49 protein-coding genes and 1 tRNA gene (2 of these 50 cut by a window edge) are annotated in these 57,671 nt (G+C 37.9%); 31 read left to right on the forward strand and 19 right to left on the reverse strand.

What is annotated here, in order from left to right; all coding sequences use genetic code 11:
• From AAGF08_RS07255 to AAGF08_RS07265, 3 genes are all read right to left on the reverse strand, one after another.
• Positions 1–1,767, reverse strand: the 5' portion of a protein-coding gene (locus AAGF08_RS07255) for an amylo-alpha-1,6-glucosidase (protein ID WP_343510484.1). It extends 150 nt beyond the left edge of the window; 1,767 of the gene's 1,917 nt are visible here — the first part of the coding sequence; its start codon is at positions 1,765–1,767; its stop codon lies beyond the left edge, outside the window.
• Positions 1,768–2,098: 331 nt separating this feature from the next.
• A tRNA-His gene (locus tag AAGF08_RS07260) sits at positions 2,099–2,174 on the reverse strand.
• Between the two features lie 76 nt (positions 2,175–2,250).
• Positions 2,251–3,594, reverse strand: coding sequence for a dihydroorotase (locus AAGF08_RS07265; RefSeq protein ID WP_343510485.1), 1,344 nt, complete (start codon positions 3,592–3,594; stop codon positions 2,251–2,253).
• Between the two features lie 48 nt (positions 3,595–3,642).
• Here AAGF08_RS07265 and AAGF08_RS07270 point away from each other — a divergent pair, with 48 nt between their 5' ends.
• Positions 3,643–5,016 carry a DEAD/DEAH box helicase gene (locus AAGF08_RS07270; RefSeq protein ID WP_343510486.1) on the forward strand — a complete coding sequence of 458 codons (1,374 nt, stop codon included), beginning with the start codon at positions 3,643–3,645 and terminating at the stop codon, positions 5,014–5,016.
• A 34-nt stretch (positions 5,017–5,050) separates the two neighbouring features.
• Here the strand turns inward: AAGF08_RS07270 and AAGF08_RS07275 are convergent, their stop codons facing one another.
• The gene (locus AAGF08_RS07275; RefSeq protein WP_343510487.1) at positions 5,051–6,547 is read right to left on the reverse strand and encodes a M28 family peptidase; all 1,497 of its coding nucleotides are present in this window, start codon (positions 6,545–6,547) and stop codon (positions 5,051–5,053) included.
• Positions 6,548–6,825: 278 nt separating this feature from the next.
• Between AAGF08_RS07275 and gcvP the strand changes: the two genes are divergently transcribed.
• Positions 6,826–9,714, forward strand: a complete 2,889-nt coding sequence (gene gcvP, locus AAGF08_RS07280) for an aminomethyl-transferring glycine dehydrogenase (protein WP_343510488.1) — start codon at positions 6,826–6,828, stop codon at positions 9,712–9,714.
• A 447-nt stretch (positions 9,715–10,161) separates the two neighbouring features.
• On the opposite strand, the gene lipA is transcribed toward gcvP, so the two are convergent.
• Entirely contained in the window at positions 10,162–11,040 is an 879-nt protein-coding gene (gene lipA / locus AAGF08_RS07285; RefSeq protein ID WP_343510489.1) for a lipoyl synthase, read from the reverse strand.
• A 55-nt stretch (positions 11,041–11,095) separates the two neighbouring features.
• Positions 11,096–11,824, reverse strand: coding sequence for a hypothetical protein (locus AAGF08_RS07290; protein ID WP_343510490.1), 729 nt, complete (start codon positions 11,822–11,824; stop codon positions 11,096–11,098).
• 71 nt (positions 11,825–11,895) lie between these two features.
• Between AAGF08_RS07290 and AAGF08_RS07295 the strand changes: the two genes are divergently transcribed.
• On the forward strand, positions 11,896–12,300 hold the full coding sequence (locus AAGF08_RS07295; RefSeq protein ID WP_343510491.1) for an OsmC family protein: 405 nt from the start codon (positions 11,896–11,898) through the stop codon (positions 12,298–12,300).
• 36 nt (positions 12,301–12,336) lie between these two features.
• Positions 12,337–13,242 (forward strand): L-serine ammonia-lyase, iron-sulfur-dependent, subunit alpha, encoded by a 906-nt coding sequence (gene sdaAA, locus AAGF08_RS07300; protein ID WP_343510492.1) that lies wholly within the window; start codon positions 12,337–12,339, stop codon positions 13,240–13,242.
• A gap of 446 nt (positions 13,243–13,688) precedes the next feature.
• Here sdaAA and AAGF08_RS07305 read toward each other — a convergent pair whose 3' ends face one another.
• The 4 genes from AAGF08_RS07305 to AAGF08_RS07320 form a co-directional block, all read right to left on the reverse strand.
• Positions 13,689–14,630: a calcium/sodium antiporter gene (locus AAGF08_RS07305; protein ID WP_343510493.1), complete on the reverse strand. Its 942-nt coding sequence runs from the start codon at positions 14,628–14,630 to the stop codon at positions 13,689–13,691.
• Positions 14,631–14,635: 5 nt separating this feature from the next.
• A complete protein-coding gene (upp, locus tag AAGF08_RS07310) occupies positions 14,636–15,283 on the reverse strand; it encodes a uracil phosphoribosyltransferase (RefSeq protein ID WP_343510494.1) in 648 nt (215 codons plus the stop codon).
• 61 nt (positions 15,284–15,344) lie between these two features.
• The gene (locus AAGF08_RS07315) at positions 15,345–16,637 is read right to left on the reverse strand and encodes an OmpA family protein (RefSeq protein ID WP_343510495.1); all 1,293 of its coding nucleotides are present in this window, start codon (positions 16,635–16,637) and stop codon (positions 15,345–15,347) included.
• Between the two features lie 126 nt (positions 16,638–16,763).
• Positions 16,764–18,041 carry an OmpA family protein gene (locus AAGF08_RS07320; RefSeq protein ID WP_343510496.1) on the reverse strand — a complete coding sequence of 426 codons (1,278 nt, stop codon included), beginning with the start codon at positions 18,039–18,041 and terminating at the stop codon, positions 16,764–16,766.
• Positions 18,042–18,213: 172 nt separating this feature from the next.
• On the opposite strand from AAGF08_RS07320, the gene AAGF08_RS07325 reads away from it, so the two are divergent.
• From AAGF08_RS07325 to AAGF08_RS07375, 11 genes are all read left to right on the forward strand, one after another.
• On the forward strand, positions 18,214–19,122 hold the full coding sequence (locus AAGF08_RS07325; RefSeq protein WP_343510497.1) for a M20/M25/M40 family metallo-hydrolase: 909 nt from the start codon (positions 18,214–18,216) through the stop codon (positions 19,120–19,122).
• Positions 19,123–19,128: 6 nt separating this feature from the next.
• Positions 19,129–19,665, forward strand: a complete 537-nt coding sequence (gene hpt, locus AAGF08_RS07330) for a hypoxanthine phosphoribosyltransferase (protein WP_343510498.1) — start codon at positions 19,129–19,131, stop codon at positions 19,663–19,665.
• A gap of 14 nt (positions 19,666–19,679) precedes the next feature.
• Positions 19,680–20,252, forward strand: a complete 573-nt coding sequence (locus tag AAGF08_RS07335; protein WP_343510499.1) for an adenylate kinase — start codon at positions 19,680–19,682, stop codon at positions 20,250–20,252.
• Between the two features lie 71 nt (positions 20,253–20,323).
• Positions 20,324–21,319: a GTPase ObgE gene (gene obgE / locus AAGF08_RS07340; RefSeq protein WP_343510500.1), complete on the forward strand. Its 996-nt coding sequence runs from the start codon at positions 20,324–20,326 to the stop codon at positions 21,317–21,319.
• Positions 21,320–21,394: 75 nt separating this feature from the next.
• The gene (locus tag AAGF08_RS07345) at positions 21,395–21,964 is read left to right on the forward strand and encodes a nucleotide exchange factor GrpE (RefSeq protein WP_343510501.1); all 570 of its coding nucleotides are present in this window, start codon (positions 21,395–21,397) and stop codon (positions 21,962–21,964) included.
• 6 nt (positions 21,965–21,970) lie between these two features.
• Positions 21,971–23,083, forward strand: a complete 1,113-nt coding sequence (dnaJ, locus tag AAGF08_RS07350) for a molecular chaperone DnaJ (protein ID WP_343510502.1) — start codon at positions 21,971–21,973, stop codon at positions 23,081–23,083.
• Between the two features lie 81 nt (positions 23,084–23,164).
• Positions 23,165–24,052, forward strand: a complete 888-nt coding sequence (locus AAGF08_RS07355; RefSeq protein WP_343510503.1) for a hypothetical protein — start codon at positions 23,165–23,167, stop codon at positions 24,050–24,052.
• Between the two features lie 12 nt (positions 24,053–24,064).
• Positions 24,065–24,958 carry an ATP-binding cassette domain-containing protein gene (locus tag AAGF08_RS07360; RefSeq protein ID WP_343510504.1) on the forward strand — a complete coding sequence of 298 codons (894 nt, stop codon included), beginning with the start codon at positions 24,065–24,067 and terminating at the stop codon, positions 24,956–24,958.
• Positions 24,951–26,258 carry an ABC transporter permease gene (locus tag AAGF08_RS07365; RefSeq protein WP_343510505.1) on the forward strand — a complete coding sequence of 436 codons (1,308 nt, stop codon included), beginning with the start codon at positions 24,951–24,953 and terminating at the stop codon, positions 26,256–26,258. The genes AAGF08_RS07360 and AAGF08_RS07365 overlap by 8 nt, the downstream gene beginning before the upstream one ends.
• Before the next feature lie 225 nt (positions 26,259–26,483).
• Entirely contained in the window at positions 26,484–27,719 is a 1,236-nt protein-coding gene (locus AAGF08_RS07370; protein WP_343510506.1) for an ATP-binding protein, read from the forward strand.
• Between the two features lie 269 nt (positions 27,720–27,988).
• Positions 27,989–29,569 (forward strand): peptide chain release factor 3, encoded by a 1,581-nt coding sequence (locus AAGF08_RS07375; RefSeq protein WP_343510507.1) that lies wholly within the window; start codon positions 27,989–27,991, stop codon positions 29,567–29,569.
• A gap of 38 nt (positions 29,570–29,607) precedes the next feature.
• Here AAGF08_RS07375 and ade read toward each other — a convergent pair whose 3' ends face one another.
• On the reverse strand, positions 29,608–31,230 hold the full coding sequence (gene ade, locus AAGF08_RS07380) for an adenine deaminase (protein ID WP_343510508.1): 1,623 nt from the start codon (positions 31,228–31,230) through the stop codon (positions 29,608–29,610).
• A 132-nt stretch (positions 31,231–31,362) separates the two neighbouring features.
• Between ade and cmk the strand changes: the two genes are divergently transcribed.
• The 9 genes from cmk to AAGF08_RS07425 all read left to right on the forward strand — a co-directional run bounded on the left by cmk (position 31,363) and on the right by AAGF08_RS07425 (position 39,135).
• Entirely contained in the window at positions 31,363–32,070 is a 708-nt protein-coding gene (gene cmk / locus AAGF08_RS07385) for a (d)CMP kinase (RefSeq protein ID WP_343510509.1), read from the forward strand.
• Entirely contained in the window at positions 32,051–32,947 is an 897-nt protein-coding gene (locus tag AAGF08_RS07390; protein ID WP_343510553.1) for a 4-hydroxy-3-methylbut-2-enyl diphosphate reductase, read from the forward strand. Before cmk ends, AAGF08_RS07390 begins: the two co-directional genes overlap by 20 nt.
• Before the next feature lie 137 nt (positions 32,948–33,084).
• A complete protein-coding gene (locus tag AAGF08_RS07395) occupies positions 33,085–34,437 on the forward strand; it encodes a Na(+)-translocating NADH-quinone reductase subunit A (RefSeq protein ID WP_343510510.1) in 1,353 nt (450 codons plus the stop codon).
• A 5-nt stretch (positions 34,438–34,442) separates the two neighbouring features.
• Positions 34,443–35,660 (forward strand): NADH:ubiquinone reductase (Na(+)-transporting) subunit B, encoded by a 1,218-nt coding sequence (locus AAGF08_RS07400; protein ID WP_343510511.1) that lies wholly within the window; start codon positions 34,443–34,445, stop codon positions 35,658–35,660.
• Positions 35,647–36,411: an NADH:ubiquinone reductase (Na(+)-transporting) subunit C gene (gene nqrC, locus AAGF08_RS07405; protein WP_343510512.1), complete on the forward strand. Its 765-nt coding sequence runs from the start codon at positions 35,647–35,649 to the stop codon at positions 36,409–36,411. The genes AAGF08_RS07400 and nqrC overlap by 14 nt, the downstream gene beginning before the upstream one ends.
• 30 nt (positions 36,412–36,441) lie before the next feature.
• Positions 36,442–37,125 carry an NADH:ubiquinone reductase (Na(+)-transporting) subunit D gene (locus AAGF08_RS07410; protein ID WP_343510513.1) on the forward strand — a complete coding sequence of 228 codons (684 nt, stop codon included), beginning with the start codon at positions 36,442–36,444 and terminating at the stop codon, positions 37,123–37,125.
• A 15-nt stretch (positions 37,126–37,140) separates the two neighbouring features.
• Positions 37,141–37,752, forward strand: a complete 612-nt coding sequence (nqrE, locus tag AAGF08_RS07415; RefSeq protein ID WP_343510514.1) for an NADH:ubiquinone reductase (Na(+)-transporting) subunit E — start codon at positions 37,141–37,143, stop codon at positions 37,750–37,752.
• 121 nt (positions 37,753–37,873) lie between these two features.
• Positions 37,874–38,497: a DUF1080 domain-containing protein gene (locus AAGF08_RS07420; RefSeq protein WP_343510515.1), complete on the forward strand. Its 624-nt coding sequence runs from the start codon at positions 37,874–37,876 to the stop codon at positions 38,495–38,497.
• Positions 38,498–38,580: 83 nt separating this feature from the next.
• Complete coding sequence (locus tag AAGF08_RS07425) at positions 38,581–39,135, forward strand: DUF502 domain-containing protein (RefSeq protein WP_343510516.1); 555 nt, start codon at positions 38,581–38,583, stop codon at positions 39,133–39,135.
• A 51-nt stretch (positions 39,136–39,186) separates the two neighbouring features.
• Here the strand turns inward: AAGF08_RS07425 and selD are convergent, their stop codons facing one another.
• From selD to AAGF08_RS07460, 7 genes are all read right to left on the reverse strand, one after another.
• Positions 39,187–40,227 carry a selenide, water dikinase SelD gene (gene selD / locus AAGF08_RS07430; protein ID WP_343510517.1) on the reverse strand — a complete coding sequence of 347 codons (1,041 nt, stop codon included), beginning with the start codon at positions 40,225–40,227 and terminating at the stop codon, positions 39,187–39,189.
• Positions 40,199–41,254 (reverse strand): tRNA 2-selenouridine(34) synthase MnmH, encoded by a 1,056-nt coding sequence (gene mnmH / locus AAGF08_RS07435; protein ID WP_343510518.1) that lies wholly within the window; start codon positions 41,252–41,254, stop codon positions 40,199–40,201. Before mnmH ends, selD begins: the two co-directional genes overlap by 29 nt.
• Before the next feature lie 65 nt (positions 41,255–41,319).
• The gene (gene trxA / locus AAGF08_RS07440; protein WP_343510519.1) at positions 41,320–41,640 is read right to left on the reverse strand and encodes a thioredoxin; all 321 of its coding nucleotides are present in this window, start codon (positions 41,638–41,640) and stop codon (positions 41,320–41,322) included.
• Between the two features lie 130 nt (positions 41,641–41,770).
• Entirely contained in the window at positions 41,771–46,057 is a 4,287-nt protein-coding gene (gene dnaE / locus AAGF08_RS07445) for a DNA polymerase III subunit alpha (protein ID WP_343510520.1), read from the reverse strand.
• Positions 46,058–46,145: 88 nt separating this feature from the next.
• Positions 46,146–46,790: a 16S rRNA (guanine(527)-N(7))-methyltransferase RsmG gene (gene rsmG, locus AAGF08_RS07450; protein WP_343510521.1), complete on the reverse strand. Its 645-nt coding sequence runs from the start codon at positions 46,788–46,790 to the stop codon at positions 46,146–46,148.
• On the reverse strand, positions 46,790–47,401 hold the full coding sequence (locus AAGF08_RS07455; protein WP_343510522.1) for a sigma-70 family RNA polymerase sigma factor: 612 nt from the start codon (positions 47,399–47,401) through the stop codon (positions 46,790–46,792). Before AAGF08_RS07455 ends, rsmG begins: the two co-directional genes overlap by 1 nt.
• The gene (locus tag AAGF08_RS07460) at positions 47,392–48,528 is read right to left on the reverse strand and encodes a glycosyltransferase (protein WP_343510523.1); all 1,137 of its coding nucleotides are present in this window, start codon (positions 48,526–48,528) and stop codon (positions 47,392–47,394) included. Before AAGF08_RS07460 ends, AAGF08_RS07455 begins: the two co-directional genes overlap by 10 nt.
• Positions 48,529–48,650: 122 nt before the next feature.
• Between AAGF08_RS07460 and tgt the strand changes: the two genes are divergently transcribed.
• The 3 genes from tgt to AAGF08_RS07475 are packed head-to-tail and all read left to right on the forward strand — an operon-like array spanning position 48,651 to position 51,773.
• Positions 48,651–49,781, forward strand: a complete 1,131-nt coding sequence (gene tgt, locus AAGF08_RS07465; RefSeq protein ID WP_343510524.1) for a tRNA guanosine(34) transglycosylase Tgt — start codon at positions 48,651–48,653, stop codon at positions 49,779–49,781.
• 3 nt (positions 49,782–49,784) lie between these two features.
• On the forward strand, positions 49,785–50,858 hold the full coding sequence (locus AAGF08_RS07470; protein ID WP_343510525.1) for an LptF/LptG family permease: 1,074 nt from the start codon (positions 49,785–49,787) through the stop codon (positions 50,856–50,858).
• Positions 50,859–51,773 carry a DMT family transporter gene (locus tag AAGF08_RS07475; protein WP_343510526.1) on the forward strand — a complete coding sequence of 305 codons (915 nt, stop codon included), beginning with the start codon at positions 50,859–50,861 and terminating at the stop codon, positions 51,771–51,773.
• A 14-nt stretch (positions 51,774–51,787) separates the two neighbouring features.
• Here the strand turns inward: AAGF08_RS07475 and ispE are convergent, their stop codons facing one another.
• Complete coding sequence (gene ispE / locus AAGF08_RS07480) at positions 51,788–52,597, reverse strand: 4-(cytidine 5'-diphospho)-2-C-methyl-D-erythritol kinase (protein WP_343510527.1); 810 nt, start codon at positions 52,595–52,597, stop codon at positions 51,788–51,790.
• 529 nt (positions 52,598–53,126) lie between these two features.
• On the opposite strand from ispE, the gene ilvD reads away from it, so the two are divergent.
• The 4 genes from ilvD to ilvC all read left to right on the forward strand — a co-directional run.
• Positions 53,127–54,806, forward strand: coding sequence for a dihydroxy-acid dehydratase (ilvD, locus tag AAGF08_RS07485; RefSeq protein ID WP_343510528.1), 1,680 nt, complete (start codon positions 53,127–53,129; stop codon positions 54,804–54,806).
• A 4-nt stretch (positions 54,807–54,810) separates the two neighbouring features.
• Positions 54,811–56,505, forward strand: coding sequence for a biosynthetic-type acetolactate synthase large subunit (gene ilvB / locus AAGF08_RS07490; RefSeq protein ID WP_343510529.1), 1,695 nt, complete (start codon positions 54,811–54,813; stop codon positions 56,503–56,505).
• A 9-nt stretch (positions 56,506–56,514) separates the two neighbouring features.
• A complete protein-coding gene (gene ilvN / locus AAGF08_RS07495; protein ID WP_343510530.1) occupies positions 56,515–57,015 on the forward strand; it encodes an acetolactate synthase small subunit in 501 nt (166 codons plus the stop codon).
• Between the two features lie 178 nt (positions 57,016–57,193).
• Positions 57,194–57,671, forward strand: the 5' end (the start) of a protein-coding gene (gene ilvC, locus AAGF08_RS07500) for a ketol-acid reductoisomerase (RefSeq protein WP_343510531.1). The gene runs 566 nt beyond the window's last position; the window shows 478 of its 1,044 coding nt (coding positions 1–478); its start codon is at positions 57,194–57,196; its stop codon lies beyond the right edge, outside the window.

Genomic DNA, 57,671 nt, shown 5'->3' on the forward strand with positions numbered 1-57,671 from the left:
TTTAATAATTTTACTTATAAAATTAGAGGCTGACTTACCATGTAATTTAATATAACCCTCGACAAAATGACCTAAAGGCCAAGTCCAAACAGTTCCATTATGATATGCCTGATCTCTACTGATTTGATCACCAAAATAATATCCCTTATAGGCATAATCATCAGGAGATAGCGATCTTAACCCTCTAGTCGTTAGAAGTTTAGATTTAACCATTTCCAATATTAGGTCTTTTTGACTTTCATTGAGCATGGTGTAAGGTAGCGAGGTGGCAAATACCATATTTGGTCTTACAGCCCAATCCTTTTCCTCTCCATTTACTACATCGGCAAGATAACCGTGTTCTTCGGACCAAAATTCTTTTTCGAAAGATTCCTTTGTTTTTTCTGAAAGGGCTTTGATTTCTTCGTCTCCAGTAAGCTCATGATAAAAACAAAGCGCATTATACCATAAGGCCTGAATTTCAACAGGGCACCCGATCCGGGGAGTAACTGGTCCCTCAGGAGTGACAGCATCCATCCAGGTCAGAGCTTTTCCTTCTTCACCCCCGTAGACTAGGCCATTTTCTAAAACTTTGATATTGAAATCTGTTCCTTGAATATATCCATCTATAATTCCCTTCATCTTATCCAGGAATTTATTCTTGATGGTTTTGCTATCTTTTGTATAGGCAACATATTGCTGTAGTGACCAGAAGTACCACAAAGGAGCGTCAATGGAATTCATGTTTGTAATGACTCCACTTCCGACATTTGGAAATAATGGCCCATGAAGATCTTTTGACATGGTCTCCATAATTTCTAAAAAAGTTTCTTTGTCTCCCATGGTCAATGTTAGTCCTGGAGCTGCCACGAAGGTGTCTCTTCCCCACCAGCCAAACCAAGGGTAACCGGCAATTATTCTGGTATCGCCATCTCTTTTTCGGATAAATTGACCAGCAGAATTTTTCAAACAATTTTCAAAGTTATTTCTTGGAATACGTCTGGCTATCTCTTTCTTAAATGCGGATTCTCTGGTTTTAGGGTCCGCTTCTGTTAGGCCAGCAGAAAGAATGACGGATTCACCTTTCTTTATGTCAAATTCAAAGTAACCCGGAACATACAAATCTTCTTGGTAATCATACCCTCTTTCCCTCTCTTGTATGTATTCTACATTGTAATACCAATCTGGAGCAGGCACAAATTCGCCTTTTTTAGAAAGTTGCATGAACAACGGGTCGTACTTCTCATAAAGCTGAAATTTTACTCCATTTGGTGCTTTTCCAAACTTTTTATTTATGAAAGTGTTTGCCTTCATTAAATTATGGTAAGGTCTGAAGGCTAAAAATGGTGCTACCCGGATTTTAGTGGGTGAATGTGCATCCAAGAGGGTATATCGGATCATAACACGGTCTCGATTAGTATCCAATATCAATTCTTTTTGGAGTAAAACTCCTCCAACTCGATAGGTGAGTTTTGGTATTGGTTCTGAATCAAAATCTTCAAGATACTTATGCCCTCTAGGGGAATAATTTCCAGGGAACTTGCTAATTCCCAAATTAAAACTGGCTCCATGCTGAATCACCGTTTCATGAACGGTAGACAGCATGACATGATTTTGGGAATCAATTTGCGGCTGAGGAACAACTAATAATCCATGATACTTCCTTGTGTTACACCCAATAATCGTTGTACTGGTATAAGTTCCAGATCTATTAGTTCTGATAATCTCCCTGTCCAGAGAATAATTTAAATTAATCAGCTGGGTTTTGTCAAAATGGATGTAACTCATAAATAAATTATTGAATGGATTTAAAAATAGAGTTTTGCATCCACAAGAAAAATAATATGGATAAAAAAAAGATTATGAAGCCATAACCTTTAAAAAAAATTATGATTGAAAACCCTCTTTTTGGAATTCCTCGAAATTTTTTAGTGACTCTTCAAATTTTGAAATGTAGTTTTTAGTCATCCTTACATTGATGCGCTTCACTATCGGGAATTTAGGATAAGATTGGAACAAAGTAAACATCGCAAATTGGTTTAGTTTAGGCTCAGTTCGACAAATGTTATGCCAAACAAGGCTTTTTTAAACAACAAAACCCCTCATAAAGAGGGGTTTTGGGTGAAAGACCGGGTTCGAACCGGCGACCTCTGGTGCCACAAACCAGCGCTCTAACCAGCTGAGCTACAATCACCATTTAATCATTTGAGTTCTTCTTTCCCAAACGGTTTGCAAAAGTAATTATTAGGGACATCCGACGCAAGGTCAGGCTTAATAATTTCTTAAAAAACTCAATCTTTCGCCTTTTTTCTCCTCATGGAATGTTCCTTCTTCGTACGCTAAATGTCCAGAAACGATCGTATGTGTAACCTTTGACTTGAAAGTATGCCCTTCAAATGGTGACCAACCGCATTTTGACAAAATATTCTCTTTTTTTACAGTCCAAGGAGAATTTAAATCCACAAGGACAAGATCTGCGAAATAACCTTCCCTAATATACCCTCTTTCCTTAATCTCAAATAAAATAGCAAGGTTATGACACATTTTCTGAACGATCATTTCCAGACTTATCTTTCCCTGGTGATAGAAATCCAACATCGCTACTAAGCTGTGCTGATTTAGCGGTCCGCCGGAAGGAGCTTTGGTGTAAGGCTGAGACTTTTCCTCTAAGGTATGAGGTGCATGATCTGTTGCTATCACATCAATTCTATCATCTAAAACTGCTTTGAAAATTTCTTCACGATCATGCGCAGTTTTTACTGCTGGATTCCATTTTATTAAATTCCCTTTTTTCTCATAATCTTCTTCCGAAAACCATAAATGATGGATGCATGCCTCCGAAGTAATTCTTTTCTTCTCCAATGGAATAGAATTATCAAAAAGTTCTAATTCTTTAGCAGTACTGATATGAAGAATATGAAGTTTGGTTCCATATTTCTTGGCCATAGCTACAGCTCTGCTTGATGCATCATAGCAAGCTTCTTCAGATCTAATCTTTGGATGAAATTTTACTGGGATATCATCGCCATAAATTTCTTTGAAAGATGCCAGGTTCGCTTTAATGATGTCATCATTTTCGCTGTGAATGGCTATCAATATTTTACATTCTTTAAATATCTTCTCTAACACTTGTGGGTTGTCTACCAACATGTTTCCCGTAGACGATCCCTGAAATACTTTGACTCCACAGACTGTTTTGGGATCTACTTTTAGAATCTCATCTAAATTGTCATTTGTCGCACCGAAGAAAAAGGAATAATTGGCTAAAGATACCTCCGATGCTCTTTTATATTTCTGCTCCAACAAATCAATCGTGACAGCTTGAGGGACGGTATTGGGCATTTCCATGTAGGTGGTAGTTCCTCCTGCCACGCCTGCTTTTGCTTCGGTATATATTTCAGCTTTGTGGGTCAAGCCAGGTTCTCTAAAATGCACTTGATCATCAATCAAGCCAGGAAGTAAATATTTTCCTTTGGCATCAAGATGGATATCTGCAATTTCAGAACTCAGGTCTGAACCTATTTTAGCGATTCTTCCATTCTTTACTAAAACATCGCTCGGGCTTATCCGGCCTTCATTGACTATATTTGCGCCGGTGATTAAAATACTTTTCATCGATTCTATCAGATTCATTTTCAAATTATACACTAAAATTAACGAATCATGAGCAATGAGGCCTTAGAATTTGAAGCATTTAAGTTAAATCGCCAATTATTGGATGCGATAGCTGAGGCTGGATATACTCACCCCACCCCAATTCAGGAGAAATCTATTCCTCTTGCCCTTGCAGGCCATGATGTTTTGGGGATAGCGCAAACAGGAACCGGAAAAACTGCAGCCTACGTTTTACCTATCTTAATGAAAGTGAAATATGCTCAAGGAATGCATTGCAGGGCTTTGATTCTAGCCCCTACCAGAGAATTGGTTATGCAAATTGAGGAAGTGGTCAGGCAATTGGCAACCTATACTGACTTAAGAATTGTGTGTTTGTATGGTGGACTTGGACCAAAAACCCAAATAGAAAATATTAAAGCCGGGGTTGATATTATTATTTCTACTCCGGGTAGATTTATTGATTTGTACAGAAAGAATGAAATCTATACCAAGGATATTAAAACCATGGTATTAGATGAGGCAGATAAAATGATGGATATGGGGTTCATGCCTCAGATCAGATCGATCTTGGAAGTCATCCCAGTGAAGAGGCAAAATTTACTCTTCTCGGCGACTTTTGGTGGTAGAATAGAAAAACTTGCTTATGAGTTTCTGGAGTTTCCGGAGCGCGTAGAGGTGACACCACAAGCCACGACTGCTGAAACTATCGGACAGGTGAAATATTTGGTTCCCAATATCAAAACAAAGATTAATCTTTTAGCCAAACTGCTGGAGGAAGAGGCCGTCAATAGGGCTATAATTTTTACAAGATCTCGGAAAAATGCAGAAGAAGTATTTCACTTTTTAGATAAAAGGCATTTTGGGGAAATTCGAGTAATTCATGCAAACAAAGGGCAAAATACCCGAATTAACTCCATGGAGGATTTTAAAGGAGGTGATGTGCGGATTTTAGTTGCTACAGATGTTGCTTCTAGAGGATTGGATGTCAGTATGGTTTCCCATGTGATCAACTTTGATGTCCCCTTGATTTATGAGGACTATGTACACAGAATCGGAAGGACGGGACGTGCAGAGCAAGAAGGGAAGGCTATCACATTTGTAAATCCCGCGGAGACCTACCATTTTGAGAGAATAGAAGAGATTATTAGAATGAAAGTTGGGGAGTTGCCAATTCCCGATGATGTAGAAATTCCTGACACACCCTTCGAAGAAAAGCAAGCTTATGCACGGGAACTGGATCGCTTAAAACAAAGAGATGATCCGGACTATAAAGGTGCTTTTCATGAGAAGAAAGCTCCTAAAAAAGCCAATCCGTTTACTGAAAAGGCCAAAGAAGAAAAGAAGAGAGGAAATAAAAATTCGAAGGCGAAGACCAATCGAAATCAATTGAAAACGAAAAATCAAAAGAATAAAGGTAGATAAAAGTAAAAGCCCCGAATTATCGGGGCTTTTACTTTTATCTGGATCCTCTAGTATTTGTTCCGTCCACGGGAAGTCTCTTTTCTCTGTTTGCTACGTCCCAAGCTGTATAGAAAATAAGTCTAGCTCTTTTTTCCATCAATGGGAATTCGATTTTATCCACTGTGTCAGTAACTTGGTGATAATCATCGTGAACTCCATTAAAGAAGAAAGCAATTGGAATATTATGCTTTGCAAAGTTGTAATGATCCGATCTGTAATAGAATCTGTTTGGATCATCTTCTGCATCATATCTATAATCCAGGATAAGATTTGAATAGGTGATATTATTGTATTCTAAGATCTTTTTTAAATCCGTAGATAGCATCTCGGAACCAATTACATAAACAAAGTCTTTGTTTTCAGCATCTTGGTACTCATAATCTATTCTTCCAACCATATCAACATTAAAATTTACAACAGTATTTTCTAATGGGAAAATTGGGTGGTCAGAATAATATTCAGAACCTAAAAGTCCTTTTTCTTCACCGGTTACATTCAAAAACAAAATTGATCTTCGTGGTTTGTGTCCATCCTTGGCAGCAGTGGCAAATGCCTCTGCAATTTCCATAACAGAAACAGTTCCTGAACCATCATCATCAGCTCCATTGAATATTTCTCCTGTGCTGCTAACACCCACGTGATCATAATGTGAAGAAATAACTACGATCTCATCTTTCTTGTCAGTCCCTTCCAAAAAGGCCAGTATGTTTGAAGATTCTACTGGTTTAATATTTTTTTCAATTTGGTAAGAAGCCTTTTGAGGTTTGATTGATTCAGGATTAGCTTTTGCAGCTTCTTTAAGCTCTTCTACAGGAGTATTGAAAAGTTCTCCCATTTTCTCTGAGCTCACCATAAATATCGGTCTTTGTTCCGTTTCTTTAGGAAACCCAATTCTGCCTCTGCCTGCTAGTGATTTATAACGATTTGCAATTCTGTCAAAATTCGCTTGACCTTCCATAGAAACGATCACTATGCCTGCAGCACCGGCATCCATTACTTTTGAGACCAAGTCATTGGATCTTTGACCAACAGCCCAGATTCCAACCAATTTATCTGTAACATCTACCTTAGCTAGGTTTTCATCTGAGACTAAACCAAGAAACACCAGCTCAGATTTGGCTGCTTTTTTCATGTCCCCATCTCCAGTAAATACAAAGTCTTCATTGTTGACAAGTTTGTTTTTACCGACTTTCAGACTGACCTCGTCAAAAGAGCTACTTACCAACTCAACCTGTTGTAGATAACTTCCATTTACTGGGCCCGTTAATCCCAAGTTCTTGTAGAAATTAGAAATGTATTCTGCAGCAATTTTTTGTTCCTCAGAACCCGTATCCCTACCTTTCATCTCATCAGAAGCAAGGTAAGTTAGATTTTTGGTGAGATCAGCAACAGTTATAGTATTAGCGTATTTCACCGGATCTGGTGTTTGAGCCATTAAGGGCATTGAGAGCCCAAAGGCAATAGCACCAGTCAAAAACAAGCTTTTATTCATCTTGATTATAACTTTTTTATTTATTTAAAAGATTCGGAAATAGTAACGATCTCTCCCTTTGAAAGGTTAATTTTTATTCAATTCAGGAGTTTCGCAGTTTTTCGCTCCAAAACTAGATAATTTTTTGACCCTTCAAACAACCTTCTGTAAATAAGAGTTAAATCCATGTTAAAATATTGAGAATCTAAAAAGCTTTATCCCTCAATATATTGTACCTTTGCACTTTAAAAAACAAGGGCATGTTTTAACCCAAATATTCATTCTTCCCGACGTTCTTTATGAAGATCAACCTTTCAAACGCAGTAAAATTCGAAAACAGACATAACGGCCCCACTGATGTGGAAATAGCCGAAATGTTAGAAACTATCGGAGCTTCTTCTCTTGAAGAATTAATCGATCAAACTGTTCCTAAATCCATTCAATTGGAAGGCCCACTTAATTTACCGGCATCTCAATTAGAAACAGATTTCTTGGTTGAATTCAAAAAATTGGCTTCCAAAAATAAGGTCCTCAAATCCTTTATAGGTTTAGGGTACTATGACACATTTGTACCAAACGTGATTTTAAGGAATGTCCTTGAAAATCCAGGATGGTATACTGCCTATACTCCTTATCAAGCTGAAATCGCTCAAGGAAGATTAGAGGCTTTGATCAACTTCCAAACAGTGGTTATGGAATTGACCGGAATGGAGTTAGCAAATGCATCTTTGCTAGACGAAGGAACTGCAGCTGCTGAAGCAATGGGAATGTTATTCTCTGTGAAAGCTCGAGAAAAAAAGACAGCGACTAAGTTTTTTGTTGATGAGAAAGTTTTCCCCCAGACAAAAGCTGTTTTAGAAACAAGAGCAGAGCCGATAGGGATTGAGATTGTTTATGGTTCTGTTGAAGAATTAGATGTAACAGACCCGGAACTATTTGGGGTGCTTTTCCAATATCCTGATTCCGATGGATTGGTTAGAGATTATAGTGCTATAGTTGCTGCCGCAAGGGAAAATAAAGTTCATACTGCTTTTGCTGCAGATTTATTAGCATTAACTATTTTGACCCCTCCAGGGGAAATGGGGGCAGATGTGGTTGTAGGTACTGCCCAAAGATTTGGGGTGCCAATGGGTTATGGAGGCCCTCATGCAGCTTTCTTTGCTACAAAAGAGGAATTTAAAAGACAGATCCCTGGACGGATTATCGGAGTATCACTAGATAGGGCTGGAAATAAAGCTTATAGAATGGCTCTTCAAACTCGAGAGCAACATATCAAAAGAGAAAAAGCAACCTCAAATATCTGTACAGCACAGGTTTTGTTAGCTGTAATGTCAAGCTTCTATGCCGTATATCATGGGCCAAAGGGTTTGAAAAATATAGCTTTAAGGACTCACGGTCTAGCTAAGTTGACTGCAAACTGCCTAAAGGAACTAGGTTTTGAAGTAGGGGAAGGTGAATTTTTTGATACTATAAAAGTAACATTAAGTTCTCACGATCAAGCTCATTTCTCAGCAATGGCTGTAGGTGCAGGAATGAATTTCAGATATGCAAAAGATGTTGTTTTTATAGCATTTGACGAGACGAAATCTCTTCAGGATGTTAAGGAAATTATTAATGTTTTTGCTACTACTGCAGGAAAAGATCCTGTTTCATTGACAGGAAATGTAGAAAGTTTAGAACTTACCTTACCAGCTGCTTTAGAAAGAAAGACCGAATACTTGACCCATCCTGTTTTTAATAGCTTTCATTCAGAACATGAAATGCTTCGCTATATCAAGCGGTTGGAGAATAAGGATTTATCTTTGGTTCATTCAATGATTTCATTGGGTTCTTGTACCATGAAGTTAAACGCAACTGCGGAGATGATTCCAGTCACATGGCCTGAATTCGGCCAAATGCATCCTTTTTCACCAATGGATCAGACTGCTGGATATCAGGAGTTGTTTGCAAACCTAGAAAGATGGCTTTCAGAGATTACTGGATTTGCAGGAACTTCTTTGCAACCAAATTCTGGCGCCCAAGGAGAATTCGCTGGTTTAATGGTAATCAGAGCTTATCATCAAGACAGAGGAGAATCACATAGAAATATTGCTTTGATTCCTACATCTGCTCACGGAACCAACCCGGCTTCCGCTGTTATGGCAGGTATGAAAGTTGTTTTGGTGAAATGTGATGAAAAAGGAAACATTGATCTTGAGGATCTAAAAGCTAAGGCTTCTGCCCATGCAAATGACCTAGCAAGTTTGATGGTAACCTATCCATCCACACATGGCGTATTTGAGGAAGCTATCAAAGAAATTTGTGACACAATCCATCAATACGGAGGTCTTGTATACATGGATGGTGCAAATATGAATGCTCAAGTTGGATTGACAAGTCCTGGAAATATTGGAGCAGACGTTTGTCATTTAAATTTACATAAGACATTCTGTATTCCTCACGGCGGAGGAGGTCCAGGCATGGGACCGATATGTGTTGCAAGTCATTTGGTTCCATTCCTTCCTGGAAATCCTTTAGTGAAGACCGGTGGAGAGAATTCTGTTTCTTCCATTTCTGCCGCTCCTTATGGTAGTGCTAGTATTTTACCAATTTCTTATGCTTACATCGCTATGATGGGTGGAGATGGATTGACCAATGCAACTAAAATGGCCATTTTAAATGCGAATTATATCAAAGAGCGTTTGAGCGGGCATTACCCAATTCTTTATACAGGAACAAAAGGAAGGGCAGCACATGAAATGATTGTGGATTGTAGAGGCTTTAAAGAAGTAGGGGTAGAAGTTGAAGATATAGCTAAGCGATTGATGGATTATGGATTTCATGCACCTACTGTTTCTTTCCCAGTTGCCGGTACGTTGATGATCGAGCCAACTGAATCGGAGACAAAAGCTGAGTTAGATAAATTTTGTGAAGCTTTGATTTCTATCAGAGCCGAGATCAAGGAGATTGAGGATGGAATTGCTGATAGAATGAATAACGTGTTGAAAAATGCGCCTCATACCGCAACTATGGTTCTCACAGGAGAATGGAATTTACCATATTCCAGAGAGAAGGCTGTTTTCCCAAATGCAAATGTTAAGGAGAATAAGTTCTGGCCAACAGTTAGAAGAATTGATTCTGCATATGGGGATAGAAACTTGGTATGTAGCTGTATTCCTGTTGAAGAATATGCTACTGAAGAAGTTTAATTTTAAAATCTTCAATTAATAAATGAAAGGGCTGCCAATGGGCAGCCTTTTTTATTAGTCGGCTTGCAAATTATTAGGTTCGCTAAGTTCTATTTCTAATCCCCCGGTTTTCTTGGCGACTATATTATAAACCCTGGCAAAAAGTACCCCAAATATGAATCCAAGTAATCCATAAATTATAGGAATACCTATGATTACGAAATAGGGAAAGCAGCGGCAAAAGACCATCCAGAATCACTTAAAACTGAAGCACCAAAATAGTCCATAAGGAATTGCTATAATGGCACCGAATCCTACTAATGTTGATCCATAAATCTTTGCTACGGATCTTACACCGATCTTTTTGATAACCCTCATAAAAATTATTTATTTTTTAGTTTTCAAAAAAGAGTCAAAAAAAAGCACATGTAACATGTGCTTAAAAATTTAATTGATTGATCTTTTGAGTTAGACATTCACATGTCTTTCTGCATGATAAGATGATCTCACGAGGGGACCTGACTCTACGTATTTTAAACCTCTTTTAAGTCCTTCTTCTCGATACATGGCAAACATGTCAGGGTGAATAAATTCGGCCACTTCAATATGCATTTTTGTTGGTTGAAGATATTGACCTAAAGTAAGAATATCACATCCATGAGCTACTAAATCGTCCATAGCTTTAAAAACTTCCTCTTTAGTTTCACCCAATCCTAACATAATTCCAGTTTTGGTTCTTTTACCATATTCCTTGGTTAGTTTTATTTGCTCTAAAGAACGATCATATTTAGCCTGAGGTCTGACTCTTCTGTATAAGCTGCCTACAGTCTCCATATTGTGAGAAACTACTTCCTGGCCTCCTGAGATCATTCTATATAGCGCATCCCAGTTTGATTTTACATCTGGGATTAGGGTTTCTATAGTTGTACTTGGAGAAAGTTCTTTTGTTTGAACTACAGTCTGATACCAGATTTCGGCACCTTTGTCCTTCAACTCATCCCTGTTGACAGATGTCAATACTGCATGTTTCACGCCCATGAGCTTGATAGCTTCCGCTACCCTTCTTGGCTCATCTGTATCGTATTCTGGGGGTCTTCCTGTTGCTACTGCACAGAACGAACAAGACCTGGTACAGACATTTCCAAGGATCATGAATGTGGCAGTACCCGCTCCCCAACATTCTCCCATGTTTGGACAGTTACCACTTTCACATATTGTATGGAGTTTATGTTCGTCTACAAGTTTTCTGACTTTTGCATATTCTTTTCCAATTGGAAGCTTTACTCTCAACCAATCTGGTTTTTTTCTTCGAGTTGCCTCCTCGGAAATGACGGGTAATTCAATCATAAAATTGTGATTTTTTACAAAGTTAAAGCAGGAGGTTCGTAAAACCCAATTTCTGTTACTTTCTGAATCCGTAATAGAATGTAAAATAAACAGACTGGAATATTTGTCTGTTTTCTGCTGTTGGAATTAAAGGTATTTCTTTGGTAAAACCCTCAAGCATGTATCCGAGTTCCAATCCGGTAACGTTACTTCGAAAAACACCAAATTCAAAGTTCAAAGCAGCTTTTACATTGGCCCCAATTGCCAATTCAGATTGACCTATACCCTGGAATAATCTGCCAGTGCCCAAAATATTGAATCTACTTTGGTGAATTTCAGGATCGTATTGCTCTGAAACTGTTTCCACTCTATTAAGAGCATATTCAATATAATATGGAGCAATTAAGCCAAGAGAGGGCCCTACAGCTGCCAATGCCGAAACTTGAACCCCTTGGTTAGGAGCTTTTTTAAATAAAACTACTTCTCTCCCATACTGTGGTCTAATCGAATAAAGGTAGTTTGACTTTCCAAAAATATAGCTATTTCCAAGTACGGTATTATACCTGACTTCTTTTGGATTTTTTACATTTGAAAATTCTAAAGCCCAGAAGCTGAATTGGTCGTCAGTAATTCTAGTTCCTACTTTGAAAACAAAACCTCCAATGAGTCCACCATTGGTGTTTTTGTTTGCTCCAAAGAGGTATTCTTTATCATATTCATAATTACCTATATCATCTCTTTGAGCGAAAGTGTCTATCGCAAAAAGAATGAGGAATAGTGGAAGTAGTAATTTCAGCTTTGTCATTCGAAAAGGTCGAAAATAATGTCCTAATTTGTGGATACAATTATTTAAACTGATTTTAAAAGTAAGGGTTTATGCCAACTATAAAAAGTTCATATTTAGGAAATTTGAGAACAGAGTCTGAGCACCTTCAATCTGGAACCAAAATATTGACAGATGCTCCGGTAGATAATAATGGAAAAGGAGAGAAGTTTTCTCCTACAGATCTGGTTTCTAGTGCATTGGGAAGCTGTATGGTTACTATTATGGGAATTGTAGCTGCCAGAGAAAGGGAAGATTTGAATGGGCTTACTTGGGAAGTGACTAAAATAATGCAATCTTCCCCAAGAAAGATTCAGGAAATAATTATCAATTTTCATTGGGACAATCCAACAAAAGACCCTGTTATGGTTAAAAAGTTGAAAAATGCAGCCCGTACTTGTCCTGTTGCATTAAGTTTGGATCCCGCTATCAAGCAGACTATTAACTTTAACTTTTGAGTTTTAGGAAAATAAAAGAATAAAACCTTAAATCTTATGTGCTATTTATTCGAATCATTTAAAGGCTGGAAATCCTACTGTGAAGAAAATAAAGTCAGTTTACCCGATTCTGTAATTGAATACGAAGTCGAGCAAAAAAATGCAGAATCGAATCAGATAAAAGCCGGAATTCTTAATGCTTTTCAGGTCATGAAAGATGCGGTGAAGACAGGGCTTGAGGAAGAAATGACTTCTAGATCTGGAATGATAAACAATGGTGCAAAAAAGGTTTATAACCATCCTCTAGCTGTATTATCTCCAGAATTTCAAAAACTTATTGCAAGAGCATTAGCCGCAAAAGAAGTAAATTCTTGCATGGGAAGAGTTGTTGCTGCTCCCACTGCTGGGGCATCAGGTATTTTACCGGGAACATTAGTGACACTTCAAGAAATTCATGGGGTTTCGGATGAAAAAATTGTAGAAGGGCTTTTAGTTAGTGCTGGTATAGCTTTAATTATTGAAGAGAAGGCAAGCTTAGCAGGAGCAGTTGGAGGTTGTCAAGCGGAGACTGGATCAGCAGCGGCAATGGCAGCTGGAGCCATGGTATATTGCTTAGGAGGAAATACGGACCAGGTATTTAATGCCGTTGCAATAACAATTCAATGTATGCTTGGTTTGGTTTGTGATCCGGTGGCAGGTTTAGTTGAAGTTCCGTGTGTGGTAAGAAATGCTAGCGCAGCATCTATCGCATTTAGTTCGACGCAGATTGCAATTTCGGATGTCAGTTCTGTAATTCCGGTTGATGAATGCGTCGAAGCTATGGGGGAAATAGGGGCTTCCATGGAAAGTAGATATAAGGAAACAGCAATGGGAGGCTTGGCAGCAACGTTAACAGGCCAAGAAATATCTAAGCGAGTATTGATTCAGGATATTGAAATTTTACCAGATGATGAATCACAATAATAAATTGTGAAAGAAAGGAATTTTTAGAATCTGGTCAATTGTGAGACAAAAGAGAGTAGCCCAAAAAAGACTACTAAAAAGCATATTTATATAAATATGTCTTTTTTTTGCCCCAAAAGATACCATAATTAAGGTCCCACCTATTGGGGTGAGGATTAATGGAGTTATGATAGCAATACCTATTTCTCCGTATTTTTTCCAAATTTTCACTAAGGTTCTATTCTTTTTAGAAAAAATAGGCTTCTTTTTATTGAATCTTAACTTCAGGTAATTTTTAAATTTTGATCCGATTATAGTAAAGAGAAATACGCTGGTCATCATACCTGCAACAGTTATAAAAATTGATCCTAAAACACCATATCCAGCGGCAGATCCTAGAACCGGCCCTGCAATAAATTTGAATAAACTCAAAAAATAAATTCCAAGGAATTTAAGGAGCGATTCAATCATAATAAGAAGTACATATAAGCCAAATACCCAAAAAACAAAATCATACCCTCAATCAAGGAAATTCTCATTTTCGTCCTGATTAAAGGGAAGAGAATTAAAGTAAAACCAATCATCCAGAGGTAATCTGAATTTAAGAATTCACCAGAGACATCGATCGGTTTTATAATCGCGGTTATTCCTATAATAGAAAGAATGTTCATGATATTACTGCCAAGAATATTTCCAATTGCCATATCAGTTTTCTTAGCTAAAGCAGCCATGATAGATGTAATTAATTCTGGAAGGCTTGTTCCTATAGCTATAATAGTAACACCGATCACTCTTTCAGAGACTCCAAAATCTCTTGATATTTTAATTGCATTGTTTACTAATAATTCTGAGCCAAAGTATAAGCCTACTATGCCTCCAAGAAATAATGAAATCGCCACAAGCCAACTGTAACCTTTTACAAGTTCAACTTCCTCGACTACTTCTGAGTTGTCAACTAGCCCACCTTGACCGGTATTTCTAAAAAGATAAATATTAAAACCTATGAAAAGGGTAAATAGAAATATTCCCTCCCAGAATCCAATAATACCATTGTAGCTTAATGCATAGAACAGTAAAGTGACAATTAATGTAATAATATAATCAAATCTTAATGTACTTTTTCGAATTAATATGGGATAAAATAAACCACTTAAGCCTAAAACCATCCCAATATTGGCAATGTTTGACCCTACTACATTCCCAATCGAAATATCACTGTTGCCTTTTAGGGCAGCATTGACACTTACCAAAAGTTCAGGAGCTGATGTGCCAAAAGCTACAATGGTAAGACCTATCAATCCGGCACTCATTCCTAACTTTACTGCAATTGCAGACGCACCATCCACCAAAATTTTCCCTCCATAAAGTAAGATGACCAAGCCTAAGCCTAGAAGAATGTAATCTATCATAGAATTTATAGTTTCGGTCCAAATGCAAGATCCCCAGCATCTCCCAGACCAGGAACGATATAGGATAAATGGTTTAGTTTTTCATCTAGGGTCCCCAGCCAAAAAGTAAAGGGTATGTTTTTCAGATTTTTTTGAATGTATTCGATTCCTTCGGGTGCAGCAAAAGCTGAAGCAATATGGATTCTTTCTGGTTTTCCGTGGCTTAAAATAGTATTAACTGTTTTTATAATTGATTTTCCTGTTGCGAGCATTGGATCTGCAATTATTACATCTTTTCCTTCAAGTGATGGACTAGCGTGATAGCCTAAATTCACTTTAATTTCCCCCTCTGTTTTTTCTTCTCGAAAAGCACCAATAAAGCCACTTTCAGCTTGATCAAGAATATTTAAGAACCCTTGATAGAAGGGTAATGAAGCCCTAAGAATTGAAATAATGACAGGTTTTGAATTAATAATAGATGTACTTGCTATAGCTAATGGAGTTTCAACTTTGGCCTCTTTATATTCAAAAGATTTCGAAATTTCATATGCCAGAATTTCACCTAATCTTTCAAGATTTTTTCTAAAGCGCATACGGTCCTGTTGAATTTTCTTATCTCTCAATTCCAAAATGAATTGATTTGCAACGGAAGGTGTATCGGAAAGAATAAACATTTCACGAAGATAAAATAAAACCCGGCTCTTTGGAAACCGGGTTTGATCAAGATTTATATTCTTATTTTACTTCAAAGCTTGTACGTCTTGCCAATTGCCTTGCATCTGCTGATGATTTATCTACTGTTGTATCTTCTCCATAACCTTTATATGTCAACCTGGAGGTGTCAATTCCAGATGATACAATAATATCATAAACAGCTTTAGCTCTTCTCTCGGATAATTTGATATTATAGTCTTCTGATCCAAGCTCATCCGCGTAACCCTTTACCTCCAAAGATACTCCAGGATTTCTCTTTAAAAAGTTTGAGATATAATGTGCAGAGGAAATAGAATAGGAAAGCGGTTTAGCGCTGTCAAAGGCAAAATAGACGTTAACAAAGCCGTCATTGATGGCCTTTCTCAAGAAATCAACTTCCTCTTTAACCTCTTGGACAGGACATCCATTTGTTGATGCGGGTCCAGGTAAAAAAGGACATTTGTCTATATGATCTGGTGTCCCGTCATTATCAGAATCCAACGTAATACCCTGTGTGCTTACTCTTGCCCCCACTGGAGTATTTGACTCTTTATCTAAATAATCAGGAACTCCATCTCCATCTGAGTCTCTTAACATATCCTTGATCCCATTAATTTGTGAGGCTAATTCTTCTTTGGTGGCATATTTATCAGCAGCTATATACCAATCTGCATGCTCGGAAGCGGAACCTAGATAAAAGTTTAAACCTACGGTAGCAGTCCACCAAGTCCCTGGAGCATGAACAAATGGATTCTCTAAAGGATTTGAAGGTTGTACATCTGCATTATAGGTGTTTCCATCAAATGTGTAAGTTTGTCTTCCATTGTAAATCATGGATAGATCACTCGTTAAAGCAACTCTAGTTCCAAGCTTGAACTGACCGGTTAAACCAGAGATGATATTATAATGATAGTCTGGCGCGTTATTTAAGATAGTTTCTTCGAAACTCATTCTACCAAAGCCGCCACCTAGATGACCAAGAAGTCCTAATTTTCTTGAAAAGGATTCGAAAGTCATAAGTTTTCCGAGATTAACAACTCCTTTAATATTAGCCCTTAAATAGTTGGTTTTGAATTCAGGGCTTTCCCCTTTTACTTCAGAAAATGAACCAAATCCCGCATCGGCTTTTAACCCAAACTTCTCATTAAACATATAACGAACGCCAAAATCCAGATGCCCTATGTTCAAACTATGGCTTAGATATCCTGGAGTTAATGGAGCCATCGCTTTATTGAAGCCAAAGTTCGTCTCGATAGACCATTTATTAAATTCTGATTGTGAAAAAACAGAAAATTCAATGCTGAAGAACACAATTGCTAAAATGAGCTTTTTCATTAATTAAGAATTAGAGATGTGGGCTCAAAAGTAGAAAAAAATATTACAATTATATTCAGGAAAATATTTTCATAAAAAAAGCCCGGATTTTCCGGGCTCTCCTTTTTTTATATTTAAGCTAAAAGCTTATTTCACTTCGAAACTTGCTCTTCTTGCCATTTGTCTAGCATCTGCAGATGACTTGTCTACACTAGTATCTTCCCCATAACCTTTGTAAGAAAGTCTAGATGCATCAACACCTGAAGATACTAATAGATCATAAACAGCCTTAGCTCTTCTTTCAGAAAGTTTCATGTTATAATCCTCTGGACCTAATTCATCAGCATAACCTTTAATTTCTACGCTAACTCCTGGGTTTTTCTTCATAAAATTTGCAACGTAACTAGCTGCGCTACTAGAGTATCCAAGTGGCTTATCACTATCGAAAGCATAATAAACGTTAATGTATCCGTCGTTAATTGCTTTCTTGAAGAAATCAATTTCTTCCTTAATCTCCTCTACAGGACATCCATTAGTAGATGCTGGTCCAGGAAGGAATGGACACTTATCCAAATGGTCAGGAGTTCCATCACCGTCGGAATCCATTGTAGTACCTTGAGAATCAACTCTTGCTCCAGCTGGAGTATTAGGCTCTTTGTCTAAATAATCCGGAACACCATCACCATCAGAATCTTTAAGCATGTCTTTGATACCATTGATCTGAGAAGCTAATTCTTCTTTTGTAGCATATTTATCTGCTGCTATATACCAGTCAGCATGCTCTTCTGCAGATCCTAAGTAGAACTGAAGTCCTAAAGTACCAGTCCACCAAACTGAATTCGCTCCATAAAATCCAGCATCAGTAGGTCTAATTGCAGTTGCACCATCCCATGTAACAGTTTGACGCCCATTTATAATAGCACTAATATCACCTACTAAGGCAACACCTCTACCTAATTTAAGTTGAGGAGTAAAACCTACGATGAAATTATAAACATCATCCGTAAAATCATTGTAAAGATTTTCTTCAGGGTTTACATTTCCTATACCGGCTCCACCATGAACTAATAAACCTATTGATCTTGTGAAAGATTCAAAGTTCATTATTCTACCAGCATTCATCACGCCTTGAAGGTTTAAACGATAGTATTTTGTATCAAATGTAGGCGATTCACCATCTACCTCTGACATAGATCCAAAACCATAATCAAGCTTAAGGCCGAATTTTTCATTGAACATATAACGAGCTCCGAAATCAATGTGGCCAAAATTGGCTGTAGGTGAGAGATATCCCGGAGTTAGAGGTGCCATTGGTTTGTTGACGCCTCCATTGATTTCCAGAGAGAATTTGTCAAATTCTTTCTGGGCATTGGCACCAAGTGCCAAAGCACCGACCATAAGTGTTGAGAGTATTAGTTTTTTCATAACAAAAAATTTTTGTTCAAATTTTAAGTGTTTGATTGATGAGATTACAAATTTAATAACTTTTAACTTACTGCAAATCTAGATGATTTATTTAATTCACAATTCTGGTAACAAAATAAATCTAAACAAATTTACTGTCTATTAATAAATATTTAACATAATTAATGCCAAAATGAAAATTTTGTACGATTTATTGGAAATAAATGGTGTTTCTGGTGATGAATCTCGTACAACTCAATTTTTACACGAATATGTCGAAAAACGTAAGAAAAATTGGAAGGTTGTACCAAAAATATTTTTTAGTGACGCATTCCATGATTGTTTACTTCTAAAATTTGGAACTCCAAACACAGCAGTTTTTGCCCATATCGACACGATTGGATTTATGGCTAGGTATAAAAATCAATTGGTTCCTGTCGGAGGACCAGAACTAATTCCTGGGACATGGTTAGTAGGTGAAGATAGTCTAGGGTCTATCAGATGCCGACTTGAGGGAGATGAAGATGGCTTATTTCATGATTTTCCTAGAGGGATAGACCCAGGGACATGCTTGTCTTTTGAACAAAATGTACGAGTTGATAATAATTTTATTCAAGCGGCTTATCTTGACAATAGGTTAGGGATTTATAATGCATTGAAATTATGTGAAACACTCGAAAATGGGTGGGTTGTGTTTTCTACTTATGAAGAGCATGGAGGTGGGAGCATGCCTTTTCTTCTTAAGTTTATTCAAAAGGAGGCACCGATTAAGCAAGCACTAATCTCTGATATTACTTGGGTCACGGAAGGGGTACAGCATCACAATGGGGTAGCTATTTCAATAAGAGATAAATTTATACCACGGAGAAGTTTTTTGAATAAAATTATTTCTTTAGCTGAGAAAAGTGGAATTCCTTTTCAAATAGAAGTAGAAGGGGCAGGAGGAAGCGATGGAAGAGAGGTTCAATTTTCTCCTTTCCCAATCGATTGGTGTTTCATAGGTGCTCCTGAAGATAATGTTCATACACCGGATGAAAGAGTATCTTTGAAGGATCTTAAAGCAATGATCGATTTATACCAATTTTTAATGAAAGAACTTTAAGGTATTATGAGCATTAGAATCAAAGACAAGAATTTTATTCCATTCTTAAATAAAGATCAGATTCAGGAAAGGATTTCCCAAGTTGGGGCTCAAATAACTCAAGACTTCATTGGAAAAGATGTTGTTTTGTTAGGAGTGTTAAATGGATCGTTCATTTTTATTGCTGATCTGTGCCGGTCCATAGATTTACCAATTACCTGTTCTTTTGTCAAATTAAGTTCATACCAAGGGACGAAAAGTAGCGAAAAAGTAAAATCGTTGGTAGGTATTCAAGAAAATCTAAAAAATAAATTCGTAGTAATTGTTGAAGATATAGTAGACACTGGAATCAGCATGAATTACATGCTAAAGCAGATTTCTAGTCTAAATCCTTTAGGTATTTCTATTGTTTCTCTTCTATTTAAACCTGAAGCTTTTCGGTTTAATTACCAAATAGATTATGTCTGTTTTGAAATTCCCAATAAATTTGTTGTTGGCTACGGCCTTGACTATGATGGTCTAGGTAGAAATCTTTCGGAAATCTATCAACTTGATACTCCTTAAAATTAATATCAGGAATGTATAATATCGTTTTATTTGGCCCTCCGGGCGCGGGCAAAGGCACTCAAAGTGAAAAATTAATCCGGCATTATGGATTGACTCATCTCTCGACTGGTGATTTGTTTAGAAAACACTTAGGTGAAGGGACAGAATTAGGTCTCCTAGCAAAAAAATATATGAATGAAGGGCATTTGGTGCCTGACGAAGTTGTAATTAAGATGGTGGAAGAGAAAATCAGCGATACTAAAGACTCTAAAGGCTTTATTTTTGATGGTTTTCCAAGAACTACTGCTCAAGCAAAAGCTTTGGATGAAATGCTTTCGCATCATGACTTAGAAATTTCAGGTATGATTTCTCTTGAAGTGCCCGAGGATATTTTAAGGGAAAGAATCAAAGAAAGAGGCAAGACATCAAATAGAGCAGATGATCAGGATAATGAAAAAATCACAACTAGGATCAAAGTCTATATGAATGAGACCTTGCCAGTAGCAACTTATTATAAAAATCAAGGTAAGTTTCAAAAAATCAATGGAGTTGGAGAAATAAATGAAATATTCAATCAGATCACTTCTGTCATTGATAGTTACTGATTGGCTTAATTTTCCTAATTTTGCAATCCACATTTGGCTAAGCATCAGTGCTTAGCCTTTTTCTTTAAAAAATGGCCGATTCTAATTTCATTGATTACGTTAAGTTTTGTTCTCGCTCAGGAGCTGGAGGTGCAGGTTCTCTTCACTTTAGAAGAGAAAAGCATGTTCCTAAGGGAGGTCCCGATGGTGGAGATGGTGGCCGAGGTGGCCACATTATACTCCGCGGTAATTCCCAACATTGGACCTTACTGCATCTGAAATATAAAAAACATATAATCGCCGAATCGGGAAAAGGGGGCGAAGGAGGTAGAAGAACGGGAGCAGATGGAAAAGATATGATTCTCGATGTCCCTCTGGGTACAGTAGCAAAAGATGCAGAAACCGGGGAAAAGAGATTTGAAATTACTGAAGATGGTCAGGAAGTCATTCTGACAAAAGGAGGAAGAGGCGGTTTAGGTAACCACCATTTTAAAACTTCTACCAATCAGGCCCCTCATTATGCTCAACCTGGGGAGGAAGGGATTGAAGAGTGGATCATCTTGGAATTAAAACTTCTAGCTGATGTCGGTCTTGTGGGTTTTCCCAATGCGGGGAAAAGCACGCTGCTTTCATCAATATCAGCGGCAAAGCCAGAAATCGGGGATTATCCATTTACAACTTTAGTTCCCAATCTGGGAGTTGTTAGTTATCGGGATGATAAATCATTTGTAATGGCTGATATTCCGGGAATCATTGAAGGAGCAGCTGAAGGCAAGGGTTTAGGGATTCGCTTTTTAAGACATATTGAAAGAAACTCCATCTTATTGTTTATGATTCCAGCAGACGCACCAAGTATAAAAGAACAATATGAAGTTTTGCTTGGTGAACTTGAAAAATACAACCCCGAATTATTAGATAAGCAACGATTACTGGCTGTTTCAAAAGTAGATATGCTAGATGAGGAATTAATGAAGGAAATGGAAGAAGATCTACCAGAAGGAATTCCCAGTGTATTTATTTCTTCTGTCAGTCAATATAACTTAGACAAACTGAAAGATCTTATTTGGCAGGCAATCCACCGTTCTTAAGGTGTCAGATTGTCAGTTAGATCAGGATGGCAAAAATATTGTTAAGTGGGTAATGCCAATTATCGAAAAGTTAAAATGAAAAATAAAGACGAAGTGGATAAGGAATTAGATCAGAATGAGGAGCAATTAGTTCAAGATACTCCCGATAAGGCTACAGATACTATGGAAGAATCTACAAATGAGGAAGAAGTTTCTGCTGAAGAGAGACTTGCAGCAGAAGTTGCCGATTTAAAAGATAAATACTTGCGGTTATATTCTGATTTCGAAAATTTCCGAAAAAGGAGTTCTAAAGAAAGATTAGATTTGATTACCACAGCTTCTGAAGAAGTTCTCCGAGATTTGATTCCTGTGGTTGATGATTTTGAAAGAGCTATAAAAGTTAGTGATACACAAGAACAAGGGGAGAAAAATAAAGAAGGGAATTTATTGATTTTCCATAAGCTATTGAGAATTCTTGAAAGCAAAGGCCTCAGACAGATGGAGGACCTAATAGGGAAACCATTTGATGCTGATACTCAAGAAGCAATCACACAAGTTCCTGCTCCTAGTGAAGAATTAAAAGGTAAGGTAATAGATGTAGTGGAAAAAGGTTATACGCTAGGCGACAAAGTGGTGCGATATGCCAAAGTAGTAACAGGAGCTTAAAAAATTATGGCAAAAAGAGATTATTACGAAGTATTAGGTATTTCAAAATCTGCCTCCTCGGAAGAGATAAAGAAGGCGTATCGGAAAATGGCAATCAAATACCATCCGGATAAAAACCCTAATAATCCCGAGGCAGAAGAAAAGTTTAAAGAGGCAGCTGAAGCATATGAGGTTTTAAGTAATCCTGATAAGCGCCAAAGATATGATCAGTTTGGTCATCAGGGAGTTTCCGGAAATGGAGGCTTTGGTGGAGGCGGTATGAACATGGATGATATCTTCTCTCAATTTGGTGATATTTTTGGAGGAGGTGGATTTGGTTCATTCTTTGGTGGAGCTGGTGGAGGCGGAGGCCGTAGAACCAGAAAGGGTACAAATCTTCGCGTTAAACTTAAATTGTCTCTTGCAGAAGTTGCTAACGGAGTAGAAAAGAAAATCAAAGTAAAAAGGCATGTAGTTGCTGGGGGGGTTACTTTTAAAAACTGTTCAACTTGCCAGGGTTCTGGTCAAATCAAGAAAGTAGTTAATACAATGCTTGGCCAAATGGTATCCGCAAGTACTTGCTCTGTTTGTGGGGGGAGCGGTCAGATTGTAGATAAAAAACCAGCCGAGGCTGATGCTAGAGGACTTATTATAAAGGAGGAGGTCATTTCCATTAATATCCCGGGCGGAGTTGCCGAAGGAATGCAGCTTAGCATGTCAGGTAAAGGAAATGAAATCCCTGGAGGAATAGCTGGTGATCTGTTGATTGTAATTGAGGAGATTGAGGATAAAATTCTTCAAAGAGATGGCAATAATGTCATCTATGACTTATTTATTTCTTTTGTAGATGCTGCTTTAGGTTCTTCGATAGAAGTTCCTACCATCGATGGTAAAGTGAAAATAAAGATTGATCCAGGTACTCAAAGTGGAAAGATGCTCCGCTTGAAAGGAAAAGGGATTAAAGATATCAATGGTTACAGTAAAGGTGATCAGTTAATTATGGTTAATGTCTGGACACCTACTCAGTTATCCAGAGAGGAGAGAGAATCTCTAGAGAATCTTAGAGAATCAAGTAACTTCAAACCAGATCCTGGGAAATCGGACAAATCTTTCTTTGATAAAATGAAGGAGTTTTTCTAAAAATATAAATAAGCCGGAATCAATTCTGGCTTTTTTTATATTTTTAAGAACCTTTTTAAAGTCGCCTCGTAACCTATCGGTATGCTTAGAAAATTGTGTCTACTGTTTCTGGGAGTCATTGCATGTGTAGGTGTGAGTAAGGCACAGCTTGTGAAAGAGTTTAAAATTACTGAGAAAAAGGGGTATGAGGTCGTTCATCTCATGTTTTCCTCTTATAAAAGTACAACTCTGGTCAAGCGTATAAGATCCATGGATCCGCTATATATTCATGGTCACCTTCAGAAAACAAATATCCTCCCCGTATTTTCTTATGAGATTAAGAATAATATTCTTGAGTCTACATTGGAGCATAAAAATGTAGAATCTGATAATCTCGGGAAAAGTATTACCTCCAAAATCTTTTCTGGGGATAATTCTGATTTTGATCATACCTGGGATTTAGGCTTAGCTTCAAATTTTGTCTACAACCTGGATTTTAATTTGGGTATGGGTAAAACTGAGATAGATTTAGCCCAATTACCTATAAGTAATCTCAAAGTTCATAGTGCCAGTGCTGATATCTTGATTAATTACGGGTCTAAAGATCCAAATCATGTTCAAATGGACACCTTATTGGTAACACTCAATATGGGAACAATAGAGATTGATGATGCTAATTTTACTAATGCATCTAAGATGATTTTTGAGGTCAATTATGGATCCCTGAATTTAAATTTTTCAGATGGTATGCCATCTATGTGTCATGTTATTGCTGCCGTAGGAGCTGGATCACTCAATTTGAATTTACCTGATGAATCCTATCCCATCAAGATTCGAGTGAAGACGACAGCGATGTGCAGGACAACTCTTCCGAAATATCTAAAAACTATCGATAAACACACTTATATTACGAAAGGTTACAATGAATCAGACCCTAGATTGCTTGAACTTATTCTGGATGTAGGGGTTGGGTCATTGACGATAGAATAGTTTTTTGGCTCTATGCTTGAAATAAAAAATCTCAACAAATCTTACGGTTCAAATATAGCGCTTAGCAACATTGATCTTGATGTTCCTAAAGGCGTGATTTTTGGATTACTCGGTCCTAATGGTGCCGGAAAAACAACCTTAATACGTATCATTAATCAAATCATTGAAGGGGATTCGGGTGAGATTTTTATCAATAAAGAACATTTAAACCCTTCTCATATTTCCAAAATTGGGTATTTGCCTGAGGAAAGAGGCCTATATAAAAAAATGAAGGTCTGGGATCAGCTTCTTTACTTTGCCAGGCTCAAGGGATTAAGTCATACAGAAGCAAAAACTAAAATTAATTTTTGGTTGGATAAGCTAGAAATAAGCTCTTGGAAAGAAAAAAAGATCGAAGATTTGTCAAAGGGAATGGCTCAAAAAGTGCAGTTTATTTCAACCATAATCCATGAGCCTCCTCTACTTATATTAGATGAGCCATTTTCAGGTTTCGACCCTGTCAATGCTGAATTAATAAAAAACGAAATTCTGGAATTAAAGCAAGCTGGAACAACGGTAATATTGAGTACGCATCGGATGGAATCAGTGGAACTTCTTTGTGATCAAGTAGCGATGATAAATCGGTCCAAAAAAATCTTGGATGGGACTATTCGTGAAGTGAAAAAGAGTTTTAGACCAGAAGTATACAGTGTCACATTGGGAGATCTGAAACAATTTATTCCTCAAGAGTGGATAGCAAAAGAAGAGGAAGATAATTTTACTTTTACATTACCCCTGAGTGGTAAAACACCAAATGAATTGTTGAGTGAATTGATGCAATATGGGGAAGTAAAGCAATTCAAAGAAGTAGTGCCAAGTATGGAAGAAATTTTTATTCATCAGGTTAAGAATACACAAAATGGATAAAATCTGGCTGGTTATCCAAAGAGAATACTTGGCAAGGGTAAAAAAGAAGTCATTTCTATTAGCCACATTGATTACCCCTTTGATATTCCCTGCGATCATGGGGGTGTTTGTTTGGATTTCATTGGAGGATAAGAGCTCTCAAGCTTTGAGAATCATAGAAGTGGTGGATGAAAACAAAATGTTTTTCTTAGAAAGCTCTGAGCAATATGCTTTCTCTTTTTCAGATACAAATCTCGAAGAGGGTAAGAAAATGGTTCAAGATGGAAATCGTTATGGATTTCTATATATCCCTGAATTTACCCTTGATGATCCTTCCGGTATAGTTTTTTATGGTGAGGATAATCCAAGTATCAATTTGATCTCTTATTTGGAAAATAATTTGGGAAAGAAAATTGAAGAACAGCGCTTATTTGAAAGTGGAATTGATCCGAAAATCATTAATGAAGTTCGTACAAGAGTTGGAATAAAATCCATCACATTAGATGATAAAGGAGAGGAAACAGTGAATGATGCAACTGTTAATTATGCACTTGGCTTTCTAACAGGTATTTTAATCTATATTTTCATTTTCGTCTATGGAAATCAAATCATGCAGGGCGTGATTGAAGAGAAATCCAGTAGAATTGTGGAAATTCTGGTCTCCTCACTTAAGCCGTTTCAGTTAATGCTCGGTAAAATAGTTGGCATTGGAGCAGTAGGCTTAACTCAATTTTTAATTTGGGTAGTATTGATAGGAACTCTTTCTACAGTAGTAATAGGATATCTTGGAATGCAAATGCCGCAACAAACTGCGATGGAAATGGCAAATCCCGAATTAGTCAATTCTATGCCTCAAAGTGATGTTTCCGAAATTCTACAAGTTATTTCAGGTATAGATTTTTTTGGGCTGGTACTTAGTTTCTTGTTTTATTTCCTAGGTGGTTATTTACTATACGGAGCTCTTTTTGCTGCTATCGGATCGGCTGTTGAGGCTCCTTCTGAAGCGCAGCAATTTATGTTTCCTGTCACAATTCCGCTGATTGTTGCTTATATGGGCTTATTCGTTTTTGTTTTGAACGATCCTGATAGCAATACCTCATTTTGGCTATCGGTAATTCCATTAACATCTCCTATCGCTATGATGGGAAGAATAAGCTATGGGGTGCCCTGGACAGATTTAGCTCTTTCCATGTCACTTTTGATTGGAGGGTTTTTATTTACCACATGGATGGCTGGGAAAATTTATCGAATTGGTATCCTTATGCATGGCACAAAACCTTCTTACAAGACCCTTTGGAAATGGATAAGAACCAGTCAATAAGCAATAAGAATCAACAAAAGCGTGCTCAGTTGTAATAGGTCCAATTGAGCACTTTTTTTAAAGAAAATTAAAATTGAATTTATAAAAGTACTCTTTTTTTACCTTGGCGTATTAAAGCATAAATTTACAAGTAGACTAATTTACATGCTGGCAAAATATTTATTTGAAAGCATTATACGATCTTTCCGTTTACGTAGTTGGTAACTTTAGTACATTATTAAAAGAATGAAAAATCGCTTTCAAGATTTGACTACACTTGACCTTTATAAAAACAGAAAACAAGTCAAATGGCTTGTAATATTTGTGTCAATCATAATTGGTGGCGGATCTATTTTGTATACCAATATTCTTGTGGAGGAACTTAGGGAGCGCGAAAGGCGTCAGATTGAATTACTTTCATCTGCTTTGGAGTACGCAGCCTCTACAGCTGAAAACCTCACTTTTATTAATCAAGAGATCATTCAGCAAAACTATTCCATTCCTATCATTATGGTGGATGCAGCCGGAGATCCTATTGAATTTAGAAATATACCTTTCAAAGCAAATGCAAGTAATGAAGACTCTGTTAAAACTTTAGCTTCTGAGCTAGCAGAAATGATGGAGGAATATGAGCCTATTCTTCTTCGCGAAGCAGATATCCAGGTTTATTATAGAAATTCTGAGCTACTCACAAATCTGAAATATTACCCTTATGTTCAATTAGCTGTAATTTTATTGTTTGGAGTCTTGGCTTATACTCTTTTTAACCAAAGTAAGATTTCAGAGCAAAATCGGGTTTGGGCCGGTCTTACAAAAGAAACTGCACATCAGCTAGGAACTCCGATTGCCTCTTTAATGGCTTGGATTGATTATTTGCGGAACTCACCCGTTTGGGAAGAAAACAAAGAAATTATCTCCGAAATGGACAAAGACGTGGTGAAGCTCAGGATGGTCACAGAACGTTTTAGCAGTATCGGAAGTAAACCTGTAATCCAGCCCGAAAACCTTTACTATAGCTTAGAAGAAACCGTCAATTATCTTAGGCCAAGGATTTCTACCAAAGTTGATATGAAAATCAATGCCGATTCCAAGGATCTTGAGGCCATGATGAATAAACCACTTTTTGAATGGGTAATTGAAAATATTTGTAAAAATGCCGTAGATGCAATGAAAGGTAAAGGTTCAATAAGCATCGATGTGATTCAAGATTCCGACAAATTTGTGATAGTTGACATTACAGATACCGGTAAAGGGATGGAGAAAAAAATGTATAAGAAAGTATTCAATCCTGGCTTTTCTACCCGACAAAGAGGCTGGGGCCTAGGTTTGACATTGGCTAAAAGAATCATCGAGGGCTACCATGGAGGGAAAATTTTTGTGAAACACTCGGAGGTAGGAGTCGGGACAACATTCCGAATCGTTTTGCATAGTACAATTGAAGGAGCATCACAATTTGTTACAGAAGGAATCCTGGAATATTGACGATTTACGAAGTTTGAAGTACGATTTACAAGATTTATGCAAGCTTCGGGAAATTTGGATATCAATTGCCTTTTATCATGGAAGTTGAATACAAATTGATTCTGATTTCGCTTTTTTTTAATGTTCAAAATTGCAAATGGGTTTTAACTCTATCGAGAATCTCGTAATTCGTATTTCGTAAATCTTATTTCCATGAATTCTACTTTAGAACTTCTGTCTAATTTTTAGCGGTTTTTCCCTACCTTTGCAGCCTTAATTTGATATCTCCCATGAGTTTGAAAGAAGAAATTCAGAAGCGTAGAACCTTTGCCATTATTGCTCACCCGGATGCGGGTAAGACCACTTTGACTGAAAAATTGTTGCTTTTTGGTGGTGCTATCCAAACTGCTGGTGCTGTAAAATCGAATAAAATCGATACCGCAACTAAGTCTGACTGGATGGCAATCGAGAAGCAAAGAGGGATCTCTGTTGCTACTTCTGTCATGGGATTTGAATACAAGGATGTCAAAATCAACCTACTCGATACTCCTGGTCACCAGGATTTCGCAGAAGATACCTACCGTACTTTAACAGCTGTCGATTCTGTTATCATGGTGATTGACTGTGTAAAAGGGGTGGAGATGCAGACGGAGAAATTGATGGAAGTGTGTCGGATGAGAAATACTCCGGTGATCTGCTTTATCAACAAGCTCGATAGAGAAGGGAGAGATCCCTATGAATTAATTGAAGAGGTGGAGCAAAAGCTAAACATCCAATGTCATCCACTTTCCTGGCCGATAGGAATGGGAAAAAGTTTCAAAGGCGTTTACAATCTTTTTGATCATAAACTCAATTTATTTACTCCTTCTCAAAGAAAGCTAAGTGATGTTCGTCAGGAGTTTGAGGATGTTCAGGACCCTGAATTGGAAGGGTTGATCGGGAAGAATTTTGCCAATCAGCTGCGGGAAGATGTAGAATTGATCGAGGGAGTTTATCCTGAATTTGATACCAAAGAATATTTAGAGGGGAAAGTTGCCCCGGTTTTCTTTGGCTCTGCGGTGAATAACTTCGGGATCAATGAGATGCTGGATACTTTTATCAAAATCGCTCCAGCGCCAAAAAGCCGTAGAACAGAAGATCGAGAAGTGATGCCGGATGAGAAGAAATTCTCAGGTTTTGTATTTAAGATCCATGCCAACATGGATCCGAATCATCGAAACAGAATTGCATTTTTAAGAATCTGTTCTGGAAAATTTGAAAGAAATAAACCCTACAATCACGTAAGGGGACCAAAGCCATTGAGATTTTCGAATGTGACCCAATTTATGGCGCAGGATAAAGAAATGATCGATGAGGCGTTTCCTGGAGATATTGTGGGTTTGTATGATACGGGAAACCTGAAAATAGGAGATACCCTGACAGATGGGGAGAACATGCAATTTGTGGGAATCCCAAGTTTCTCTCCTGAGATCTTCCGTGAGGTTGTAAATAAGGATGCTATGAAAACCAAGCAATTGGAAAAAGGGCTTCAGCAATTGATGGAAGAAGGAGTGGCACAGCTGTTTACCTTCGATATGGGATCGAGAAAAGTTGTCGGTACTGTCGGTCAACTTCAGTTTGAAGTCATCCAGTTCCGATTAAAGAACGAATACAACGCCACGGTTGAGTTTCACCCGATGAACCTATACAAAGCCTGCTGGATCACCAGCAAAGACAAGAAGCAGTTGGATGAATTTGTCCGTTCCAAAAACCGTCACATTGCCCACGACAAAGACGGAAAACTTGTCTTTATGGCCGAATCAAAAGCCTGGCTTCAAATGGTGATGGATAATTATCCTGAGATAGAATTCCACTTTACTTCGGATATTTAAGTGTCAGCTCTCCATTTTTTCGAAACCTAGAGGGTTTTTTATAAAAACACCTCTTCAAACTCAAATCGTTGCCCATTAAACAATCCTTTATCACTCAGCTTCAGATCAGGAATCACCAGCAAGGCCATAAAACTCAAAGTCATAAATGGGGAGTTTAATGTAGCTCCCATTTCTTTGGCTAGTTTGTCGATTCGAGTGTAGGATTTGGCAACATCATAGCCATCCGAAGCAGACATAATTCCACCAACTGGAAGAGGAAGGATTTCTTCCTGATCCTCTGAAACAACGGATACTCCTCCCTTTGCTTCTATGATTAAGTTGACAGCCTTGCAGATGGATTCATCATCGATACCCACGGCAATTATATTGTGAGAGTCATGACCGACTGAAGAAGCAATTGCGCCAGTTTTCAGTCTAAAGTTTTTGATAAATGCCACCGCTGGAAGAGCATCTTCGTAGCGGTTGACTACAGTAATTTTTAAGATGTCGTCTTCTGGATTCGATTCTGCAAAGCCATCTTTGATCAAAATTTCACCTGAGATTTCCGGAGTGATCAACTGTCCATCCAAGGCTTCAATGACTCTGACTTTATTTCCTTTGGCTTTGATCTGAAAGTCTTCGGGCTTCTTGATCGAAGTATTGAAATTATTGATGATGTCGTTTTTAATCGGTTTGATCAGTGTCTTTCCATTATTAGCTACTTTTTCTCCATTAATATATGTATTGATAACTAGGAAGTCTTTCAGGTCTTTCACTACTATAAAATCCGCAGGATCTCCTTCTCGAAGCTGCCCCACGTTCATGGCATAGTGCCCAATAGGATTCAGGCAAGCTGCCTGAAGAACACTGAATAAATCCTTGCCTTTTGCGATAGCGCGGGCAGCTAGTTCATTGATATGGGAAATAGCGAGATTATCAGGATGCTTATCGTCAGAGCAAAACATAATCATCTCAGGATATTCATCGATCAGGGCGATGAGCGCCTCGAAGTTTTTTGCAGCGGACCCTTCCCGAATTGCGATTTTCATTCCCAATTTGATTTTGTCCAGTGCCTCTTCATAGGTAAAGCATTCATGATCGGTACTTGGTCCGGCGGAGACGTATTTCTCTGCCAATTCGCCTTTGAGCCCAGGTGCATGACCATCGATGGGCTTTCCATATTTCTTCGAGATCCGAATTTTCTCCATTACCAACTCATTTCGATTCACCGTCCCCGGCCAATTCATCATTTCCGCTAAATAGTGAATCTCAGGTCGGGACATTAGGTTTTCTATGTCAGCAGCATCGATTTCTCCTCCTGCTGTTTCAAAAGGAGTAGCAGGGACACAAGAAGGTGCACCAAAGTAGAATTTGAAAGGAACTTGCTTTCCATTTTCAATCATATAATCCACTCCTTCCATTCCGCAGACATTGGCTATTTCATGTGGATCGGAAACAGTAGCTACCGTACCATGCACTACTGCAAGTCGCGCAAATTCCGAAGGCACAAGCATAGAACTTTCTACATGCACATGCGCATCGATAAATCCAGGCATGATAAAAGGTAGATTTTGATCTTTTTCTATAGGATTGATTTTTAGGATTTTTCCTTCATTAATTTCTATTGAAGCAGAATAAATGGACTTTTCAGGGATGTCAACAAGCTGACCTTTGATAATCATGGAATAGAATTTAAAAATTCCTCAAAAGAACCCGACAATTCTACAGGACTTTGGGCTTCTTAGGATCGGTTTAGATTAAAACTACTATATTTGTGCCTGAAATAAAAAGCGGATTTAAGCAAGTTTTTTTAGATGGGTAAAATCGTCATTGCAATTGATGGATATTCGGGATGTGGTAAGAGTTCGACCGCGAAGGCAGTTGCCAAGGACCTCGGTTACACCTATATCGATTCTGGAGCAATGTACAGAGCTGTGACCCTACATTTTTTAAATAATTTTGTTACTCTTACTAATCCTCATGAAATCGAAAAGGCTTTAAAGAGCTTGGAAATCACTTTTCATTTGAATCCAGAGACAGGAAAACAAGAGACCTATTTAAATGGTTTGAATGTTGAAAGAGAAATTAGAAAGATGAATATTTCTTCAAAAGTGAGTGAAGTAGCCGCGATAAAAGATGTACGTAAGGAATTAGTTGCTCAGCAACAGCGTTTGGGTAAAAATAAAGCCGTGGTAATGGATGGAAGAGATATAGGATCGGTTGTATTTCCCAATGCAGAATTAAAAGTATTTATGAGCGCCGATTTACTAACTCGAGCAGAAAGAAGACAGCAAGAACTTCTTGAGAAGGGAGATATAGTAGACTTGGAAGAAATAAAAAATAACCTGTCCGAAAGAGATCGAATAGATTCTTCGCGAAAAGAAAGCCCACTTATCAAAGTATCCGATGCCATTGAAATTGATACGAGCAATTTAACATTTGATGAACAAGTTGCACAAATAGTCAATAAGGCAAAGCAAATCATTGAAAAAGAAAAAAGCTATGCAGGTAACCATCGATAAAAATTCAGGTTATTGTTTTGGAGTAGAATTCGCCATCAAAATGGCCGAAGACGAAATGGAGCAGAGCGATAAATTATATTGCCTTGGAGATATCGTGCACAATGATATGGAGGTGAAGCGCTTGAGAGAAAAAGGCTTAATTGTGATAGATAGAGAGAAATTGCAGGAGTTAAGTGATTGCAAAGTCCTTATTCGAGCACATGGTGAGCCACCCGAAACATACAAAACAGCAATAGAGAATAATATAGAGTTGATCGATGCCTCTTGTCCAGTTGTGTTAAAATTGCAACATCGGGTCAAAACAGCCTTTGACAAGATGGAAAGAGAAAACGGCCAGATTGTGATTTATGGAAAGAAAGGGCATGCCGAAGTAATAGGGCTTACCGGTCAAACTTTGGAGAAAGCAGTGGTAGTGATGGAGGAAAGTGATTTAGATAAAATTGACTATCAAAAGCCGATTACTTTATTCAGTCAAACCACCAAAAGCACGAAAGGATTTTACGAATTATCTGGTAAAATTGAGGAAAGACTAAAAGAATCTAATGCTGACCTAGAAGAAGTTTCATATAATGCAAATGATTCTATTTGTCGACAAGTTTCAAACAGAGAACCTCAACTTCAAAAATTCTCTAAGGAAAATGACGTGATAATTTTTGTTTCTGGCAAAAAGAGTTCAAATGGAAAGGCATTGTATCAAGTTTGTCTCAACGAGAATAAAAGAAGTTATTTTATTGAAAATGAGACAGAAATAGATCCAGATTGGTTTCTTCCTGACGATAATGTAGGAGTTTGTGGTGCTACTTCAACTCCAATGTGGTTAATGGAACAAGTGAAATCTCATCTAGAATCAATGGAAAAAAATGCTTTGCCAATCTGAGTCATATATTGCCTTCAGAAATAATTGGCAACCATTCCATTAAAAAGTGAAACATAATATCCCATATACCCCCTAAATAAAAATTGTATTTATTAGATTTGGGGCGTTTTTCAAAGGCTCATAGTTCAAAAACAGATATGTCTAAAATAGTGAAGCTTAAGAAGGGTTTTGATATCAAACTGGTCGGAAAGGCTAATCAGGAGTTAGCTGATTTAGCTCCAGCTCAAACCTTCGCGATTAAGCCGACGGACTTTATTGGTCTTCAAAGGCCTAAAGTACTTGTCAATGAAGGAGATACCGTAAAGGCTGGCACTCCAATCATGTTTGATAAAGCCATGGATCAAGTGATCTATGCTTCCCCTGTATCAGGAGAAGTGATAGAAATTAAAAGAGGTGATAAAAGAAAACTTCTTGAAATAAAGATTCTTGCAGATCAAACTGTTTCTCATGAAAATCTTGGTAAAGTAGATATAGCATCCCTTGACAGGGAGGCATTGGTTTCCAAAATTGCCGTAAGTGGTGTTTGGCCAAACATTATCCAAAGACCTTTTGGAATTGTTGCCAATCCTGCTGATACACCAAAGGCGATTTTCATATCAGGATTTGATACACATCCACTAGCTCCTGATTATGGCTTTGCTTTGAAGGGCGAAGAGAAATACTTCCAGGCAGGTGTTGATGCACTAGCAAAACTGACAACTGGTAAAGTTCATCTTAATTTAGATGGTGAAATTCCAGCACCGACAGTTTTTGCGAATGTCAAAAATGCCGAGATAAATAAATTTTCAGGTCCTCACCCAGCTGGTAATGTTGGAATTCAAATCCATCATTTAGACCCTATAAACAAAGGAGATATTGTTTGGACTGTTAGCCCATTTGGTGTGGTTCAATTAGGTAAATTGATTTTGGAAGGTGTTTACGATGCCTCAAAATTGGTTGCTTTGACAGGTTCAGAACTAACAAATGCTGCTTATGTGAAAACTTATTCAGGTGCTTGTGTTTCGACTTTTGTAAAAGGAAATCTGAATTCAGGACATGTCAGAGTAGTTTCTGGCAATGTGTTGACTGGTGAGAAAATTTCTTTAGATGGCTTCCTTGGATTCTACCATCATCAGATCACGGTGATTCCTGAAGGAGATTATTATGAATTCCTAGGCTGGGCATTGCCAAGTAAAAGATTGAGTTTTCACAGAGCACTTGGATTATTATCCTTCCTGAATCCTAATAAGGAACATGTGATGGATTCTAATGCAAGAGGTGAAGAAAGAGCATTTGTACAAACTGGTGTTTTTGAATCAGTAACACCGATGGATATTCTCCCTGTTTATTTGTTGAAGGCTATTTTGGCTGAAGATTTTGATGAAATGGAAGAGTTGGGTATCTATGAGATTGTAGAAGAAGATTTGGCACTTTGTGAATTTGTGGATGTATCTAAACACCCAGTGCAGCAAATGGTTAGAAAAGGTATAGAATTAATCCAATACAGTTAATCCATATGAAGTTTCTAAGAGATTTGATGGACAAGCAGAAACCCCTTTTCCAAAAAGGAGGAAAGCTTGAAAACCTATATTATTTATTTGAGGCAGGCGAGACATTTCTCTTCAGCCCTAATCACACGACAGGAATCAAAGGAGCACAAGTAAAAGATGCTATTGATCTGAAGCGAATGATGATCACTGTTGTGATCGCAATGATCCCTTGTTTGTTATTTGGTATTTATAATACCGGACATCAACATTTGCTTGCCACTGGTGGTACAGCAGGTTTATGGGAGAATTTTGGAGAGAAATTAGGAACAGGAGCATTATTGGTTTTACCGATTGTCATTGTTGCTTATGCAGCAGGAGGTATGGTAGAAGCAATTTTCGCAGTTATTAGAAAACACCCAATTAATGAGGGCTTCCTAGTGACGGGAATGTTAATTCCATTAGTCGTTCCAGCTACTACTCCATTGTGGCAGGTAGCATTAGCAACTGTCTTTGCTGTAGTTATAGCAAAAGAAGTCTTTGGTGGAACAGGAATGAATGTTTTGAACGTAGCAATGACTGCAAGAGCATTCTTGTATTTTGCATATCCTGCTCAAATTTCCGGAGATCAGGTTTGGACTTACTTAGGAGATGCCGCAGCAGTTGATGGCTTTTCGGGAGCAACAGCTCTTTCAGTAGCATACACAGCTGGTGTTGAAGGAACTCAAACAGTGGTACAGGCTCTGGCAGCCCATAATACCGCATTAGGAGCAGATTTATTCAGTTTTGGCAATATGTTTATTGGATGGATTCCAGGATCAATTGGAGAGACTTCTACCCTGATGGCTTTATTAGGAGCTTTAATCTTGATTGCTACAGGTGTAGCTAGTTGGAAAATAATTGTTTCTGGTTTTGCAGGTGCTTATATCATGGGTACTGTTATGAATCTTTTGGCAGTAAATGAGTATATGGCAATGCCTCCTCAGTATCACTGGGTGATGGGAGGTTTGGCGTTTGGTATAGTCTTTATGGCAACCGATCCTGTGTCAGCTGCGCAAACGGAAACCGGAAAATGGATATATGGATTGTTGATAGGCTTCTTAACTGTCATAATCAGAGTAACAAACCCAGCTTATCCGGAAGGAATCATGCTTGCAGTATTGTTTATGAACGTATTTGCTCCGCTGATTGATTATTATGTAGTAAAAGCAAACAAAACAAGGAGGTTACAACGTGCAACAGTCTAACGCTTATATCATTACTTTTTCTGTAATCCTAACAGTAGTCTTAGGTTTATTGCTATCTGGTACAGCTCAATTGCTAGGCCCAAGACAGCAAGAGGCTATTGCTTTGGATAAGAAAAAGCAGATTCTTGGAGCCGTAATCAGTGGTGATGAAATTGCTGCAATGACTCCTCAGGAGGTGAATGAATACTACAGCAGCCATATCGGTGCTACTGTAGTTGATATCAATGGAAAAGAAGTCACTGAACAAGGTGGTGTAGCAGTTTCTGCAGAAAATGTGGATGTTGCTAAGAATTATAAAAAACCAGCAGAAGAAAGACTTTATCCTGTTTTCATTTATCACGAAGAAGGAGATCCTTCCGCTGTGAAATCATATATTTTGCCACTTTATGGTGCAGGTCTTTGGGATGCAATCTGGGGGTACTTAGCTTTGGATACTGACATGAATACAGTAGGTGGTGTCACTTTTGCTCATGCCGGTGAAACTCCTGGATTGGGAGCTAGGATTACCACTCCTGAAGTTCAGGCAAGATATCAAGGAAAAGAGATTTTTGATGAATCTGGTGATCTGGTTGGTGTTCTGATGCAAAAAGGAGAAGGAAAAGATTATTCTTCTGAACCACATAAAATTGATGGTATGTCTGGAGCAACTATTACTGGCACTGGCGTAAATAATATGGTGAAAAACTATTTAGACCATTATAAGGCCTATATAGAGTCTAAAAAATCATCTTCGGCAGTAGCCGCACTTTAACCGAAACTCAACTCACTGAAATTAATCAATATGAGTGCTGAAACTTTAGAAAAGGCAATTGAAAAGAAACCTGCAGAGGCATTACTTTCCAAGCGTCGGAAAAAATTAGTCACAGATCCTCTAGTAGATGAAAACCCGATTACCATTCAGGTTTTGGGAATTTGTTCTGCTCTAGCAGTAACTACGCAGATGAAGCCAACTTTGGTAATGGCTATCTCTGTAATCTTCGTAATTGCGATGTCAAACTTTGTGATTTCTGTTATGAGGAACACGATCCCTTCTAGGGTTCGTATTATCGTGCAGCTAGCAGTAGTAGCTACATTGGTAACGCTTGTAAGTGAAGTCTTGAAAGCTTTTGCTTATGATATGTACAAAGAGCTTTCTGTATTCGTTGGATTGATCATTACCAACTGTATTGTAATGGGTAGACTTGAAGCATTTGCTTTAGGTAACAAGCCATATGATTCCGTATTAGATGGTTTAGGATCTGCTTTAGGTTATTCATGGATAATCTTAACGGTAGCTTTCTTTAGAGAGCTATGGGGTTCAGGATCAGTATTCGGGATTCCTGTATTTGACACTATTTCTGGAATTTTTGGACCAGATTTCAAATTGGCTACAAATGGCCTAATGGTTTCTCCTGTAGGTGCTTTCATCATCTTAGGATTGATCATCTGGGTACAGCGTACCAAAACAGGATATGTAGAACACTAAAAACCAGCAAAGAAAATGGAATTATTTAGTTTAGGAATTCGGTCGATTTTTATCGATAATATGGTTTTCGCTTACTTCCTTGGAATGTGTTCTTTCCTTGCGGTATCGAAAAAAGTGAGTACGGCCCTCGGATTGGGAGCAGCAGTTATCTTTGTTTTAACTGTGACTGTACCGGTCAATTGGTTATTGAATGAATTTGTATTGAAAGAAGGAGCATTGTCATGGGTTATGGCAGATCTTGCTTCTGTGGATCTTTCGTTCTTAAGATTCATCATGTTTATCGCCATTATCGCTGCAATGGTACAATTGGTGGAAATGGTAGTAGAGAAGTTTGCTCCTGCACTTTATGGTGCATTGGGTATCTTTCTTCCATTGATCGCTGTAAACTGTGCTATTTTGGGTGGATCTCTTTTCATGGCCCAAAGAGACTATACATTAGCTGAAGCAAGTGTGTATGGATTCGGGTCGGGAACAGGTTTCTTTCTAGCAATTGTAGCGCTGGCAGCAATTCGTGAAAAATTGAAATACTCAAATGTCCCTAATGGATTGAAAGGACTTGGTATTACCATGCTTTTAACAGGGCTTATGGGTATAGCTTTCATGTCCTTCATGGGAATAGATTTATAACACCTGTCATTTATAATATTAAAAACCCGAAGAAGTAATTCTTCGGGTTTTTGTTTTTAGTTAATAGTGTTTTTTAAGGAATAGAATTAAATTTCAATTATAACCCATAAATACTGTTACTATGAAAAATATATTTTCACTGATTGCCTGTTTTTTGATTTCCTTATCGCTTTCAGCGCAAAGCGGAGAATGGATTGAACTTTTCAACGGAGAAAATTTTGAAGGATGGAAAATTTCGGAAAATCCAGATTCCTTTTCAATCGAAGATGGAGTTCTAAAAGTTAATGGTCCACGAGGCCACATGTTTTATGAAGGTACTGTCGGGAATCATGATTTCAATAATTTTGAATTACAAGTAGAATTGAAAACCATGCCTCAAGCTAACTCAGGTATTTTTATTCATACTCAATATCAAGAGGATGGCTGGCCAAATGTTGGACATGAGATTCAAGTAAATCAAAGCCATGGAGATTGGAGGAAGACAGGGAGTGTATATTCATTTAAAGATGTAAGAGAAACTTATGTGAATGATGATGAATGGTACGCTGAAACGATTATTGTAAAAGGTGATCAAGTGACTGTCCTTGTCAATGGAAAAATAATTAACGAATATGATGAAAGTGAAGACAGGGAAGGAGATCTTGGCACCAAAAAACTAGATCATGGGACCATTGCTTTGCAGGCACATGATCCAAATTCTGTGGTTTATTACAAAAGTGTAAAAGTTAAAATATTACCAGACTGATTTGTAAAAATCTGTTATCCATTAACTTCAAGTCAAAATCCTGATTATTATTGGAAAATAATCAGGATTTTAAATTTCTCACCATGGCTTTCACATACAAACGTATTTTATCCTATTTCTTACGAGGATTATTATTTGTCACGCCTCTAGTTGTGACAATCTATATTATTTTTCAAACGATCCTTTTCTTGGATAATTTAATTCCTGTTCCTATCCCTGGAATCGGGATTTTAATGGTGTTGGCCTTAATTACTTTTGTTGGCTATTTGGCAAGTTTATTCTTTGCAAAACCTCTTTTTGACTGGATGGAAAGAGGCTTAGTGAAAATTCCTTTGGTCAATTTGATCTATACGAGTATCAAAGATTTGATGGGGGCATTTGTAGGAGATAAAAAGAAATTTTCTTCTCCAGTGAAAGTTCAGATTAGTGAGACCTTGATGCGTTTGGGCTTTATCACCCAAGAGGATATGTCTGCTGTGGGAGAAGCTGACTTGGTAGCTGTTTATTTCCCCCATAGCTACAATGTGTCAGGAAATGTGTTCTTGGTACCAAAAGATAAAGTAACGCCTTTAGTGGGCGTAAAAAGCTCTGATGTGATGAAGTTTATGGTAAGTGGTGGTGTTTCTCCTTTGGATTAGGCAAACAACACAAAACGAGAAAGCTAACTGATATCTGCTGGCTTTCTTGTTTTATTTGACTTCCACCACAAGCTCACCTTTTTCTTTAAATCTTCCTATCTCCCAAATCACCTGATTCTGTTGCTTCATCGCATCTTCAAACCAAGCTTGATTTTCTGGATCTACTGCTAGCATCAACCCTCCGCTGGTTTGCGGATCACAAAGTTTGACCAAATCCATTCCTACCACACCTTTTGTTTTTGCGCTATAAGCATTCCAGTTGCGATAAGTGTTGTCAGGAAAAATAAAATGATTGATATATTCTTGTATCCCCTCGATCAAAGGAAGCTTATGTAATTCTATTTCTGCAGAAATTAAGGATGCCTCACACATTTCGATTAGATGGCCAAGTAATCCAAATCCTGTCACATCAGTCATCGCATGTACTTCCTCGTGATTTCCGATCATTTCTCCTATAGAATTCAATCTACATGCAGTATCGAGTAAGTTGAAATAATCTTTATCTTGAATCTTTTGTCTTTTCAGCGCAGTAGCTAATACCCCGATCCCCAGTGGTTTAGTCAAATAAATAATATCTCCGGATTTTGCACCTTGATTAGTTTTGATTTTTCTGGGATGTACTATACCATTGACAGATAAACCAAATATCGGGTCTTTAGCAGCAATAGAGTGTCCACCGGCTAGTTCAATCCCTGCGGCTTTGCAAATGCTTTTTGCACCCTCCATTACTTTTGCTGCAAGTTCAGGAGCCAGTTTTTCCACTGGCCAACTTAAAATGGCATTTGCGAACACGGGTTTGCCTCCCATCGCATATACATCTGAAATAGCATTGGCAGCGGCAATCCTCCCAAAATCAAAAGGATCATCGACAATTGGAGTAAAAAAATCTACGGTATTGATGATTGCGAGATCTTCCGAAACTTGATAGACTGCGGCATCATCTTTTCCTGAATTTCCTACGAGAAGATTTGGGTCTGATTGGGAGAATGATCCACTGGAAGATAAAATCTGGTCGAGAATGGCCGGAGCGATTTTACAGCCACATCCTGAGCCTTCACTCCATTCAGTGAGTCGGGTTGGTAAGTTTTCCATCAAGTTGGTTTTTTGTTTGCAATAAAAATTGACATGATTTCTGTAAATCGATTCCAGTTAAATCAAGAATCTTAACCGAATTTGGATCACGCTTTTCTAAGTCAAATTGATACGTTTTGTCATAATAGGTTAGGAGGTTAGCAATCCAAGACCGATGATTGCCATTAATAATATCTTCAATAGCTTCAGTAGTCCTTAGGCCACCCAATTTCTTTTTTAATCTATTTACTGCGGCAATTAGTTCTTCTTTGGGTAGAAATGAATATTCTTCCTCAATCAATTGAATTCTTTCTTCCTCCGACTTCCTTATATCTATCAAAGGTGACTTTGACATCAAATCAAAGAATTGATCATTAATAATGATTTTACCTATTCTTCTACTCTCATTTTCAACCCATATTGTTTTTTCAGGATCTTTTAGCCGAAGTTCTTCACCCATCAAGTTTTCAAATTGCTCTACACTAGGTTGAGGTTTTTGACCAATGGCACCAAAAGCAGAACCTTTATGGTTGGCTAAATCCTCTAAATCCAGAGTTTGCTCTCCAGATTCCCTTAATTTTTGGAGGAGTTTTGTTTTTCCAACTCCTGTTTTCCCTCCTAAAAGGATTAATTTCCAATCTTTTCGAACTTCCTCAAAGGTGAATGTCCTGTAAGTTTTATAGCCACCTTCCAATCTATAAACCTCAAAACCTACCATACTCAGGAGCCAAGACAAAATTTGGCTTCTCATCCCGCCTCTCCAGCAGTAAACAATTATTTTTCGAGTTGAAAACTTCCGAATAGCTTTTTTTTGGATCTTATGAAATCTGGGGCCAACTAATTCAAAACCCTTTATAGTAGCTTCTAGTGAGCCTTTTTCTTTATAGAGTGTGCCAACAATGATCCTTTCCTCATTGTTTAAGATGGGGAGATTATATGAGTTTGGTATATGGCTTTGCAAAAATTCCCCTTCACTTCTAGCGTCAATAATTGGAACCTGCTTTCGCAAGGTCCAGAACTCTTCCAGAGAAATTAATTTATCATTCATTGAACCATCAAGATAAAAAAAAGCCGCAAGGAATTCCTTGCGGCTTTACTGATATTCTTTATGAATTATAGCTGTGCGTCTATTTTTTGTGTTAAAACAGATTTTGGAACTGCACCAATTTGCTTATCTACTATTTGACCGTCTTTAAACACAAGAAGAGTTGGAATAGATCTGATTCCGAATTTTGCAGATACCTCAGGATTAGAATCCACATCTACCTTGCCTATAATGGCTTTACCATCGTAATCACCTGCCAATTCTTCTACTATTGGACCGATCATTTTACATGGACCGCACCATTCTGCCCAGAAATCAACCAACACTGGTTTATCTGAATTAATAATTTCTTCGAAGTTTTGGTCGTTGATTTCAATTGCTTTTCCCATTGTATGTTTAGTTTAATATCGCTTATTTTTTCAAATATATGAGCAAAAGCCGATTAGAGAATAATAAGTTCCGATCGGATTAAATTTTTTGTCTATCGCTCATAAAGAAAGTTTATTATACTCAATTAATTTAAATCACCTTATAAACCACTTCGGGGATTTCCTTCAGTTCTTTAATCATTTCTGAGCTTGGATCGATAGCAAATTTTTTCGAAAACAATTCTAAAGAGATATTTTCCTTTCTATCCACCACATCAAAATAAAGCTTTGCATCACCTTTATATTTTTCTGTGATTCCCTCCAATTTTTCCATGAGATCCAAAGTCAAATCGTCCAAGTCTATATTTACTCGAAGGCCTTTGACCATCTTTCCTCTAACTTCACTGAGCAACATAATGTTTGTAATTTTAAACTCCAATTCATTTTCTGCCCATCGCTTCCCGACTACCTGGCCTGTCAAAAACAAGAACCAGCCTGTCATAAAATATTCTTTAAATTTGACGTAATCTTCCCCAAAAAGGAAAAACGTAAAACCTCCATGATAATCCTCCAGCGTTAAGGTTCCAAATGGCTTCCCCTTTTTTGTGGTTCTATGAGCAAAACTACTTACAGAACCAGCAATCTTCAGCTCTTTCTTATTTTTTAAGCTCTCCAGATCATTTAGCTCGGGAAGATTTGCATTCGTAAAGGATTCTATTTCCAAACGATACTGATCTAAGGGATGTCCTGAGATATAAAGTCCAACAACCTCTTTTTCTATATTGAGTTGCTGCAATTGGGAAAAGGGCTCCATGGGAGCTACAGAGGGTAAAGGGATATCCATGCTCCCGGCACTTCCTCCAAATAGACTTACCTGTGCACTTTCTTCTTCTTGCTGTACTTTTTGTGCGTATTTAGTCGCTTTTTCAATTAGTGTCAAATCTCCCTCTGGAGCTTCTAGATATTGCCTGCGGTGGTGTTCTTTAAAACAATCAAACCCACCAGCCATTGCCAAAGCCTCCATGGTTTTCTTATTCAGTGCTTTCGAACTTACACGCTTTGCAAATTCAAAGATGTTTTTAAAAGGTCCGTTTGCCTCACGTTCTTTAATGATCTCATCAACTGCCGCAGAGCCAGCACCTTTTATAGCGGCCATTCCAAATCGAATTTCTCCTGCAGCATTTACAGTAAACCCATTTTTAGATTCATTGACATCTGGTCCCAAAACTGGAATACTAGCTCTTTTACACTCTTCCATGAAAAACGTCACCTGGGAGATATCATTCATGTTATTGCTCAGCACAGAAGCTAAATATTCAGCAGGATAATGGGCTTTTAAGTAAGCTGTTTGATAAGCAATCCAGGCATAACAAGTGGAGTGAGATTTGTTAAATGCATAGGATGCAAAAGCCTCCCAATCGGTCCATATTTTAGCTAGTTTTTTGGCATCATGACCTTTAGCGGAAGCCTGCTCGATGAATTTTGGCTTCATCTTATCCAGTACATCCTTTTGCTTTTTACCCATCGCCTTTCTCAAAACGTCTGCCTCACCTTTGGTGAATCCAGCCAGTTTCTGAGATAAAAGCATCACTTGCTCCTGATAAACTGTAATTCCGTATGTTTCCTCAAGAAACTCCTTCATATCATCCAGATCGTATTCGATCGGTTCTAAGCCATGCTTTCTTTTAATAAAAGAAGGAATGTATGCCAAAGGACCTGGACGATAAAGCGCATTCATTGCTATTAAATCAGCAAAAACTGTAGGTTTGAGCTCCCGCATATATTTCTGCATCCCAGCAGATTCATATTGGAAAATCCCAACAGTTTCACCACGCTGGAATAGCTCGTAAGTCTTTTCATCGTCAATTGGGAATTGATCTGCGTCAAGTTCAATTCCGTGCCGTTCTTTTACAATTCGAATTGCGGTCTTTATAAGCGTCAGGGTTTTTAATCCCAAAAAGTCCATTTTTAAAAGTCCCGCTGACTCTACCACTGAGTTGTCAAACTGAGTGCATACCATGTCTGAGTCCTTAGCCAAAGCAACTGGAACAAAATTAGTGATATCATCTGGTGTAATAATTACCCCGCAAGCGTGGATTCCAAGGTTTCTTACGGACCCTTCCAGCATAGTAGCCTGGTTGATGGTTCTTGATAAATCATCCTGTCCCTTTGAGATTCGGATGAGCTCATCGGCTTTGGCAATTAATTCTCCTTGACCTTTCAGTTTATCAGAAAGAGCGGCTCGATTTCCCGCCAAGCTAAATAGGGCCTTAAGTTTAATATCCGGTACTAGATTTGCCAATCTACCTGCTTCAGCGAGTGGTAAATTCAAAACCCGAGCCGTATCACGAATGGCAGATTTAGCAGCCATCGTACCGTATGTAATGATTTGTGCTACTTGGTTAGAACCGTACTTTTTGATTACATAATCGATTACACTTTGGCGACCTTCATCATCAAAATCTATATCAATATCGGGGAGTGAAACCCGATCAGGATTTAGGAATCTCTCAAAAAGCAGCTTGTATTCTATTGGGTCGATATTGGTGATTCCCGTGCAATAAGCAACTGCCGATCCTGCTGCCGATCCCCGGCCAGGTCCCACAGAAACCCCCATTTTTCTTGCTTCAACAATGAAATCCTGTACAATCAAAAAGTAACCGGGATAACCGGTTTTTTCAATGGTAGCAAGTTCAAAGTCTAATCTTTCTTGAATCTCCGGTGTGATTTCTTTGTAACGCTTTTTTGCTCCCTCATAGGTTAGGTGCCTTAAAAAAGCATTTTCTCCGCGTTTTCCGCCATCTATTTCGTCTTCAGCGTTTTTGAATTCTTCTGGGATTTCAAAAGCTGGAAGAAGTACCTCCCTAGCCAGTTTGTAGGTTTCAATTTTCTCAGTAATCTCGTGAGTACACTCCACTGCTTCGGGTAGATCAGCAAAGAGTTTTTTCATTTCATCAGGACTCTTGAGATAAAACTCATCATTTGGAAAACCATATCTGAACTCTCTCCCTCGTTTCCCAATATATTTTTTAGGTTTTTCTACCAGCTCACCGTCTTTTACACAAAGTAAAACATCATGTGCTTTTGCGTCTGTCTTTTCAGTATAGTAAGAGTTATTGGCTGCAAAGTATTTTACCTTATGTTTTTTGGCAAACTCCAGCAAAACTTCATTTACTTTTTCCTCTTCTGGGATTCCATGACGGTTTAGCTCAACATAAAAATCCTCACCAAACTGTTCTTTCCACCAAAGAAATGCTTCCTCAGCTTGCGTTTCCCCTACATTTAAAATCAGAAATGGAATTTCTCCCCAGAGTCCTCCAGTAGTGGCTATTAAGTTTTCCTTATACTGGACTAAAACCTCTCTATCAATTCGTGGGACATAGTAAAAACCTTCTATATTGGCATAGGAGGCAAGTTTTGCAAGATTGTGATATCCTGATTTATTTTTTGCAAGAAGAACGGTTTGAAAGCCGTCATCTTTGTTTGATTTATTTTTTCTATCTCTACAGAGATTAAATTCACATCCTAAAATTGGTTTAATCTCATTTGCCATAGCCTCTTTCACAAAATGAAAAGCTCCCATCATGTTACCGTGGTCAGTCATTGCAATGGCGTTCATTCCAAGAGATTTTGCCCTTCCTACTAAGGCTTGTATTTCAGAGGTTGCCTGAAGTACAGAATATTGGCTATGGACATGAAGATGTGTAAATGGGATATCTGTGAGGTCTGAGATATCTGCTTTGCCAGCTTGTTTCAGGACATCTTTCGCAGCAGTTTTTTGATCATCTTTTGCCTGCGCAAAGTTAGCTTCCTCTAATTTTGGGGCTTCGTAGACAACCTCCTTTAAAGATACTCCAGCGAGTGGAGGTTGTACACCTTGGGTGATCAGGCCAAAGAAACATTTAGCGGTGGCATCTACATCATAAGCGGCATCATGGGCATCACCAAAACCTTTCCCGAATAGCTTTTGATGAAGCTCTGTCAAAGTTGGCCATTTAAATTTACCGCCACGGCCACCTGGAAGAGCACAGAATTCGGTTGAAATATCTTTAGTATCTAAAGGCTCTGCTGTTAAAGGCATAGTTGCCTCAGCTCTGATATATTCTGATCCTACGACATTGATGTCAAACTCAATATTATGTCCAACCAAATATTGGGTTTTTTGAACATCTCCTTCAAAAATGCCTAAAACCTGCTTTAGGTCATGGCCTTCTTTTAAAGCTCTTTTGGTAGATATTCCATGTACTTTTTCAGCATTGTAGGGGATCGTGAATCCTTCTGGGCGAATGATGTAATTATGATTGGAGATGAGGTTTCCCTTTGCATCATGGAGTTGCCATGCCAACTGGACCAGTCGGGGCCAATTTTCCACATCGGACATGGGAGCATTATAATCACGGGGCAGACCTGTGGTCTCAGTATCAAAAATTAAATACATACAGCTTTTGGGATTGAGCCTTCAAATTAGGATTAATCTTGCTAAGCTGCCAGTTCTAACGGAGCAAATTGTCAGAGAAAAAAGAAAATTATCTTTTGTCTTCCCAGGGCATGTAAACGACCTTTTTGGTCTCAAAAAAATCTTCCTTGAAATAATCCTCTAAATGATAAACAACATAGGATTTTCCCAACTCTTCCATTTCTTCATCTACCTCTCCACCTTTTAGATAAAGAATCCCATTGGGATATTCGTTGATATCTTCCTTCCTTATTTTATTTTTCACCCATGGATAAAAATTGGCCATACGAGTGACCGCTCTACTTACCACAAAATCGTATTTCCGCACCAATTCTTCCGCTCTTGCTTGCTGGGCTTCAACATTACTTAGTTTCAACTGCTTAACCACATCTTTCACTACAGTGATTTTTTTACCAATAGAATCCACCAAATGAAAATGCGCGTCTGGAAACAAAATAGCTAATGGGATGCCAGGAAATCCACCTCCAGTTCCAATGTCTAAGATTTTAGTTCCTAGCTGAAACTGTAGCACTTTAGAAATACCCAGTGAATGTAAAACATGGTGGACATAAAACTGATCCATATCCTTGCGGCTGATCACATTGATTTTGGAATTCCAATCCGAATAAAGTTCCTCTAACTTTGTGAATTGCTCAATTTGCTTCTCACTTATATTAGGGAAGTAGGACTGAATGATTTCAACACCTGGATTCATTAGATATGTTTTTCTTTACCTGAAGCGATTTCATAGAGAAGTTCTCTAGAACGGTGCAATTGAGCTTTGACAGTCCCCAAAGGTTTTTCAAGTTCTTGTGCGATTTCTTCGTAGGATAATTCATCGAAATATCTTAGCTGTACAAGTTTCCTATATTTTGCCGGTAGTTTGTCTACAAAAATTCTAACCATTTCGATTCGCTGAGTCCTGATATATTCATCCTGTGGATTGTTATCATCATCCTCAACATCAATATTGACAGAATTCCCCCCATCATCAGTAAGTGTATTATTCAAACTCATGGTTTTGAGTTTTTTCTTACGGATAAAGTCGATGGTGTTGTTTGTTGCAATTCTAAAAAGCCAAGTACTAAATGTATAGTCTTTTTTGAAGCGGTCTAGGTTTTTAAATGCTTTCGCGAAAGCCTCCATTGTTAAATCCTCAGCATCATCGGCATCTCGGATCATTTTAAGGATCATGAAATAAACGGCTTTTTTATACCGCTTCATTAAGCTGGCATAGGCTTGCTGATCTTTGTCCTGAACCGCTTTATCGATAAGGGCAAAGTCTTCTAATGCTTTGTTTGAAAAACCTCTTTCGTTTATTTCCATTGAATATCTTTTGCCTGGTGGGAAATGGTTCCCAAAACCCAAAAGTAACCTAAATATAAGAAATCATGTATCCAGGTATATTTTAGTAACTGAGTACCCTGGATCTTTTTACTAGCTGACGCAAAAATGCTGACAACTATAACAGACCTTAATAGAATAATACCAAAAACAATTAAAAATTGTTCCCAACTCTGATCAATTCCGAAATAAAACAGTAATCCTATGCCTGCTAACCAGAATAAAGCATGTGAAAATGAGAAAAATCCAATTTTTTGTTTGTCTCCGGGGCGATAATACTTTCCTGCGTGGAGGTGTCTCTTTTTCTGCACCAAATATTCTTTATATGTATTTTTGGGTTTTGAAGTCGTGTTAGCTTCAGGGTCTAAAACAATAGCTGTGTTTTTACCGGTTGCATATTGATTAACGAATAAATCATCATCACCTCCATTGATATGCCAAAATCCTTTAAAGGCTTTCACTTCCATGAAGAAGTTTTTACGGTAACAGAGGTTTCTGCCAACTCCCATAAATGGGGCTTTCCATAATCCAAAGGACATGTAATATAAGGCAGTCATTAACGTTTCGAATTGAATCCAATTGTTTAGAAACCCATTTACATTTTCATATCCTGAAAAACCGATGGCGAAGGTCTTTCCTTCCTGACGCACTGGTGCTGTCATTTTTCTAACCCACTGATCAGAATTCGGAACACAATCAGCATCAGTTAATAAGATGATATCATTCTTAGAAACTTTTATACCAAGCGTGATTGCAAACTTTTTGGATGTAACATGACTTGGAGTGTACTTTATAGTGACCGATCTCAGTCTTGGATAAATGCTCATCATTTCCTCTAAGAATCTCTTTGTTCTGTCGGTAGACCTATCATTTACAATCATGACATCAAAGTTTGGGTAATCCTGTTCGAAAAGTCTAGGAATGAGTGTTTTAAGGTTTTGGAACTCATTATGAGCTGAAATCAAAACAGTTACACCTTCTTCTTTTTGAGGATCTGGTTTTCCCTTATTAGGCTTATAAAAAGCAATACGTCCAAATATTATAATCAGGTAGATGACCTGAATCAATATTCCTATACTGAAGAATAACCAAAGTAAAAATAGGCCCATAGGTCAAATTTGCTTGGCAAATATAAAATCAAATTCAGCAACTCATTTAAGAATAAGCGTATATTTTTGTACCCTGTATCTTTCAAATTGAAGATTGGTTCATTCAGTCTTCGTTTTAGCTTATGAAGTTCACCTTATCTCATCAAGATTCTAAAAGTAAAGCAAGGGCTGGAGTTGTAAAAACTGACCACGGTGAAATAGAAACACCGATTTTTATGCCAGTGGGTACAGCTGGTTCCGTTAAGGCAGTTCATCAAAGAGAGTTACTATATGATGTCAAGGCTGAAATCATTCTTGGTAATACGTATCATCTTTATTTGCGCCCGGGATTAAATGTGCTCGAAAAAGCAGGAGGACTTCACAAATTTAACGGTTGGTCGAAACCTATTCTTACAGATAGCGGTGGATACCAGGTTTTTTCTCTTTCAGGAACGAGAAAAATCAAAGAAGACGGCGTGATGTTCAAATCTCATATTGATGGATCAAAACATCATTTTACACCAGAAAATGTGATGGATATCCAGAGGAGTATTGGAGCGGATATTATCATGGCATTTGATGAATGCACGCCTTATCCTTGTGAATATGGATATGCACGTGAATCTATGGAAATGACCCATCGGTGGTTGAATCGATGTATTGAGCGTTTTGATTCAACAGAAGGTAAATACGGATACAACCAGACGTTATTTCCAATTGTACAAGGATCCGTTTATAAAGATCTTCGTCAAAAAAGTGCCGAATATATCGCTAATACCAATCAGGAAGGGAATGCGATTGGAGGACTTTCGGTGGGAGAGCCGGCAGAGATGATGTATGAAATGACCGAATTGGTGACAGATATATTACCATCTGATAGGCCTAGATATCTAATGGGTGTTGGAACTCCAGCAAATATTTTGGAATGTATTGCTTTGGGAGTAGATATGTTTGATTGTGTGATGCCGACCCGAAATGCAAGAAACGGAATGTTGTTTACCTCAGAAGGGATTATCAATATTCGAAATGAAAAATGGAAAGAAGATTTTTCTGCTATTGATCCTGCAATTGGAGGACATGTTAGTACTTTTTACTCCAAAGCTTACTTGAGACACCTCGTTATTAGCAAAGAAATCTTGGCAGCCCAAATAGCCAGTATTCATAACCTAAGTTTTTATCTTTGGTTAGTAAAACAAGCCAGAGAACATATCCTTGCTGGAGATTTTGCCGTTTGGAAAGATCAAATGGTTAAAAAAGTAAGCACCAGACTCTAATTCATGAAACTTCTCGATAAACTGATCATCAAGGATTTTTTAAAGACCTACTTTTTTGTAGTAGTCATGTTGATCCTGATTGTATTGGTACTGGATTTCACAGAGAAGAACGATACTTATATAAGGAATTCTGTCCCATCAAAAGAGATTTTGAAATACATGGGTAATTACGGATTATATCTGAATAATCTTTTGACCCCAATAACGGTATTTATATCAGTGATTTTCATTACGTCTAAAATGGCCGGGAGGACAGAGATCATTGCTATTTTAAGTAGTGGAGTAAGTTTCCCAAGATTACTCAGACCTTTTATTTTTGCGGCGATGATGATTGGGGGGGTGAGTTTCCTTTTAAATGGCTGGGTTTTGCCTGTTGCCACCGAAGGAGTTACAAAATTCAGAATTACATACCTAGAAAAAACTAAAACCGCTACAGATCCAAATATTCATATTAAAGTGGGTCCAGATTCCTATGCCTATTTAAGTAGGTTTTATAAGACCGGGAATACAGGGTATCAATTCACCCTTGAAACCATAAGAGATGGGGATTTAATTGCAAAGTTGTCTTCCGATAGAATTGAATGGGATACTGCTAAGAATGCCTGGACCTTGAGAAATTGGCGATTAAGAGAATTGAGGGATAGGAAGGAAATTTATACAGTTGGAGAGACACTCGATACTACCTTATCGATCACTCCAGCCGATTTTGACTTGCCTAGCAACCACCATGAAACTCTAAAATTACCTGAATTAGGAAGACAGATTAGAATTCTTGAAGAAAGAGGCGCAGATAACGTGGCATTTTATAAAATAGAGAGGTATGTAAGGTTTATGTCCCCATTTGCTGCTATAATCTTAACTTTTATTGGAGTAATTATGTCTGCCCGAAAGACTAGAGGAGGCTCAGGGTTTCAGATAGCGATGGGATTTTTATTGGCCTTTATTTATATCTTACTCTTTATACTTTCAAGGACCTTTGCAGAAAATGGTGCTGAATACCCGATTTTTGCAGTCTGGCTTCCTAATATAGTTTTTGCTTTGACAGGCTTGGTATTATATAAAACTGTCCCTAGATAAATGACGGGTTCAATCAAGGATTACTTAATGCTTCATTTTATAGTTCTAATTTGGGGGGTAACTGCCATCTTGGGATTATTGATTAGTTTACCTTCCATCGAGTTGGTTTTCTATAGAACCTTGATTGCTTCCATTGGAGTGGCGTTTCTTTTTCTATTTAAAAAAGAATCATTGCTTATTGCTCCCAAAGATATGCTCAAGGTAACTGCCACAGGCCTTATTATTTCTGTTCATTGGATTCTTTTCTTTTGGTCTGCCAGAGTTTCAACGGCATCTGTTTGTCTCGCTGGAATGGCTACGACTTCGCTTTGGACGGCATTTGTGGAGCCTATTTTTAACAAAACAAAAATCAAATGGTATGAAGTGGGATTAGGCTTGATGGTTATTTCGGGTCTTCTAGTGATTTTCAGTTTTGAAAGTGGGTACTGGCTGGGGTTATTTATGGCCCTGGGTTCTGCGCTTTTAGCAGCTACTTTTTCGGTTATCAACGGGAGACTAACCCAACAGCATAGTCCATATCAAATTACGTTTTATGAAATGGCGGGAGCCTGTCTATTTTCTGCTCTCTTTATGCCTTTTTATTCCTTTTTCTTATCTGAAGATGGATTAAAAATGAATTGGGAAGGAAATGATTGGTTTTGGTTATTTATTTTAGGTGGAGTTTGCACCGTTTATGCTTTTTCAGTTTCGGTAGAATTAATGAAGCGACTATCTGTATTTTCTATTAATCTCACTATCAATTTGGAACCGGTTTATGGAATTATCCTTGCTGTATTGGTATTTGGGGAAAGTGAAAAAATGACACCCCAGTTTTACTTAGGTACTTCCATTATATTGGTTTCAGTTCTTTCGTACCCTGTATTGAATTATTTCAATAGAAGGAGAAGGTCCAAAAGAATGTCAGGAATTAATTAAGCAAGTATTTCAGGTTACAGTAAAGCCTCAAAAACAAAATAGTTTTTATCCCATTCGATTTTTTTTGGAGAATTTTCAAATAAACCAAAAACTGAAGATCCTGAACCAGACATGGAAGCATAATAAGCTCCATTTTCATAGAGCTTATCTTTAATCTCCTTAATCTCTGGATGATTATTGAATATGCTGGCTTCAAAGTCGTTTACAAGTTCGTTTTTCCATCTTGTCTTGTCTGCTAAAACCTCTTTAAGTTTGGACTTTGGCGGAGATGGAGTTACTCCTGCATAAGCCTCTTTTGTTCCGATGTGAATACCCGGATTAATTAAAATTATACGCTCCCCTTTCAAATTGAGGGATATTTTTTCTAATATCTCACCTCTTCCTTTAGCTATTTTTGGGGTATTTTCGATAAAAAACGGACAATCACTACCTATTTCTGCTGCATATTCTTCCAAAAAGAAATCATCTAAAATTAAGTCAAAAAGATTATTCATTAGATTTAAGGCAAAAGCTGCATCAGCCGATCCACCTCCTAGTCCTGCCCCCATTGGAATGTTTTTATGAAGGTGAATGGATATTTGAGGTAGGTTTGTGAAATCTTTTTTAAGCAATTGATATGCTTTTAGGATCAAATTATCTTTTGGGTCACCTGGTATTACAAGACCACTTGATGTCCAATTAGTTTTTTTATTGTTAACAATAATTTCCAAAGCATCAAAAAGGGGAATGGGATACATACAGGTTTCGACCTCATGATATCCGTCATTCCTTTTTGACGTGATGTTGAGACCAAGATTGATCTTAGCATTTGGAAAGCAAATCATAAATTATTGTTGGATTTACCCAAAAATAGGAGATAATTACTTTGGACAAACATGTTTATTGATTTTTAGAATTTTTTTCAAATCTTCTTTCTTTTTGAAAGAAATGATGCTTAAAGAAGAATCTCTTAAATAGAAGTACAAGATTTTTAATTTTTTTTGCTAATAATTGAAATCAGTACAAAATTTTGAAATTTGAAAAAACGGCAAATCTATATGTTAAAAAAGGGTGTATATTGGACCAATGTTAGAATAATAAATTAAAAAAAATGATTTTACTTACATAAAATATCTCACAATTGGTCATCAAGTAAAATTAAATATTGTAAGTCTGAAATTTCAGTTTTAAGTTTGTCATGTATAACGAAACGAATTAAAGAAACCTTCGACATAACTATGTATAAAGTAGTCATTTTGCTAAGCTTAATTATTCTCATTGGATGTTAAAAGTGAGGCACTAGACTATTTATAATGAATTAACAAAATCTAAAGTGCCTCACTAAACCTGAGGCACTTTTTTTTACACACTAATATGACCCTGAAAAAACACAGTTGGGAAATCAGCGAGAATCCAGAGCATCCAGCCGGAATGGCAATGTTGTACGCTACGGGTATGAGCGACAAAAAGATGAAACAGCCATTTGTAGGGATAGCAAGTTGTGGCTATGAAAGTAACCCCTGCAATATGCACCTTAACGACTTTGCCGGTCTGATCAAAGCCTCCTCTCAGGAGCACGATCTGACCGGTTTGGTTTTTAATACCATCGGCATATCCGACGGGACGACGATGGGTACTCTTGGGATGCGTTATTCTTTGGTTTCCAGGGAAATCATTGCAGATTCTATCGAATCTTTTATTGTAGGTCACTCATTTGATGCATGCGTGGCAGTTGCCGGATGTGACAAAAATATGCCAGGTGCTCTTATGGGGATGATACGTACCAATAGGCCCTCAATCTTACTTTATGGAGGAACAATAGCTTCCGGACATTATAAAGGTGAAAAACTGAATATCGTCTCAGCTTTTGAAGCTTTCGGGAAAAGAGTTAATGGGGATATATCTGACGAGGATTATGATGGCGTGATCCGAAATGCTTGTCCTGGTAAAGGTGCATGTGGAGGTATGTATACTGCAAACACCATGTCTTCTGCCATAGAGGCTATGGGTATGTCATTACCTTATTCAGCTTCTTACCCAGCAAATTCTCCCGAAAAGCTTAGAGAGTGTGCTGAGGTAAATAAATACATGAAAATCCTTTTAGAAAAGGATATTAAACCTAGCGATATTATATCCAAGAAAAGCATTGAAAATGCTGTTACTTGTATAATCGCTCTTGGTGGAAGTACCAATGCAGTTATGCATATCATCGCAATAGCGAGAACGGCTGGGATAGATTTCACAATTGAAGACTTTAAGGCGATTAATGCTAGAACTCCAATGATCGGTGATTTCAAACCATCCGGAAAGTATATGATGGAGGACCTTCACGAGCAAGGAGGACTTCCGGCATTTATGAAATACATGCTGGATAATGGCTTATTACACGGAGAATGTCTGACGGTTACTGGAAAGACTTTAGCAGAGAATCTTGAAAACGTGCAGGCCATTACACCTTCTTTGGTCAATGTGATCCATCCTTTAGAAAATCCTATAAAGGCTACAGGACATCTATGTATCCTTTCAGGAAATCTTGCCCCAGAAGGGGCAGTTGCAAAAATAACAGGAAAAGAGGGGAGTTCATTTACCGGTCCAGCACATGTTTTTGATTCTGAGCAGGATGCAAATGATGCTATTCGCGACCATAAAATCAAAAAGGGTGAAGTAATAGTAATCCGAAATATTGGACCAAAAGGTGGTCCTGGAATGCCGGAAATGCTAAAACCTACCTCCATGATTATTGGAGCTGGCCTTGGATCTGACGTGGCATTAATTACGGATGGAAGATTTTCGGGGGGTACTCATGGCTTCGTAGTGGGGCATGTGACTCCTGAAGCATTTTCTGGAGGCCCGATAGGATTAGTAAAGAATGGAGATATAATTACTATTGACGCTGACAATTTAAAGCTTTCTGTTGCTGTCTCGGACGAGGAGTTTGCCGAAAGAAAGAAAACCTGGAAACCGAAAGAAATTTCAGATTTGCAGGGTACATTGAAAAAATACAATAAACTTGTTGCCACAGCATCTGAAGGTTGCGTGACAGATAAATTTTAAGCCTATGAAAGACTTGATGATTCGAGGAGCCGATATCGTAGTCAAAACTCTCATAGAGGAGAATGCCGAAATCATATTCGGATATCCTGGAGGGGCAATTATGCCAGTGTATGATGCACTGTATGATTACCACGATAAAATCAAACATGTACTTACCCGTCACGAACAAGGAGCTATTCATGCAGCTCAAGGGTATGCTAGAGTTTCAGGAAAAGTTGGGGTTTGTTTGGCAACATCTGGACCTGGAGCAACAAATTTAATTACAGGTTTGGCTGATGCCTTGATAGATAGTACTCCTTTAGTGTGTATAACTGGTCAAGTGGCAGCGCATTTGTTAGGAACTGATGCCTTTCAGGAAACCGATATGGTGGGAATTTCTATGCCATGTACGAAATGGAATATTCAGGTAAGGTCAGTTGAAGAAATAGCACCTGCCATTGCAAAAGCATTTTTTATAGCTAGATCGGGTAGACCAGGTCCCGTATTAATAGATATTACTAAAAATGCCCAAACAGATTTTGGGGAATTTAACTATGTCCCTTGTTTAGGTTTTAGATCTTACCAGACTAAGATTGAGATTAATAAATCTGATGTACAAAAAGCAGCTGAGGTAATTGATGCTGCCGAAAGGCCCTATGTATTATTCGGTCAAGGAGTAGTTTTGGGAAAAGCTGAAGCAGAGTTCAAAGCCTTTTTGGATAAAACTGGGATTCCAGCTGCATCAACACTTTTAGGTTCCGGAGCACTTTCGCAGGACCATCCAAACTTTGTGGGTAAACTTGGGATGCATGGAAACTATGCGCCTAATATGTTGACTAATCAATGCGATGTGTTAATTGCCGTGGGTATGAGGTTTGATGATCGGGTGACAGGTGATGTTAAACGATATGCTAAGCAAGCAAAAATCATTCACCTAGAGCTTGACCCTGCTGAAATAAGTAAAACAGTAATTTCTCATTATTCAATTTTGGGTGATTGTAAAGATAGTTTGGCTTTGTTGACTGAAGCAGTATCTAAAAATTCACACCCAGAATGGTTGGAGAAATTCCGTGAGTTGGAGAGAGAAGAAAATGCAGCGGTTGTTCAGCATGACATTACGCCAACTAAAGTTGGACTAACCATGGGAGAGGTAATTCATCAAGTCAATCAATATAAAGCAGATGATGCAGTTTTGGTAACAGACGTCGGGCAGCATCAAATGATTGCATGGAGATATTTTAATTATAAAAAATCGCGTACCCAAGTTACTTCGGGTGGTCTGGGTACGATGGGATTTGCATTGCCAGCAGCACTAGGTGCTCAAATGTTTGATTTTTCAAGACAGGTAGTTTGTGTAGTTGGAGATGGAGGTATTCAGATGACTATTCAAGAATTTGGAACAATCATGCAAACAAAAGCTCCTGTTAAAGTCATCCTCCTTAATAATAATTATTTAGGTATGGTAAGACAATGGCAGCAAATGTTCTTTGATAAGCGCTATTCATTTACCGAATTGGATAATCCTGATTTTGTTAAAATTGCTGAAGCTTACGGCATAAAATCACAAAAAATCTCCGAGAGATCAGATTTAAATGAAGCAATTGAGGATATGTTAATACATGATGGACCGTACTTCTTAGAGGTGGTGGTTGAAAAGGAAGACAATGTTTTCCCAATGATCGCAACTGGCTGTTCAGTAGAAGAGGTAAGACTAAGTTAATACCAGCCTATGAAACGTTACACTATTTTTGTGATTACCGAAAACTTTATCGGTATTCTCAATCGCATCACAATCATCTTTACAAGAAGAGGGATTAACATTGATGCACTTACTGCCTCTGAGAGCAGAATTGAAGGCATTCATCGGATCACCATTGAGGTAACTGCTAGCGAGGAAACAGTCGTCCAATTGGTAAATCAGATTGAAAAAATCATTGATGTGATCAAGGCTTTTTATCATGAAGATGACGGAGTGGTATATCAAGAAATCGCCTTATATAAAATTCCGGTTTCGAAACTAGATGGTGGACTTGAGAAAATTATTCGCCAACATAATGCAAAAATAATAGCTGCAGAACCGGATTTTGTGGTACTTGAGTTGTCGGGGCATAAAGAACAGACACAAGAGCTTCTCGAAATATTAAAAGGATATGGACTGCTGGAGTTTGCCCGCTCCGGAAGAGTAGCCGTAGCCAAAAGAATGCATACTATAGACAGTTACGTAAAATAGAATAAATCAAACCTATGAAATCGAGGTGTGCCAAAGGCTTCTTGGAAGATTCTTTGTCCATTTAGATTCCATGAGATCATCAAACAAATAATAAACTCATGAAATGGGGATTTGGGGATTTGGATAGATTAAGTAATGTCCTTAAACCTAAAACCATTTAAAATCAAATTTTAAGCACATGAAATTAAAATTCGGCACAGTAGAAGAGAATGTAGTTACCAGAGAAGAATTTCCTTTGGAAAAAGCTAGAGAAGTTCTAAAAGATGAAGTTATCGCAGTTTTAGGATATGGGGTTCAAGGCCCAGGTCAAGCTTTAAATCTTAAAGACAATGGTTTTAATGTAATAGTAGGTCAAAGAAAAGGTTCTAAAACCTGGGACAAAGCAGTTGCGGATGGCTGGGTACCTGGAGAAACTTTATTTGAGCTGGAGGAAGCTTGTGAAAGAGGAACTATTCTTCAATTCCTTCTTTCTGATGCTGGGCAAATCGCCCTTTGGCCAACAGTTAAAAAACACTTAACTCCTGGGAAAGCATTGTATTTCTCTCATGGATTTGGTGTAACATATAAGGACAAAACAGGGATTATTCCTCCAGCAGATATAGATGTTATTCTGGTAGCTCCAAAAGGCTCTGGAACATCTTTAAGAAGAATGTTTG

Origin of the sequence: Algoriphagus sp. SE2, assembly GCF_039563885.1 — a bacterium.
Classification (GTDB): Bacteria; Bacteroidota; Bacteroidia; order Cytophagales; family Cyclobacteriaceae; genus Algoriphagus.

What these genes read in the sequence shown, in the direction of transcription:
- ilvN (WP_343510530.1), top strand. Translation starts at nt 56,515, where the DNA reads ATGAAACGTTACACTATTTTTGTGATTACCGAAAACTTTATCGGTATT.
- tgt (WP_343510524.1), top strand. Translation starts at nt 48,651, where the DNA reads ATGAAGTTCACCTTATCTCATCAAGATTCTAAAAGTAAAGCAAGGGCT.
- ispE (WP_343510527.1), bottom strand. Translation starts at nt 52,597, where the DNA reads ATGATTTGCTTTCCAAATGCTAAGATCAATCTTGGTCTCAACATCACG.
- AAGF08_RS07270 (WP_343510486.1), top strand. Translation starts at nt 3,643, where the DNA reads ATGAGCAATGAGGCCTTAGAATTTGAAGCATTTAAGTTAAATCGCCAA.
- AAGF08_RS07320 (WP_343510496.1), bottom strand. Translation starts at nt 18,041, where the DNA reads ATGAAAAAACTAATACTCTCAACACTTATGGTCGGTGCTTTGGCACTT.
- trxA (WP_343510519.1), bottom strand. Translation starts at nt 41,640, where the DNA reads ATGGGAAAAGCAATTGAAATCAACGACCAAAACTTCGAAGAAATTATT.
- AAGF08_RS07370 (WP_343510506.1), top strand. Translation starts at nt 26,484, where the DNA reads ATGAAAAATCGCTTTCAAGATTTGACTACACTTGACCTTTATAAAAAC.
- ade (WP_343510508.1), bottom strand. Translation starts at nt 31,230, where the DNA reads ATGATTATCAAAGGTCAGCTTGTTGACATCCCTGAAAAGTCCATTTAT.
- cmk (WP_343510509.1), top strand. Translation starts at nt 31,363, where the DNA reads ATGGGTAAAATCGTCATTGCAATTGATGGATATTCGGGATGTGGTAAG.
- dnaE (WP_343510520.1), bottom strand. Translation starts at nt 46,057, where the DNA reads ATGTATTTAATTTTTGATACTGAGACCACAGGTCTGCCCCGTGATTAT.
- hpt (WP_343510498.1), top strand. Translation starts at nt 19,129, where the DNA reads ATGAGCATTAGAATCAAAGACAAGAATTTTATTCCATTCTTAAATAAA.
- AAGF08_RS07475 (WP_343510526.1), top strand. Translation starts at nt 50,859, where the DNA reads ATGACGGGTTCAATCAAGGATTACTTAATGCTTCATTTTATAGTTCTA.
- gcvP (WP_343510488.1), top strand. Translation starts at nt 6,826, where the DNA reads ATGAAGATCAACCTTTCAAACGCAGTAAAATTCGAAAACAGACATAAC.
- AAGF08_RS07460 (WP_343510523.1), bottom strand. Translation starts at nt 48,528, where the DNA reads ATGGGCCTATTTTTACTTTGGTTATTCTTCAGTATAGGAATATTGATT.
- sdaAA (WP_343510492.1), top strand. Translation starts at nt 12,337, where the DNA reads ATGTGCTATTTATTCGAATCATTTAAAGGCTGGAAATCCTACTGTGAA.
- selD (WP_343510517.1), bottom strand. Translation starts at nt 40,227, where the DNA reads ATGGAAAACTTACCAACCCGACTCACTGAATGGAGTGAAGGCTCAGGA.
- AAGF08_RS07265 (WP_343510485.1), bottom strand. Translation starts at nt 3,594, where the DNA reads ATGAAAAGTATTTTAATCACCGGCGCAAATATAGTCAATGAAGGCCGG.
- AAGF08_RS07400 (WP_343510511.1), top strand. Translation starts at nt 34,443, where the DNA reads ATGAAGTTTCTAAGAGATTTGATGGACAAGCAGAAACCCCTTTTCCAA.
- mnmH (WP_343510518.1), bottom strand. Translation starts at nt 41,254, where the DNA reads ATGAATGATAAATTAATTTCTCTGGAAGAGTTCTGGACCTTGCGAAAG.
- AAGF08_RS07295 (WP_343510491.1), top strand. Translation starts at nt 11,896, where the DNA reads ATGCCAACTATAAAAAGTTCATATTTAGGAAATTTGAGAACAGAGTCT.
- AAGF08_RS07355 (WP_343510503.1), top strand. Translation starts at nt 23,165, where the DNA reads ATGCTTAGAAAATTGTGTCTACTGTTTCTGGGAGTCATTGCATGTGTA.
- lipA (WP_343510489.1), bottom strand. Translation starts at nt 11,040, where the DNA reads ATGATTGAATTACCCGTCATTTCCGAGGAGGCAACTCGAAGAAAAAAA.
- AAGF08_RS07290 (WP_343510490.1), bottom strand. Translation starts at nt 11,824, where the DNA reads ATGACAAAGCTGAAATTACTACTTCCACTATTCCTCATTCTTTTTGCG.
- upp (WP_343510494.1), bottom strand. Translation starts at nt 15,283, where the DNA reads ATGTTTATTCTTTCCGATACACCTTCCGTTGCAAATCAATTCATTTTG.
- AAGF08_RS07390 (WP_343510553.1), top strand. Translation starts at nt 32,051, where the DNA reads ATGCAGGTAACCATCGATAAAAATTCAGGTTATTGTTTTGGAGTAGAA.
- AAGF08_RS07305 (WP_343510493.1), bottom strand. Translation starts at nt 14,630, where the DNA reads ATGATAGATTACATTCTTCTAGGCTTAGGCTTGGTCATCTTACTTTAT.
- AAGF08_RS07335 (WP_343510499.1), top strand. Translation starts at nt 19,680, where the DNA reads ATGTATAATATCGTTTTATTTGGCCCTCCGGGCGCGGGCAAAGGCACT.
- AAGF08_RS07455 (WP_343510522.1), bottom strand. Translation starts at nt 47,401, where the DNA reads ATGGAAATAAACGAAAGAGGTTTTTCAAACAAAGCATTAGAAGACTTT.
- nqrE (WP_343510514.1), top strand. Translation starts at nt 37,141, where the DNA reads ATGGAATTATTTAGTTTAGGAATTCGGTCGATTTTTATCGATAATATG.
- rsmG (WP_343510521.1), bottom strand. Translation starts at nt 46,790, where the DNA reads ATGAATCCAGGTGTTGAAATCATTCAGTCCTACTTCCCTAATATAAGT.
- AAGF08_RS07470 (WP_343510525.1), top strand. Translation starts at nt 49,785, where the DNA reads ATGAAACTTCTCGATAAACTGATCATCAAGGATTTTTTAAAGACCTAC.
- AAGF08_RS07410 (WP_343510513.1), top strand. Translation starts at nt 36,442, where the DNA reads ATGAGTGCTGAAACTTTAGAAAAGGCAATTGAAAAGAAACCTGCAGAG.
- obgE (WP_343510500.1), top strand. Translation starts at nt 20,324, where the DNA reads ATGGCCGATTCTAATTTCATTGATTACGTTAAGTTTTGTTCTCGCTCA.
- AAGF08_RS07325 (WP_343510497.1), top strand. Translation starts at nt 18,214, where the DNA reads ATGAAAATTTTGTACGATTTATTGGAAATAAATGGTGTTTCTGGTGAT.
- ilvD (WP_343510528.1), top strand. Translation starts at nt 53,127, where the DNA reads ATGACCCTGAAAAAACACAGTTGGGAAATCAGCGAGAATCCAGAGCAT.
- AAGF08_RS07360 (WP_343510504.1), top strand. Translation starts at nt 24,065, where the DNA reads ATGCTTGAAATAAAAAATCTCAACAAATCTTACGGTTCAAATATAGCG.
- AAGF08_RS07275 (WP_343510487.1), bottom strand. Translation starts at nt 6,547, where the DNA reads ATGAATAAAAGCTTGTTTTTGACTGGTGCTATTGCCTTTGGGCTCTCA.
- AAGF08_RS07395 (WP_343510510.1), top strand. Translation starts at nt 33,085, where the DNA reads ATGTCTAAAATAGTGAAGCTTAAGAAGGGTTTTGATATCAAACTGGTC.
- AAGF08_RS07425 (WP_343510516.1), top strand. Translation starts at nt 38,581, where the DNA reads ATGGCTTTCACATACAAACGTATTTTATCCTATTTCTTACGAGGATTA.
- AAGF08_RS07420 (WP_343510515.1), top strand. Translation starts at nt 37,874, where the DNA reads ATGAAAAATATATTTTCACTGATTGCCTGTTTTTTGATTTCCTTATCG.
- ilvB (WP_343510529.1), top strand. Translation starts at nt 54,811, where the DNA reads ATGAAAGACTTGATGATTCGAGGAGCCGATATCGTAGTCAAAACTCTC.
- AAGF08_RS07375 (WP_343510507.1), top strand. Translation starts at nt 27,989, where the DNA reads ATGAGTTTGAAAGAAGAAATTCAGAAGCGTAGAACCTTTGCCATTATT.
- dnaJ (WP_343510502.1), top strand. Translation starts at nt 21,971, where the DNA reads ATGGCAAAAAGAGATTATTACGAAGTATTAGGTATTTCAAAATCTGCC.
- AAGF08_RS07345 (WP_343510501.1), top strand. Translation starts at nt 21,395, where the DNA reads ATGAAAAATAAAGACGAAGTGGATAAGGAATTAGATCAGAATGAGGAG.
- AAGF08_RS07365 (WP_343510505.1), top strand. Translation starts at nt 24,951, where the DNA reads ATGGATAAAATCTGGCTGGTTATCCAAAGAGAATACTTGGCAAGGGTA.
- AAGF08_RS07315 (WP_343510495.1), bottom strand. Translation starts at nt 16,637, where the DNA reads ATGAAAAAGCTCATTTTAGCAATTGTGTTCTTCAGCATTGAATTTTCT.